This is a genomic window from Ruegeria sp. PrR005 (assembly GCF_010500245.1).
Taxonomy (GTDB): Bacteria; Pseudomonadota; Alphaproteobacteria; order Rhodobacterales; family Rhodobacteraceae; genus Ruegeria_B; species Ruegeria_B marisflavi.
In genome coordinates, this window is the sequence record NZ_JAAGOX010000001.1 from 1 (window position 1) to 56,242 (window position 56,242).

At 62.1% G+C, this 56,242-nt stretch carries 53 protein-coding genes, 1 tRNA gene and 1 pseudogene (1 of these 55 cut by a window edge); 17 read left to right on the plus strand and 38 right to left on the minus strand.

Translation table 11 applies throughout. The features are described from left to right. Positions 1-153: pseudogene (locus G0P99_RS00005) on the plus strand (S-(hydroxymethyl)glutathione dehydrogenase); the annotation flags it as partial. A gap of 67 nt (positions 154-220) precedes the next feature. On the opposite strand, the gene G0P99_RS00010 reads toward G0P99_RS00005, so the two are convergent. The 8 genes from G0P99_RS00010 to G0P99_RS00045 form a co-directional block, all read right to left on the minus strand. Next, entirely contained in the window at positions 221-1,036 is an 816-nt protein-coding gene (locus tag G0P99_RS00010) for a hydroxypyruvate isomerase family protein (protein ID WP_164126507.1), read from the minus strand. A 6-nt stretch (positions 1,037-1,042) separates the two neighbouring features. Further along, positions 1,043-1,939, minus strand: a complete 897-nt coding sequence (gene ltnD / locus G0P99_RS00015; RefSeq protein WP_164126509.1) for an L-threonate dehydrogenase — start codon at positions 1,937-1,939, stop codon at positions 1,043-1,045. 27 nt (positions 1,940-1,966) lie between these two features. Then, positions 1,967-2,794, minus strand: coding sequence for a polyphosphate kinase 2 family protein (locus G0P99_RS00020; protein ID WP_164126511.1), 828 nt, complete (start codon positions 2,792-2,794; stop codon positions 1,967-1,969). Positions 2,795-2,855: 61 nt separating this feature from the next. Continuing rightward, positions 2,856-5,282, minus strand: a complete 2,427-nt coding sequence (locus tag G0P99_RS00025) for an FAD-dependent oxidoreductase (protein WP_164126513.1) — start codon at positions 5,280-5,282, stop codon at positions 2,856-2,858. Positions 5,283-5,482: 200 nt separating this feature from the next. After that, on the minus strand, positions 5,483-6,544 hold the full coding sequence (locus tag G0P99_RS00030; RefSeq protein ID WP_164126515.1) for a methyltetrahydrofolate cobalamin methyltransferase: 1,062 nt from the start codon (positions 6,542-6,544) through the stop codon (positions 5,483-5,485). A gap of 10 nt (positions 6,545-6,554) precedes the next feature. Continuing rightward, on the minus strand, positions 6,555-7,484 hold the full coding sequence (locus G0P99_RS00035) for a methylenetetrahydrofolate reductase (protein ID WP_164126516.1): 930 nt from the start codon (positions 7,482-7,484) through the stop codon (positions 6,555-6,557). 26 nt (positions 7,485-7,510) lie between these two features. After that, on the minus strand, positions 7,511-7,807 hold the full coding sequence (locus tag G0P99_RS00040) for a virulence factor (protein WP_164126518.1): 297 nt from the start codon (positions 7,805-7,807) through the stop codon (positions 7,511-7,513). A 257-nt stretch (positions 7,808-8,064) separates the two neighbouring features. Further along, a complete protein-coding gene (locus tag G0P99_RS00045; protein ID WP_164126520.1) occupies positions 8,065-9,948 on the minus strand; it encodes a PhoX family phosphatase in 1,884 nt (627 codons plus the stop codon). Between the two features lie 182 nt (positions 9,949-10,130). Between G0P99_RS00045 and G0P99_RS00050 the strand changes: the two genes are divergently transcribed. From G0P99_RS00050 to G0P99_RS00060, 3 genes are all read left to right on the plus strand, one after another. Further along, entirely contained in the window at positions 10,131-11,243 is a 1,113-nt protein-coding gene (locus tag G0P99_RS00050) for a Ppx/GppA phosphatase family protein (RefSeq protein ID WP_164126522.1), read from the plus strand. A gap of 69 nt (positions 11,244-11,312) precedes the next feature. Next, positions 11,313-12,575: a SulP family inorganic anion transporter gene (locus G0P99_RS00055; protein ID WP_164126524.1), complete on the plus strand. Its 1,263-nt coding sequence runs from the start codon at positions 11,313-11,315 to the stop codon at positions 12,573-12,575. Positions 12,576-12,647: 72 nt separating this feature from the next. Beyond that, positions 12,648-13,349 carry an RlmE family RNA methyltransferase gene (locus G0P99_RS00060; protein WP_164126526.1) on the plus strand — a complete coding sequence of 234 codons (702 nt, stop codon included), beginning with the start codon at positions 12,648-12,650 and terminating at the stop codon, positions 13,347-13,349. Here G0P99_RS00060 and G0P99_RS00065 read toward each other — a convergent pair. The 3 genes from G0P99_RS00065 to G0P99_RS00075 all read right to left on the minus strand — a co-directional run bounded on the left by G0P99_RS00065 (position 13,346) and on the right by G0P99_RS00075 (position 16,489). Then, entirely contained in the window at positions 13,346-13,600 is a 255-nt protein-coding gene (locus G0P99_RS00065; RefSeq protein WP_164126528.1) for a hypothetical protein, read from the minus strand. The two genes, G0P99_RS00060 and G0P99_RS00065, sit on opposite strands and share 4 nt — an antisense overlap. A 101-nt stretch (positions 13,601-13,701) precedes the next feature. Further along, positions 13,702-15,609: a multiheme c-type cytochrome gene (locus tag G0P99_RS00070; protein ID WP_164126530.1), complete on the minus strand. Its 1,908-nt coding sequence runs from the start codon at positions 15,607-15,609 to the stop codon at positions 13,702-13,704. A 10-nt stretch (positions 15,610-15,619) separates the two neighbouring features. Then, entirely contained in the window at positions 15,620-16,489 is an 870-nt protein-coding gene (locus G0P99_RS00075; RefSeq protein WP_164126532.1) for a YihY/virulence factor BrkB family protein, read from the minus strand. A 109-nt stretch (positions 16,490-16,598) separates the two neighbouring features. Here G0P99_RS00075 and G0P99_RS00080 point away from each other — a divergent pair, with 109 nt between their 5' ends. The 3 genes from G0P99_RS00080 to cls are packed head-to-tail and all read left to right on the plus strand — an operon-like array spanning position 16,599 to position 20,264. Continuing rightward, positions 16,599-17,681: an AI-2E family transporter gene (locus G0P99_RS00080; RefSeq protein ID WP_164126533.1), complete on the plus strand. Its 1,083-nt coding sequence runs from the start codon at positions 16,599-16,601 to the stop codon at positions 17,679-17,681. After that, the gene (locus G0P99_RS00085) at positions 17,678-18,799 is read left to right on the plus strand and encodes an acetoin utilization protein AcuC (protein ID WP_164126535.1); all 1,122 of its coding nucleotides are present in this window, start codon (positions 17,678-17,680) and stop codon (positions 18,797-18,799) included. The genes G0P99_RS00080 and G0P99_RS00085 overlap by 4 nt, the downstream gene beginning before the upstream one ends. A 52-nt stretch (positions 18,800-18,851) precedes the next feature. Then, entirely contained in the window at positions 18,852-20,264 is a 1,413-nt protein-coding gene (gene cls, locus G0P99_RS00090) for a cardiolipin synthase (RefSeq protein ID WP_164126537.1), read from the plus strand. On the opposite strand, the gene G0P99_RS00095 is transcribed toward cls, so the two are convergent. Together G0P99_RS00095 and G0P99_RS00100 are read right to left on the minus strand one after the other, a co-directional pair. Then, positions 20,261-20,695, minus strand: coding sequence for a potassium channel family protein (locus G0P99_RS00095; protein ID WP_164126539.1), 435 nt, complete (start codon positions 20,693-20,695; stop codon positions 20,261-20,263). The two genes, cls and G0P99_RS00095, sit on opposite strands and share 4 nt — an antisense overlap. Positions 20,696-20,795: 100 nt before the next feature. Next, on the minus strand, positions 20,796-21,143 hold the full coding sequence (locus G0P99_RS00100) for a hypothetical protein (RefSeq protein WP_164126541.1): 348 nt from the start codon (positions 21,141-21,143) through the stop codon (positions 20,796-20,798). Positions 21,144-21,253: 110 nt separating this feature from the next. Between G0P99_RS00100 and G0P99_RS00105 the strand changes: the two genes are divergently transcribed. From G0P99_RS00105 to G0P99_RS00115, 3 genes are read left to right on the plus strand one after another with little or no spacing between them, the layout of a single operon-like run. Then, a complete protein-coding gene (locus G0P99_RS00105; protein WP_164126543.1) occupies positions 21,254-21,901 on the plus strand; it encodes an ABC transporter ATP-binding protein in 648 nt (215 codons plus the stop codon). Then, on the plus strand, positions 21,898-24,309 hold the full coding sequence (locus G0P99_RS00110; RefSeq protein WP_164126545.1) for an FtsX-like permease family protein: 2,412 nt from the start codon (positions 21,898-21,900) through the stop codon (positions 24,307-24,309). The genes G0P99_RS00105 and G0P99_RS00110 overlap by 4 nt, the downstream gene beginning before the upstream one ends. Continuing rightward, positions 24,299-25,333: a lipocalin-like domain-containing protein gene (locus tag G0P99_RS00115; protein ID WP_164126547.1), complete on the plus strand. Its 1,035-nt coding sequence runs from the start codon at positions 24,299-24,301 to the stop codon at positions 25,331-25,333. Before G0P99_RS00110 ends, G0P99_RS00115 begins: the two co-directional genes overlap by 11 nt. Here the strand turns inward: G0P99_RS00115 and G0P99_RS00120 are convergent. The 6 genes from G0P99_RS00120 to G0P99_RS00145 form a co-directional block, all read right to left on the minus strand. After that, complete coding sequence (locus G0P99_RS00120) at positions 25,330-26,382, minus strand: catalase family protein (RefSeq protein ID WP_164126549.1); 1,053 nt, start codon at positions 26,380-26,382, stop codon at positions 25,330-25,332. The genes G0P99_RS00115 and G0P99_RS00120 overlap by 4 nt on opposite strands. A gap of 94 nt (positions 26,383-26,476) precedes the next feature. Continuing rightward, positions 26,477-26,911: a universal stress protein gene (locus tag G0P99_RS00125; protein WP_164126551.1), complete on the minus strand. Its 435-nt coding sequence runs from the start codon at positions 26,909-26,911 to the stop codon at positions 26,477-26,479. Continuing rightward, complete coding sequence (locus G0P99_RS00130) at positions 26,908-29,517, minus strand: TRAP transporter permease (RefSeq protein ID WP_164126553.1); 2,610 nt, start codon at positions 29,515-29,517, stop codon at positions 26,908-26,910. Before G0P99_RS00130 ends, G0P99_RS00125 begins: the two co-directional genes overlap by 4 nt. A gap of 123 nt (positions 29,518-29,640) precedes the next feature. Next, positions 29,641-30,609 carry a TAXI family TRAP transporter solute-binding subunit gene (locus tag G0P99_RS00135; protein ID WP_164126555.1) on the minus strand — a complete coding sequence of 323 codons (969 nt, stop codon included), beginning with the start codon at positions 30,607-30,609 and terminating at the stop codon, positions 29,641-29,643. Positions 30,610-30,865: 256 nt separating this feature from the next. Beyond that, positions 30,866-31,747 carry an N-carbamoylputrescine amidase gene (aguB, locus tag G0P99_RS00140; RefSeq protein WP_164126557.1) on the minus strand — a complete coding sequence of 294 codons (882 nt, stop codon included), beginning with the start codon at positions 31,745-31,747 and terminating at the stop codon, positions 30,866-30,868. Positions 31,748-31,848: 101 nt separating this feature from the next. Next, positions 31,849-31,925, minus strand: a tRNA-Arg gene (locus tag G0P99_RS00145). Between the two features lie 96 nt (positions 31,926-32,021). Between G0P99_RS00145 and G0P99_RS00150 the strand changes: the two genes are divergently transcribed. Beyond that, complete coding sequence (locus tag G0P99_RS00150) at positions 32,022-33,509, plus strand: fused MFS/spermidine synthase (protein WP_164126559.1); 1,488 nt, start codon at positions 32,022-32,024, stop codon at positions 33,507-33,509. Positions 33,510-33,601: 92 nt separating this feature from the next. On the opposite strand, the gene G0P99_RS00155 is transcribed toward G0P99_RS00150, so the two are convergent. The 13 genes from G0P99_RS00155 to G0P99_RS00215 all read right to left on the minus strand — a co-directional run bounded on the left by G0P99_RS00155 (position 33,602) and on the right by G0P99_RS00215 (position 43,631). Continuing rightward, positions 33,602-34,822, minus strand: a complete 1,221-nt coding sequence (locus G0P99_RS00155) for a cysteine desulfurase (RefSeq protein WP_164126561.1) — start codon at positions 34,820-34,822, stop codon at positions 33,602-33,604. Then, entirely contained in the window at positions 34,815-35,408 is a 594-nt protein-coding gene (locus G0P99_RS00160; RefSeq protein ID WP_164126563.1) for a YIP1 family protein, read from the minus strand. The genes G0P99_RS00155 and G0P99_RS00160 overlap by 8 nt, the downstream gene beginning before the upstream one ends. Then, on the minus strand, positions 35,408-35,890 hold the full coding sequence (locus tag G0P99_RS00165; RefSeq protein ID WP_164126565.1) for a YIP1 family protein: 483 nt from the start codon (positions 35,888-35,890) through the stop codon (positions 35,408-35,410). The genes G0P99_RS00160 and G0P99_RS00165 overlap by 1 nt, the downstream gene beginning before the upstream one ends. Continuing rightward, positions 35,890-37,170 carry a SufD family Fe-S cluster assembly protein gene (locus G0P99_RS00170; RefSeq protein ID WP_164126567.1) on the minus strand — a complete coding sequence of 427 codons (1,281 nt, stop codon included), beginning with the start codon at positions 37,168-37,170 and terminating at the stop codon, positions 35,890-35,892. Before G0P99_RS00170 ends, G0P99_RS00165 begins: the two co-directional genes overlap by 1 nt. Then, entirely contained in the window at positions 37,170-37,925 is a 756-nt protein-coding gene (gene sufC / locus G0P99_RS00175; protein WP_164126569.1) for a Fe-S cluster assembly ATPase SufC, read from the minus strand. Before sufC ends, G0P99_RS00170 begins: the two co-directional genes overlap by 1 nt. Before the next feature lie 12 nt (positions 37,926-37,937). Beyond that, positions 37,938-38,765, minus strand: coding sequence for a polysaccharide pyruvyl transferase family protein (locus G0P99_RS00180; protein WP_239059616.1), 828 nt, complete (start codon positions 38,763-38,765; stop codon positions 37,938-37,940). 10 nt (positions 38,766-38,775) lie between these two features. Beyond that, positions 38,776-39,726 (minus strand): FkbM family methyltransferase, encoded by a 951-nt coding sequence (locus G0P99_RS00185; RefSeq protein WP_164126573.1) that lies wholly within the window; start codon positions 39,724-39,726, stop codon positions 38,776-38,778. 2 nt (positions 39,727-39,728) lie between these two features. Continuing rightward, the gene (locus G0P99_RS00190) at positions 39,729-40,043 is read right to left on the minus strand and encodes a heavy metal-binding domain-containing protein (protein WP_164126575.1); all 315 of its coding nucleotides are present in this window, start codon (positions 40,041-40,043) and stop codon (positions 39,729-39,731) included. A 32-nt stretch (positions 40,044-40,075) separates the two neighbouring features. After that, positions 40,076-40,264, minus strand: coding sequence for a hypothetical protein (locus G0P99_RS00195; protein ID WP_164126577.1), 189 nt, complete (start codon positions 40,262-40,264; stop codon positions 40,076-40,078). 56 nt (positions 40,265-40,320) lie between these two features. After that, positions 40,321-40,494 (minus strand): hypothetical protein, encoded by a 174-nt coding sequence (locus G0P99_RS00200; RefSeq protein ID WP_164126579.1) that lies wholly within the window; start codon positions 40,492-40,494, stop codon positions 40,321-40,323. Next, entirely contained in the window at positions 40,494-42,014 is a 1,521-nt protein-coding gene (sufB, locus tag G0P99_RS00205; protein ID WP_164126581.1) for a Fe-S cluster assembly protein SufB, read from the minus strand. The genes G0P99_RS00200 and sufB overlap by 1 nt, the downstream gene beginning before the upstream one ends. Before the next feature lie 40 nt (positions 42,015-42,054). After that, positions 42,055-43,098: a cysteine desulfurase family protein gene (locus tag G0P99_RS00210; RefSeq protein WP_164126583.1), complete on the minus strand. Its 1,044-nt coding sequence runs from the start codon at positions 43,096-43,098 to the stop codon at positions 42,055-42,057. A 74-nt stretch (positions 43,099-43,172) separates the two neighbouring features. After that, positions 43,173-43,631 carry an Rrf2 family transcriptional regulator gene (locus G0P99_RS00215; protein WP_164126585.1) on the minus strand — a complete coding sequence of 153 codons (459 nt, stop codon included), beginning with the start codon at positions 43,629-43,631 and terminating at the stop codon, positions 43,173-43,175. Between the two features lie 182 nt (positions 43,632-43,813). Here G0P99_RS00215 and G0P99_RS00220 point away from each other — a divergent pair, with 182 nt between their 5' ends. From G0P99_RS00220 to G0P99_RS00230, 3 genes are read left to right on the plus strand one after another with little or no spacing between them, the layout of a single operon-like run. After that, positions 43,814-44,467 (plus strand): alpha/beta hydrolase, encoded by a 654-nt coding sequence (locus tag G0P99_RS00220; protein ID WP_164126586.1) that lies wholly within the window; start codon positions 43,814-43,816, stop codon positions 44,465-44,467. Continuing rightward, positions 44,467-44,712: a hypothetical protein gene (locus G0P99_RS00225; protein WP_164126588.1), complete on the plus strand. Its 246-nt coding sequence runs from the start codon at positions 44,467-44,469 to the stop codon at positions 44,710-44,712. Before G0P99_RS00220 ends, G0P99_RS00225 begins: the two co-directional genes overlap by 1 nt. After that, on the plus strand, positions 44,709-45,869 hold the full coding sequence (locus G0P99_RS00230) for an HD domain-containing protein (RefSeq protein WP_164126590.1): 1,161 nt from the start codon (positions 44,709-44,711) through the stop codon (positions 45,867-45,869). The genes G0P99_RS00225 and G0P99_RS00230 overlap by 4 nt, the downstream gene beginning before the upstream one ends. A 220-nt stretch (positions 45,870-46,089) precedes the next feature. Here the strand turns inward: G0P99_RS00230 and G0P99_RS00235 are convergent, their stop codons facing one another. Next, positions 46,090-46,884, minus strand: a complete 795-nt coding sequence (locus G0P99_RS00235) for a class II glutamine amidotransferase (protein ID WP_164126593.1) — start codon at positions 46,882-46,884, stop codon at positions 46,090-46,092. Positions 46,885-47,097: 213 nt separating this feature from the next. On the opposite strand from G0P99_RS00235, the gene G0P99_RS00240 reads away from it, so the two are divergent. Together G0P99_RS00240 and typA are read left to right on the plus strand one after the other, a co-directional pair. Then, positions 47,098-47,433 carry a multidrug efflux SMR transporter gene (locus G0P99_RS00240; RefSeq protein ID WP_164126595.1) on the plus strand — a complete coding sequence of 112 codons (336 nt, stop codon included), beginning with the start codon at positions 47,098-47,100 and terminating at the stop codon, positions 47,431-47,433. Between the two features lie 103 nt (positions 47,434-47,536). Beyond that, positions 47,537-49,357 (plus strand): translational GTPase TypA, encoded by a 1,821-nt coding sequence (gene typA / locus G0P99_RS00245; RefSeq protein WP_164126605.1) that lies wholly within the window; start codon positions 47,537-47,539, stop codon positions 49,355-49,357. A 36-nt stretch (positions 49,358-49,393) separates the two neighbouring features. Here typA and G0P99_RS00250 read toward each other — a convergent pair whose 3' ends face one another. The 4 genes from G0P99_RS00250 to recA form a co-directional block, all read right to left on the minus strand. Further along, the gene (locus G0P99_RS00250; protein ID WP_164126607.1) at positions 49,394-49,741 is read right to left on the minus strand and encodes a DMT family protein; all 348 of its coding nucleotides are present in this window, start codon (positions 49,739-49,741) and stop codon (positions 49,394-49,396) included. A 10-nt stretch (positions 49,742-49,751) separates the two neighbouring features. After that, positions 49,752-50,039, minus strand: a complete 288-nt coding sequence (locus tag G0P99_RS00255) for a DUF1330 domain-containing protein (protein WP_164126609.1) — start codon at positions 50,037-50,039, stop codon at positions 49,752-49,754. Between the two features lie 4 nt (positions 50,040-50,043). Further along, on the minus strand, positions 50,044-52,716 hold the full coding sequence (gene alaS / locus G0P99_RS00260) for an alanine--tRNA ligase (protein WP_164126611.1): 2,673 nt from the start codon (positions 52,714-52,716) through the stop codon (positions 50,044-50,046). Between the two features lie 148 nt (positions 52,717-52,864). Next, a complete protein-coding gene (recA, locus tag G0P99_RS00265; RefSeq protein ID WP_164126613.1) occupies positions 52,865-53,926 on the minus strand; it encodes a recombinase RecA in 1,062 nt (353 codons plus the stop codon). A 192-nt stretch (positions 53,927-54,118) separates the two neighbouring features. Here recA and G0P99_RS00270 point away from each other — a divergent pair, with 192 nt between their 5' ends. After that, positions 54,119-54,712, plus strand: coding sequence for a gamma-glutamyl kinase (locus tag G0P99_RS00270; RefSeq protein ID WP_164126615.1), 594 nt, complete (start codon positions 54,119-54,121; stop codon positions 54,710-54,712). Positions 54,713-54,718: 6 nt separating this feature from the next. Here G0P99_RS00270 and G0P99_RS00275 read toward each other — a convergent pair whose 3' ends face one another. After that, positions 54,719-56,242: the 3' portion of an ATP-binding protein gene (locus G0P99_RS00275; RefSeq protein WP_370462665.1), read on the minus strand. It continues 783 nt past the right edge of the window; 1,524 of the gene's 2,307 nt are visible here — the last part of the coding sequence; its start codon lies off the right edge, out of view — the gene reads right to left on this strand; the stop codon is at positions 54,719-54,721.

Genomic DNA, 56,242 nt, shown 5'->3' on the forward strand with positions numbered 1-56,242 from the left:
CGGACGGATGTGCCCAAGATCGTGGACTGGTACATGGACGGCAAGATCGAGATCGACCCGATGATCACCCACACGCTCAGCCTCGATGAGATCAACAAGGGGTTCGAGCTGATGCACAAGGGCGAAAGCATCCGCGCCGTCGTGGTGTATTGAGCTATCGTTCGCCTGTAAAAACGGGAGTGACCGGCAAGGCACCGGTTGCTCCTGACACAATCTCTCGCTAGCCGTCTTTCGAACGATCATCCACGTCGCCAAAACGCGACTGGGCAGCATTTCGCGCCCATTTTCTCAACCATCCCAAACTCGCGTCCGTATCGCCTCCGGGTTTGTATTCCGCACCCAGTGGTTCCGCGTAGCCAAGATCAGCGATCGTCTCGAAGATATGGTCATAGGCCACTTCGCCCCGGTCGGGTGGGCCCCGGTCTGGAACCGAAGCGAACTGGATATGGCCAATCAAAGGAAGCAGGTTCCTCAGGCGGCGGGTCAGGTCGCCCTCCATCACCTGGACATGGTAGCAATCGAACATCAGTTTCAGGTTCGGTGCTGCAACCTCGTCGATGATCGTGACGGATTGATCCGTCGTGGTCAGGAAATAGCCGGGTGCGTCGAAATGGTTGAGCGGTTCGATCAGGATGGTCAGCCCGTAACGGTTGGCAATTTCACAGGCGAGGCGCAGGTTCCCGACGAAACAGCGATGCGCCTCGGGTCCTCTTGCAAACCCTGCCATGACGTGGATCTTCCGCGCTCCGATCGCGCGGGCATAGTCCACAGCCTCCTCAATAGCGCGGCGCGCCTCTGTCTCGCGTCCGGGCAGCGCCGACAACCCGTTTTCCCCTGCGGTGACATTGCCGCGCCGGGTGTTCAGCCCCAGCATGGGCAGGCCCGTTTCGACCAGCACCGCCGCGACCTCGGTCGCCGGTGTTTCGTAAGGCCAGTGGCATTCCACCGCCGCGAACCCGGCAGCATGCGCCGCCCGGATCGCATCCGGCAGGCTGCGGTCAGTCCAGAGAAATCCCAGATTGGCCGAAAACTCCATATAAGCTTACCCTTCGCCCGGAAGGGTAAGCCCGGCATTGCGGGCATAGACCTTGGCCACGGCCGCATCATCCTCGGCCCCCAGACCCATCCCTGCCGCCGCCAGAAACTGCTGCATTGCAGCAGCCGTGATCGGCGCCCCGAATTGTGCCTTGCGCGCGATATCCAACACGATGCCCAGATCCTTGGGCCAGATGTTTACCGAACTATGCGGGGCATAGTCGCCCGCCACGATATGCGGCGCACGGTTTTCCAGCATCCAGCTGGTACCGGCGCATTTGCTGATCACCTCCAGGAACTGGTCGGGCGCAACCCCCTGCGTCATGCCAAAGGTCAACGCCTCGGCCATGGCGGCGATATGCACTCCCGCCAACATCTGGTTTACCGCCTTCATGGCGCTGCCCGCACCGGCCCCATCGCCCAGTTCAAAGACGGTTTCGGCAATGTTGGATAACAGCGGGCGCGCCGCCGCAAAGGCCTCGGGCCTGCCCGACGCCATCACACTGAGCAGCCCCTCAGCTGCCTTGACCGACCCGCCTGAAATCGGCGCATCGAGATAGTAAACACCATGTTCGCCACAGCGGGCTTCCATCTCGCGGGCGAAATCCGGTGGCACGGTCGCGCAGGACAGGATCACGGCGCCGCTCTTGAGTCGCGGTGCAATTCCGTCAGCCCCGAACAGAACCGTTTCGGTTTGGGCCGCATTCAGCACCACAACGGCAACGGCATCCAGAGTTCCCGCGATCTCGGGCATCGCACCGGTCTGACCGCCCTGGGCGCGAAACCGGGCAACCTGTTCGGCATTGACGTCAAAACCCCAGACCTGGTGTCCGCCACGTAACGCCGAAATGGCGATGCCATAGCCCATGGACCCAAGTCCAATCACGGCAACCTTTTGCGTCAATTGTCTGCCCCTCTCGTGGTGTTGTGCCTATTCTGTCCGCGACCGCAGGCTGTCGATCAGTTCACGTTCGACATTCAGGTGTTTGCCTGCCGCGTCAAGCGTTCGATGGTCCAGATGCTGCGGATCAAGATCAACCCCCTTGGCCAGCGTCTTTGCCACCGCGTCCAGTGCAGCAATGCGGGCGTATCTCTTGTGATTGGCCGGAATCAAGGTCCAGGGGGCGATCCGGGTCGAGGTCTTGGCGAACATTTCGTTTACCGCCTCCTCGGTTTCGCTCCAGCGGGCGCGATTGCGAAAATCCTCATAGGTCAACTTCCACCTTTTGAGCGGGTTGCGGAGCCGTTCTTCGAACCGCCGCATCTGCTCGTCCGGCGAGATATGGAAGAACAGCTTGACGATCCGGGTGCCGTCATCAATCAGCATCCGCTCGAACTCGTTGATCTCGCGGTAGGCCGCCCGCCATCGGTTTTCGGGCGTCAATTGTTCGATCCGCTCGACCATGACGCGCCCATACCAGCTGCGATCAAAGGCGCTGATCGCGCCTTCGGGCGGCAGACGTTCCCAGAATCTCAACAGGTAATGGCGATTTAGATAGTAGTTGCGCGGCGCCCCGACCGGCCAGACCTTGAAACTGCGCGGATCAAGCGCCTGGCTGATCCGGCGAATGGCGCCTCCCTTGCCCGCCGCGTCCCACCCCTCGAATACCAGAACGGCCTTGTGCCCGTGAAAAAGGTAAGCCTGCTGGATGCGTGACAGTTTCAACTGCAACTTTGCCAACTGATCCAGGTACCGGGCCTTGGGGATCGTCAGTGTCAGATCCGCATCAGCCAGGCTGAGTGTCTGTTTCGTCTTCATCTTCCGCCTTGCGCCTTTGGCGCGTTTCCGCGGCCCAGTGTTTGCGCCCTGCGCCCGGAAATCAAGTGTCGAGCGCCCGTAACCGACGGTTATCTGGGTCATAAGGGCTGGCCGCGATGACCCGAGCGGGAACATCCAGCCCGATGATATCGATACTCACGGCGGTTCCGACGGCTGCGTGCTCTGGCAGCACATAAGCCAGTGCCAGGTTCAGGCCCGTCCGATGCCCCCAATCGCCCGAGGTTACAGTGCCCACCACCCTGCCCACTACCATGACGCTGGCGCCTGCATGGGCCGGGGCTACGTCCGTTTCCACCGCGAGGGTGACAAGTTGCCTGCGTTCAGCCGATCCAAGTCGCGCCATCAAAGCGTGTTTGCCCAGGAACGCCTTGTCCAGATCCACGAACCGGTCAAGCCCCGCCTCAAATGGATCGAACTCGGTGATCAGATCCGCCTTCCAGTGAAGATACCCTTTTTCGAGACGCATCGAGTCGATGGCGCGGGAACCGAAAAGGCACATGTCATGATCGGCACCGGCAACACGTAACGCGCGCCAGACCGACAGGCTCTGCGATATGGGGACGTGAATCTCAAAAGCTTCCTCGCCCGAGTAGCTGACCGCCATAACTACCGCCGCCGCGATACCGACATAAGCGCGCCGAACCGATAACCAGGGAAAGGCGGAGGCTGACCAATCGCCCCGCGCCACCAACCCCAAAACAGCGCGCGCCTTGGGACCTGCAAGGAGAAGTATGGTCATCTCGTTGGTCAAGGCGCGCAAGGAAACATTGCCATCCTTGGGCAGATGTGCCGACAACCAATCGAAATCGTGCCACTCGGCCGCTGCGGCAGATCCATACCAGATCGTATCTTCGTCCAGCCAGGCCAGCGTTGCCTCGGATTTGATGCAACCCTTGTCATTGAGCAGATAGGTCAACCCGACCCGCCCTGCGCGTCGCGGCAATTTTCCACAGACGAGCCCGTCCAGCCATTCCCGCGCCCCAGACCCGGTGATCTCGATCCGGTTAAACCCGTTGACTTCCGTCAGGCCAACACCGGATTGCACCGCGGCAACGTCCCGTGCGAGAACATCGAACGTTTCGTTGAACCGGAAATCATGGGTTTCCTTGAACGCCGCGTCAGGGCGGATATAGGCCAGCCGCTCCCATCCGTTCACCACGTCGAACACCGCGCCTTCGGCTTCCAGCACCGGATAGAGCGGCGTCGTCTTTACTGGCCGTCCCGCCGGGCGATGTTCGTGCGGGAAATGGAACCGGAACTCGTTCTGATAGTCCTCGATCGCCTTCAGCGCAGTCAGTTCGGCGGTCCCGTGGGCCGTGAACCGGCGCGGATCCAGTATCCAGGTATCGTAACAGGCCTCGCCATGCACGATCATCTGCGCCAGCAGCCAGCCATGGCCGCCGCCTTCGCCCAAGCCGGCGCGCAGCCCAATGATGCAGAACACATTGCGCTTGCCCGGGACTGGCCCCACCAAGGGCGCCCCGTCGATCGTATAGGTGATCGGGCCATTGATAACGGTGTGAATGCCCACCTCTCCCAACGCCGGAATGCGCGCCACGGCCCCTTCGAACACGTCTGTCACCCGGTCCAGATCGTCCGGGCAGAGTGCATTGACAAAATGCGGGTCAATCCCGTCCATGCCCCAGGTCCGGCAATCCTGCTCATAGAAGCCGACCAGCAACCCGTTCTTTTCCTGGCGGCAATAGAAATCGTCGATCGGACAGCGGATCAGCGGCATCCGGTGGCCCGCGTCACGAATGGCTGGGATTTCCTCGGTCAGCAAATACTGATGCTCCATAGAGGCCACGGGATGATGCACGCCCATCATCGCGCCTACCTCGTTCACACGGTAGCCACAGGCGTTCACCACGATTTCGGCTTGGATATCGCAATGGGGCGTGCTGACGATCCAGCTGTCGTCAGGCAATTGCCGCAGGGCGGTCACCGGTGTCTGGCGATAAACCTCGGCCCCCGCCTTGCGCGCCCGCCGAACCAGCGCCTGACACAGCTGCGCCGGGTCGATATCGCCATCCAGCGGATCCCACAGCCCGCCCAGCAGGTTGCCTTGGGTGATCAGCGGATGACGCCGCTCACATTCTGCTGCGTCGATCACCTCGAACTCCACCCCCATGCCCCGCGCCATCGAGGCAAAGTGGCGATAACCCTCCATGACCCGTTCGGTATTGGCCAGACGGATGCCGCCATCGCCATGGTGATAGGTGATCGGATAGTCCGGGTCCTCGGCCAGTTCCTTGTAGAGCCGGATCGAATGCGATTTCAGCCCCACCATGGTCTGGTTCATGCCGAAATTGGTCACCTGCGCCGCCGAATGCCAGGTGGTGCCCGAGGTCAATTCGTTCCGCTCCAACAGCATCACATCCGACCAGCCCTCCTGCGTTAGATGATAGAGCGTCGAACAGCCAGCGATGCCGCCCCCGATCACCACGACTCGTGCCGATGTCCGCATGAAGCCCTCCCGCGTTTTGCGTCAGGGAACAGGCGGCGCTGATTTCCGTCAATCGAAGAGGCGCGGATTTGCAAAGAGCGCATGTTGTTTCGGAAAAACGAAACCTCATGGCTTCTTTCTGGTATGAAATACGCCGGGATAGAGCTTCAAAATGAAAAGGCCGGGGAAAATCCCCGGCCCTTCGATCAATTCAGAACCTGTCAGGCGCGGCGGCGGCGGCTTCCGGCGCGGCCACCCCGGCCCCGACCTTCCTCGCCCTCGGCTGCGGGCGGTTTGTTGAACCGGATCCATTCGGCGCCGTGGGCGTCGTTGTTGGTCAGCAGATTGGCAGCGCGGATGGCCTCCATCTCCTTGCCCGCGCGCGGCAGGGTCGAGCCCAGGCCGAACATGGTCACAAAAGTCTCGTCATCCATGCCCTCGGGCAGGATGATGCCGGCGGCAGCCACGGCCTCACGCTTTTCGGCAATCGCCTTCTGAGTGATCGGCAGCGCCACCGGGTTCATGATCGCGCTGGTCATGCCCGCGCCCATCGCCATCGGCAGGAAGGCGTTGTTGATGCCGTGCCGGTTGGGCAGGCCGAACGAAATGTTGGAGGCGCCGCAGGTGGTGTTCACGCCCAGTTCCTCGCGCAGGCGACGCACCAGGGCAAACACCTGCTGACCGGCGGTGGCCATGGCACCGATCGGCATCACCAAAGGATCGACCACGATGTCATGGGCCGGGATGCCGAAATCGGCCGCGCGTTCCACGATCTTCTTGGCGACGGCAAAACGCACGTCCGGGTCTTCGGAGATGCCGGTGTCGTCGTTCGAGATCGCCACAACCGGCACGTTGTATTTCTTGACCAGCGGCAGGATATGCTCCAGACGCTCTTCCTCGCCGGTGACCGAGTTCAACAGCGGACGACCCTCACAGGCCTCCAGACCGGCCTCGAGCGCACCCGGCACCGAGCTGTCGATGCAGAGCGGCACGTCGACGAGCCCCTGCACCAGCTCGACGATCTTGCGCATCAGCGGCGGTTCGGTCTCGTTCGGGTTGGGGTTGGAGTTATAGACAACACCCGCGTTGATATCGAGAACGGTGGCCCCGGCGGCAACCTGGGCGATGGCGTCCTTTTCCACGGTAGAGAAATCGCCCGCTTCCAGCTCGGCGGCCAGCTTCTTGCGGCCCGTGGGGTTGATCCGCTCGCCGATCACGCAGAACGGCTGGTCAAAGCCGATGATCGCGGTTTTTGTTTTGCTTTCAACGATGGTGCGGGTCATGTCTGGCCTTTCAGGTCGGGTTTACGGGGCGGGTGCTGGCACCGCCGTTATTGATCGCCCAGGTGGCATTGGTCTTGATGCCGCCCAGCGGGAAGAAGTGCACGTTGGTGATGTTGAAATCGGGATTGGCGGCCTTGTAGGCGGCCAGCTCGGTCACGACATCAGTGGGTTCATAGGGCAGCAGCAGCTTGGACACGTCCATCGCACGCTTTTGCAGCACTTTCAGCGAGGGGCCGACGCCGCAGGCGATGGCGAACTTGATCAGGGTCTGAAGCTTGGCCGGGCCTGCAATGCCGATATGGATCGGCAGGTCGATACCGGCGGCCTTTAGCCCGTTGGCCCAGGCGATGATCGGCTTGGCCTCGAAACAGAACTGGGTGGCCAGCGCCATCTGGGCATCTGTGGTTTCGCTGAACTTCTGTTTCCAGCGCAGCGCGTCCATCACATTGGCATCGCCGCCCTTGGGGTCGATATCCTTGTTGCCCTCGGGGTGGCCCGCGACGTGAAGACGCTTGAACCCCGCCTTGTCGAACAGGCCGGTTTCCATCATCTGCATCGAGCAGTGGAAATCACCATGCGGCTCGGCCACACCACCGGCCAGCAAGAGTGCCTGCTCGACCCCGGCTTCGCCCTGGTACATGGCGATCCAGTTCTCCAGCGTCTTGGCGTCCTTGATGATGCGCGCCGGGAAGTGCGGCATGACCGGATAGCCCTCGGCGGCCAGCCGCTTGGCGGTTGCCACCATGTCCTCGATGGGCGTGCCTTCGATATGGGCAATGTACACCCGGGTGCCAGCGGGCAGCAGGGCGCGGAAATCCTCGACCTTTTCCGCAGTGCGCGGCATCACCTCGATCGAGTAATCCTTGAGAAAGGCCTCGACGGTGGGGTTCACGGGGCCGTTTTCGACCGTCTCGCGTTTCTTGAAGTTCAGCAAAGCCATCGCGGCCTCCCATATGCTCTTCGGGCTCATGCCCAACCGTCGTTTGCGATCAGCGCCTTTATGCGCTCGCGATCGTATTCCCGTTCCAGACGCTGGGCTTCGGCCTCGACGATCTCCGCCGGGTCACCGGCGACCTCGTAGGGCTCGGCCTTGCGCCACTCGGCCAGGTAGGCATCGGTGTCCTGCGCGCCCACCTTCATCGCGGCGCGGTCGATGGCCTGCTCGAACCGTTCCTCCAGCTGACGCTTGGCGCCGCGGCGGCCCTTGCCGACAATGACCTGTGCCGGGATATCCCGCCAATAGACGATGGTGACCTCGGGCATACCGTCGATTCCTCCTGATCCGGTGAGCCGGTTCTAGCTGGCAATATGGGGCGGGAGAGGTCCGATTTCGACACGTGCGCACGTTACAGCGACCTTTGTCGTTTTCGGACCTTCCGCGTGTTCGACGTGCAATACCAAGGAACGCCGGACATGGCTTGCCCGAATTCTTCACCAAGATGATGAGAACCGGTCATGTCGGAAAGAGAAACCCCGGAAACGACACGGTTCCCGGGGTCGATTGCGTCAAATGGAAACGCTCAGCCTACGAGGCCGCCATCCTCGCGCGTGACCACGATGATGGCCGAGCGCGGCACGCTGTCGCCGCCATCTGGCCAGTGGCTGTTGCCCTCTTCGCCCGGGTGCTGAACCCCCACGAACATGGCGCGGCGGTCGCCCGACCAGCAAAGGCCGGTGATCTCGGCCTCGCGCGGGCCGACCAGGAAGCGGCGGATTTCGCCCGTCACCGGATCGCCTGCCAGCATCTGGTTGTTGCCCTGACCGGCAAAATCACCCTCGTTGGAGTACTTGCCGTCGGTCTGGATCCAGAGCAGCCCGTTGTTGTCAAAGGCCAGCCCGTCGGGCGAGTTGAACATGTTGCCCGCATTGACGTTTCCTGACCCCGCATAGGCATCGGAATGCACCGTCGGGTTGCCCGCCAGCACGAAGAGATCCCAGTCGAACCCTTCTGCGGTATGGTCGCCGCCTTCGGGGCGCCAGCGTACGATCTGGCCATAATTGTTCTTTTCGCGCGGGTTCGGCCCCTCGGCCGGGGTGTCGTCGCCGCCCTTGTTCGGCTTGACGCCCCGGTTCTTGTTGTTGGTCAGCGCGCAATAGACCTCGTCCGCGTTCGGATTGGCGGTGACCCATTCGGGGCGGTCCATGGTGGTGGCGCCCAGCTTCGAGGCGGCGATCCGGGTGTGAATGCAAATCTCGGCCTGAGACATGCCGGTGGCCTCAGGCGTCAGCGCCAGCCACATGCCCTTGCCCGATGCGTCGAACTTGGCCGCATAAAGCGTGCCGTTTTCCATCAGCTCGTCGGTATCGACACCGGCGGCATAGACCCCGTTCGAAACATAGCGGTAAAGGAACTCGCCCCGCTCGTCATCGCCCATATAGATCACCAGACGCCCGTCGCGGTTGACGACGCATTCGGCATTCTCGTGCTTGAACCGGCCCAGCGCGGTGCGCTTCTTGGGGGTCGAGTTCGGGTCGCGCGGATCGATCTCGACCACGTAACCAGCGCGATTGGGTTCGTTGGGGTTCCTGGCCACGTCGAACCGGTCATCGACCCGCGCCCAGCCATAGCCCCAGTCCTTGGCCGAAACGCCATAGCGGTTCAGTTCAGGGGAAACCTCGTGCGCCTCATCGACGGCCGAGAAATAGCCGTTGAAGTTTTCCTCGCAGGCCAGATAGGTGCCCCATGGGGTCTTGCCCGAACCACAGTTGTTCCAGGTGCCAAAGGTCACCGTGCCAGTCGGATCGGCGGCGGTCTTCATCAGGTCGTGACCGGCGGCGGGGCCGGTCAGCACCATCTCGGTGCGCGGCGTGATGCGGCGGTTATAGGGGCTGTCGGTGACAACCTGCCACCGGCTGCCATCATGGGCCAGCTCGACCACGGTCACGCCATGGGCCAGCATGCCCTTTTCGACATCGTCATCGGTCTCGGCCTTACCCTCGGCCCGATTGCCCCAGATGATCTCGCGGTTGGTGTATTCGTTGTTCACCACCAGCAGCGTGCGGCCCTGGTGATGGAACACCTCCATCCCGTCGGTATTGTCGCCAAAGGCGCGGGCCTGGCTGGCAGCGGTGCCGCGCGTGGTCTGGTCGAACATCACCCCGTCCGACCACAGCGGATCGGCCCAGCGGACCAGAATTTCGGCCTTATACCCCTGCGGCACCACGATCTCGTCTGCGGTCGAGGCGGCAACCGCTTCGAAGGCGAACCGGTCGACCGCAGCTTTAGCTCCGCGCGGCAGAACCGCACCGCCAAGCGCCGCGAACCCGCCCATTGCCAGCACGCCGCCCAGGAAGCCACGGCGCGACAACGCCTCTTCGACCACTTGGTCGAAATCGCAATTGTCGGGGCGCGGGTTCACCGCCTCATCAAATTCGTCGAATGTCAGGGTGCGGTCGTTTTTCATAGCGTGCTCCATGGCTTGCCAGCAGAATCCGTTCCGGCGCACAGGCCGGCTTTCGGGGATGCAGTCGCATGGCTGTGTTAAACCTATATGACGGTTCTGCCGCTGGGCGCAGTGAATTCTCTTGCGCCCCGTCTGATCGGATCCTAGGCTCAAGGTAACACGAAATCGGAGGGCGTGACATCATGACGCCCAAGCGTCCCACAGGTGCGGGCGCGTTCCCGAAAGCGGTCGAAAGCCCCGCGCCGAACAGGCCGGATCCGGACGCCCTCTATGCGGCGCTCGATCTTGGTACAAACAGTTGCCGCATGCTGATTGCCCAGCCCAAGGGCAGCGGGTTCCATGTGGTAGACAGCTTTTCCAAATCCGTTCAGCTCGGTGCCGGGCTTGAGCGCACTGAAAGGTTGTCCAGAACCTCGATGGACCGGACGATCCAGGCCCTGCGTATCTGCCAGCAGAAGATCAAGCGCAACAAGGTGCGCCGTATGCGTCTGGTCGCCACCGAGGCCTGCCGCAGGGCCCGCAACGCGCGCGAATTCATCCGCGATGTCAAGCGCGAGACCGGTCTGACGCTTGAGATCATCCAGCCCGAGGAAGAAGCCCGGCTGGCGGTGATCTCTTGCGCGCCTCTGGTCTCGACCAAGACGGAACAGTTACTTGTCGTCGATATCGGCGGCGGTTCTACCGAGCTTGTGTGGATCGACCTGAAATCGGTGCCGCGCCGCGACCGGCCGTCAGCCATCATGCGCCTGCATGCGGGGTTCCACCCCTCGGAAAGCCCGTTCCCTGCCGCCAAGGTGATCGACTGGATCAGCGTCCCACTTGGCGTCGCCACGCTGCGCGACCAGTTCAACGATGTCGAGGATGATGCCGCCCGCTTTGCGCTGATGAGCTGGTTCTTTGAAGAGCAATTGGCCGATTTCGTCCCCTATCGAAACGAACCCACACGCGAGCGGTTCCAGATTGTCGGCACCAGCGGCACGGTGACCACCGTCGCGGCAAGCCATCTGGGGCTGAAACGCTATGATCGGACCAAGGTAGATGGGCTGCGCATGACCAGCGAGCAGATCGACAAGGTGATCCGTACCTATCTGGACCTTGGCCCGCAGGGCCGCCGCCGCGACCCGCGTATCGGCGAAGACCGGCATGCGCTGATCATGTCGGGTTCGGCCATCCTTCAGGCACTCCTCAGATGCTGGCCGACAAACCGGCTGTCGGTGGCCGACCGGGGCCTGCGCGAAGGACTTCTTTATGCGCAGATGAGCGCGGATGGGGTGTTGGAGGATGGTCCGTTCTGAGGTAACGCGCAGTCATTCCCGTTCCGGGATGCGACCGGGTTCGCCTGTTTGCGTGCAACGGGTGCCAAGATGAAACCTCAGATTCTGTCGACCCTGCCAGGGTATACGAAAGGGGCCTTCGGCGCAGACCTTGGTGCGGGCCTGACCGTTGCGATGGTCGCGGTCCCCCTTAGCCTGGCAATTGCAATCGCCTCTGGAGCATCGCCGTCCTCGGGTTTGGTGACGGCTTGTGTCGCCGGGTTCCTCATCTCGCTGCTTGGCGGCAGCCATGTTCAGATCGGTGGACCGACCGGCGCATTCATCGTCGTGGTCTATGGGGGCATCGCGGCACACGGGTTCGACGGCTTGGTCTTGGCCACGCTAATGGCGGGCGCAATTCTGGTGGTTGCGGGTTTCCTCAAGGCGGGCAACCTCATCGCATTGGTGCCCGAACCTGTCGTCACCGGCTTTACCATAGGTATCGCGGTGATCATCGCAACCAGCCAGATCGGCGATTTGCTGGGAATGACGACACCAGAGATGCCTGCCGCTTTCCTTCCCAAGCTTCAAACCCTCTGGGAGGCCCGCGACACCGCCGATTGGAGCAGTTTCGCAATCGGCGTTCTCTCTATCCTGATGATTGCGGTGTTGCGCGCCCGCTATCCCCGATTTCCAGGTCTAATCCTCGCCATCGGGGCCGCTTCGGTATTGGCCGTTCTGACTCACCTGCCCGTCGAAACCATCCAGTCCAGGTTCGGTGACCTCCCCCGTGGCCTGCCTGTGCCGAAGCTGCCCGAACTCTCATACGCGCGCATCGTCGAGTTACTACCATCGGCATTTGTCATCGCTTTCCTTGCGGGGGTAGAGTCGCTGCTTTCGGCCCTGGTTGCGGACCGGATGATCGGCGCGCGCCATCGTCCGAATGCCGAGATCCTGGCGCAAGGTGCGGCAAACCTGGGGTCAGCCTTGTTCGGCGGCCTTCCAGCGACCGGAGCCATCGCAAGGACTGCGACCAATATCCGGGCCGGCGGGCGTACCCCTGTGGCCGGGCTGGTGCATGCTGTGACCGTTCTTTCGGTGCTGTTCTTCGCCGGTGATCTTGTTGGTCAACTGGCCTTGCCCGCCTTGGCGGGTCTCTTGATCCTCACGGCATGGAACATGAGCGAGCCTCACAAATGGCGTGGCTACCTGAGCGGTTCCCGTTCTGATACGGTTCTCATGTTCCTCACCTTGCTGCTCACGGTGTTTGCCGATCTGACCGTGGCCATCGGCGTCGGTGTTTCCGTGGGCTTGGCCCTGCGCCTGCGTCGGCGCAAGGTGCCGCCCGCCGATTGGTCGCCCCCGGACAGGTAACAGGTGCCTTTCCCGCTTGCCTCAACCGGGGCAAGCCGCTATCTCGTCTTGCCTATCCGACAGGAGCGCACCATGGCCAAGAATACATCCGGACGCGGACAGCGTGACCTTAAAGTCAAGGTAAAGACCGCGCGCGGGCGTAAACTCAGCTCGACGCGCTGGCTGCAACGGCAGTTGAACGATCCTTACGTGAAACGTGCGCAGGCCGAAGGGTATCGCGGGCGCGCGGCATTCAAGATCCTGGAACTTGACGACAAGTTCCGGTTTCTGGTGCCTGGCGCCCGGATCGTGGACCTGGGTTGTGCGCCCGGAGGTTGGTGCCAGGTTGCGGTGAAGCGGGTCAATGCGCTGGGCGAAAAGACCGGCAAACGGATCGGAACCGTTCTGGGTATCGACCTGCAAGAGGTCGAGCCCATTGCCGGTGCAGAACTCTATCAGCTTGATTTCCTGTCCGAGGGCGCCGACGAACAGATCAAGGAATGGTTGGGCGGCAAGGCTGATGTGGTCATGTCGGACATGGCCGCTGCTTCATCGGGGCACAAACAGACCGACCACCTGCGCATCATCTCTTTGTGCGAGGCGGCGGCGTACCTGGCCTTTGACATTCTGGAAGAGGGCGGCACATTCGTTGCCAAGGTTCTGGCGGGCGGCGCCGAGGGCGAGCTGCAAAAACTGCTGAAGCAGAAATTCACCAAGGTTGCGAATGTGAAACCGCCGGCTTCCCGGTCGGACAGTTCCGAGAAATTCGTGGTGGCCACCGGGTTTCGGGGCTAACCCGGCAACGGTTTCCAGCGGGTCCGATTTTTCGGTGCACGTGCGTTCATGTGCTGGATATCCTGGATGGCTGTCGCCAAGGTTTGGGGACGCAGCGAAGCAAAGGCCCTGCGTTGCAACTTGGCTTCGTCCACCGAGGACAGATCAAAAGGCCCGGCACGCAGCCGCGTGGCTGTTTCGTCGGACGCCGTCTGCTGTCGCAACAATTCGAACAGCATCGCGTGGCGCATTGGCAAAGGATCGGTTGGCATGGCAACCCTGTGGCAGCTTGGGGCAGAACCACCCCGAGCCGTCATCCTGCCAGCCCGATGCGCCGATCCGATGGCCCGCATGTGGCGGTTCTGCGGCGAGGTCAGGGGCCGAGGCGCATTGATAGCTGCCGCAATCTGGGATCTTCCGGCAACACGCTCAAGGCCTGGCGCAACAGGCGTCTTGCAGCGTCACGCCCCTCGGTCAGTTCGGTCACTTCGATCAGTATCGGCCAGGCTTCGGCGCGCTGCGGGTCCATCTCGACCACCTCGCGGAACGCACGCGCAGCTGCGGGCATGTTGCGCAGCCTAAGGGCCATGCCCCCAAGGACAAGATGGGTTTCGGGAAAGTCCAGGCGCGTTGCCAGGGATCGCTGCAACTCCCCTGCCCCTTCGCGCCAAATCGCCGCCTGGCTGCGTGTCAATGCGCCATGCGGCAGGTCGATCAGTTCTTTGGCCGCCGCAATACGCACCGCCTTGAGCGGGTCCTGCAATAGCGGGATCAGGCGCGCCGCGCGCGCCTCGGGCGACAGCGGACGTTGCATTGCAACGGCGCCCGCGCGCACAAGCGGATCGGGATCTGCCAGCAACGGCGTCAGTAGTTCAGCATCGTCAACCGTAAGCGCCGGCTGAAGCAGGAACAAGGCTGTCGCCCGCACGATGCCCGGTTGCTCCCCATCCAGCGCCAACGCCACCAGATCGCCAGCAGCGGCATCCGGATCAGTTGTCGCGCGGGCAAGGACCTGTCCGTAATGCGGACCCCGTCGATCACTGTTGGGAAACCATTCCCCTATCTTCTCGGCGGCCCAATCCTGGTCCTTGTCCGCATGACAATCTGTACAGGCATCCGGCCCGCCGGTTTCTGCCCCCAGATCCGGACGCGGAATACGAAAGGAATGATCGCGCCGCTCGTCTATGCCCATATACGTCCGTACGATCATGTGGCAGCTCTTGCACTGGGCACCGTCACTGTCCGGAGCGTGTTGGGTGTGCAGGGGGGTGTCGTACTCGGCCAGTCTCAGGCTGGGGAAAGCGGGATTGCCTGCCGGTGAATGGCATTGGGTGCAAACGGCGTTTCCCTCGGCCTTCAAGGTGGCCCCGTGCGGTTCGTGACAGTTCACGCAAGACACACCACGCGCATACATCCGCGATTGCAGGAAGGAGCCGTAGACATAGACTTCGTCCAGTATCTGACCATCGGCGTGGTAAAGACCAGGGCGCAGCAGCGACAGCGTATAGGCATCGTGATAGGCGGTCCCCGGCAGCGGATTGCCGTCGGCGAGCGGTTCCCGCCGGGAATGGCAGCCCGCGCATTGTTGGACCAAGGTTTCTGACTGCGCCGCATCCAGGGTTACCGTGAACCCAAATGAATCGAGCCCCTCGTCCGGTGCCTTTCCCGTGGTCCATTCGACATGGGCCGATCCCGGGCCGTGACAGGCTTCGCAGCCGACACCGATTTCAGCCATGCGAGGTTCATAGCGCTGGCTTTGCGTTCGGTAGTTTCGGCTGTAACCTGTTGCATGGCATTCAGCGCACCGGGCATTCCAGTTCTTGTAGGGCCCGGTCCAGTGCAGTCCGTCATCCGGCGGCAAGTCCTGGTCAGGATAAAGCGGATACCACTGTCGCCGGGCCACATCCCAGACCAGATCAAAACTCTGCTGCCGTCCCGGTTCGGTTTCGAACAGGTATTGCTGAAGCGGAGCGATACCCGCGACGGAATGCAGCCGATAATCCGTGACCGACCCGTCTGCCTCGGTCACCGTGGCGAAGTACTCCGCGCCCTCGCGACGGAACCTCGCACTCATGCCCCCATGGCTGAATTCCGTTCCTTCAAAATCGGCCAGAACGGTATCCGGCCCCGGTTCTGTCCAGGCCAGAGCATGATGCGAGCCAGACCAGGCTGCTGCCTCCTCGGTGTGGCAGCCGGTGCAGGCGGCGCTGCCCACGTAATCCGGCGCCTGGGCCAGGACCGGGGCCGCGAGCCAGACAAGAAGGCAAGACAGTCGCAGCATGAATACCCTTTCAGACGATCGAATCCGCGTCGTCATTCGCCCTCAGGTCAATGAGGGCGCCGTTGAACTCTGCCCCGAGAATCAGGATCGCGGCATTGAGATAGAGGAAAATCAGCGCCGCCATTGCCCCGGCCAGACCGGCATAGGTTGCGCTATATGCAGAGAACTCGGAGATGTAGATTGAAAAGCCCCAGCCGCAAACCGCCCAAAGCAAGAGGGTCAGAAGCACGCCCGGCAGAATCTGAACCAGGGAGTGACGCTTGGCCGGCAGTATCGCGTGGCAGATCAGCACGCCACCCGCAGGCATCGCGACGATGAAGATCCAGCTCAGGCGCTCGACAGATAACCAGTCCGGCGCCTCGCCCGGCAGGGCCTGGGTGACCAGATTGGTATAGATCGGCATGACCACTTCCATGGCGGCAACCGCCATGACAATGGCACCACCCCCCACGACCAGCCCGATACACAACAGCCGGGTCTTCCAGAACGGCCGGGTATCGGTATCGTGGTACGCCCGTGACATCGCCTCGCGAACGGCATCCACACCGTTCGAGGCAAAATAGACTGCCAGCACGCCGCCAACGGTCATCACCTTGGAATTGGCACCGTCCAGCACGGCTTTCAACTCTGTCACGATGGGCGCTGCGACCTGATCGGGCCAGGTCCCAAAGATAAGTTCGATCAGATCGTCGGTGACATAGTCTTGGCTCAGGCTGCCAGCCAGGGCCACCGTGAACAGGATAAAGGGAAACAGCGCCATCATCATCGACATGGCGACATGGCTGCTCATGACGAAACCGCTTTTCGTCTGGAACCTTGCCAGCGCCAGCACAAACGCCCGCAGCGGAAACAGGAGCGAGGGATTCGTCAACGTGCTCATTAGGTTACTCTAGTGGTACGTGCTGCCGCCTCATAGCCCGAAGCGCCGTGATTGCGATTGGTGGTCCGCCCGTGCAACATGGCAGGCAAACGGGACAAAGGACCACACCATGACCAGACGGCAGCAAAACACCGAGCAACGCCCGGTCCGGCTCTCGCTGGCTTTGGTTCGCGATCTGTCGATTGTGCTCACTCTGGCCATTCTCGCCCTCTATGCGGGATCCGGATTTCTGATTCCTCTGGCCCTGTCGTTTCTGACCTTTGTCCTGATAACCGCTGTCAGCGACCGCGTGCGCGATTGGGTGAATGCACCTGTCTGGTTGGCCAATCTGCTGGGTATCGTGCTGGTTCTGGCGGGGCTTTTTGCCATCATGTTCGTGATCGGCGGCCAGGCCACGCAATTCGCGCGGGCAATCGGAAACTATGAAACCGCGTTCGACGGCGCGGTCACCCGGATGGCCGCCCTTCTGGGACCCGAGATGATGGGATTTGCCCGGGACACACTGGCAGGCGTGGACCTGTCGCGACTGACACGGGGCGCCGTTGGGGGAGCGACCTCAGCTCTCAACACATTTTTGCTGGTATCGCTATACGTTGCCTTTCTGATGGCCGAACGACGCACATTGCACCACAAGATGCTTCTTGCCGCCCGCGATCCGCAATTGGGACAAGACATGGCGAGCGTGATGGATGCGATCTCGACAAGTTTACAGCGCTATCTCGGGGTCAAGACCATCATCAGCCTGTTGACCGCCGGCATCAGCTATACCGTTTTTCGCCTTCTTGGGCTTGAGTTTGCGGAAACCTGGGCGGTGCTGACCTTTGCGCTCAACTTTATCCCGTCGATCGGTTCGATCGTGGCGGTGATCTTTCCGGCCTTGGTTTCGCTGGTGCAGTTCGACAGTGTGACCCCCTTTTTGATCATCGTCTTTTTCTGTGGAACGGTGCAGTTTCTGATCGGTAATTTCCTGGATCCCGCGATGCTTGGCCGGTCGCTGAACATGTCGAGCTTCATGGTCATTCTTTCCCTGACATTCTGGACTGTTCTGTGGGGGCTGATCGGCGCCTTCCTGAGCGTGCCTCTGACCGTCTGCATCCTGATCGTGTTCAGCCATATTCCGGCGATGCGCCCACTGGCGATCCTGATGTCCAAGGACGGCAGCCTGTCGACCGAAGACGAACCACAGGCATGACGTCTCGCGCCGTTTTTATCGGGTCCGAGATCTACCGGCGCTCGACCTATGGCGGGCAACACCCGCTGGCAATCCCGCGCGTGTCCACAGTCATCGACCTCTGTCGCGCGCTGGACTGGTTCGCGCCCGGAGAGTACCGCAACAGCCCGCGCGCCAAACCGGCCGCACTGACCGCGTTTCATACCGCCGACTATATCGCCGCGCTGCAACGCGCCGAAGATCGTCAGACCGTAACCGAGACAGATCGCAGCCAACATGGGCTGGGCACCCTGTCCAACCCGGTCTTTCCCGAGATGTTCCGGCGTCCGGCCACCGCGGCCGGCGGCTCACTTCTGGGGGCAGAGTTGGCGCTCAGCGGTCTGCGTGTGTTCAATCCCGGTGGCGGCACGCATCACGGTTTCGCTGACCGCGCAGGCGGATTCTGCTATCTGAACGATCCGGTCCTGGCCATCCTCGCCATGCTGAGAGCCGGGTTGGACCGCGTGGCCTATGTCGATATCGACGCGCATCATTGTGATGGGGTTGCCTCGGCCTTTCACGGATCGCGGCAGGTGCGGATGATCTCGCTGCACGAGGACCGGCGCTGGCCGTTCACCGGCGGTGTTTCGGATACCGCGGGCGAGGCCGCGTATAACATTCCTGTTCCGCGCGGCTTTAACGATTCCGAATTCGATCTGATCCTGAACGAGGCGATCCTGCCCGCGGTCGCGGGTTTCCACCCGCAGGCCATCGTCCTCCAATGCGGGGCAGACGCCGTTGCCGAGGATCCGCTGTCGCGGCTTGCCCTGTCCAACTGGTGCCACTGGAAAACCGTACACGCCTTGCAGGAGATTTCCCCTCGCCTGCTGGTTCTGGGTGGCGGCGGCTACAATCCCTGGAGTGTTGCCCGGCTGTGGACGGGTGTCTGGGCCGCCCTGTCGGGTCGCGCCATTCCAGACTGGTTGCCGGATCGGGCCGAAACCGTGTTGCGCGGATTGGATTGGCGGCGTCAACGCGGCCGAGATCGCCCGGCACCGTGGTTTACGACGCTACAAGACGCGCCCCGTCCGGGTCCGATCAGACCCGAAGTTCGACAGATCCCCGGACAGATTTCGGCACGGCTATCGACTTGGGCCTGAGGGCGCAGTTCACCTCTGTACCATTTCGAAGACTTCGGGTTAGGCTGCGCTTATGTGGGCAGCTTTTCTATCCCTCATTGTTGTGCTGTTGTACGCGACCGCAGTGTTCTTTGCGGTACGCGCGGCGCAAACAGCGCGTACCCCTCAAGGTGCGGTGGGCTGGGTGGTCTTTCTTATGACCCTCCCCTGGGCATCCGTGCCGCTTTACATGTTTCTGGGGCATCACCGCTTTCGTGGCTACCGGATCGCCCGGCGGGAAAGCGAACGCGTGGTCGCAGGCCTCAAGGCCCATGCGGACGCTATCGCACCGGACCCGCTCAGTCTGAGCGTCAACGCCCGCCCCTTTGAGCAGATCGCCCATATGGCTATCAGCCGGGGCAACGGTGCCCGTTTGCTGACCGATGGCGATGCCACGTTTCAGGCGATCTTCGCAGCAATCGACGCGGCTCAATCCTATGTTCTGGTTCAGTTCTACATCGTGCGCGACGACGAACTGGGGCTAGAGTTGCAAGATCGGCTGATCGCAGCGGCCCGGCGGGGTGTCAGGGTTCGCTTCATGACGGATGCCATCGGCAGCCATGGCCTGCCTGAGAGCTACTTCCGCGATTTGCGCGATGCCGGGATCGATGTTGCCGATCCGCGAGATCAAAGGGGGCCAAATTTCCGGTTCCAGATCAATTACCGCAATCATCGGAAAACGGTCGTTGTGGATGGAAAGACCGGTTTCATCGGCGGCCACAATGTCGGGAACGAATACCTGGGCCAGGATCCGGTTTTCGGAAACTGGCGTGACACACATGTCGAGATTTCAGGGCCGTCGGTCCTGCAACTGCAACTGATCTTTTGCGAGGACTGGCACTGGGCGCATGGCGAGGAGCTGCTGGACGAATTGTCCTGGCAATCCGTCCTCGATCCGCAGGACCGCAATGCGCTGATCGTTGCGACAGGACCCGGCGACGGTTCCGAAACCGGTTCGATGATGTTCTTTTCCGCAATCGCTGCCGCGCAACAGCGGTTCTGGATCGCTTCGCCCTATTTCGTGCCCGATCTCGATATCCTTGCTGCGCTCAAGAATGCCGCAATGCGGGGTGTAGACGTCCGACTGCTGGTGCCCGACGTGGTCGATCACAGGATCCCTTGGCTGGCCGCGTTCTCGTATTTCGACGAGATCCGCGCCGCCGGTGTCATGGTCATGCGATACACTGATGGTTTCTTGCACCAAAAGGTCTTTGTCGTGGACAGCAGCATCACGGCGGTGGGAACAACAAACCTCGACAACCGCTCTTTCCGGCTGAACTTCGAAGCGATGGCGCTGTTCTTCGACGAGGCCATGGCCGAGGAAACCGCCCAGATGCTTGAACGGGATTTTCGCCATAGCTATGAGCTGACCGAACCCCTTTCGGCGCAACCCGGCTACATCCGGTATGGCGCGCCGCTGGCCCGGCTCTTTGCGCCGATTCTCTAGCGCGGCAGGCGCCCTTCAAAGACCCGGGTCATCAGCGCTACCAGATAGGCGGTGGACAAGCCAAAGGCCAGCAGACCGGCAACCGCCGCGAATGCCGCGAAAATCCTCAAACCCGGACCCAGAACGATATCGCCGTAGCCAAGGGTCGTATAGGTGACGAGCGAGAAGTACAGCGCGTCGTTCCATTCCGTCAGAACATCGAACCAAACCCAGACACCGGCCCATAGCCAAACCTGGATCGTATGCGCCAGCACGATAAAAACCAGCGACACGGTTATGATGCCCGCAGTCCGAAGGCTTCGCGTCCAGTGCCGGAACCGTTCCGCCAGATGGGCGATCGACAGCGTGCACCAGGCCAGAAGCACGACTTCGATCACAAAGCATATGCCCAGGAAAAGACTGCCCCACGTGATCTGTTGTAGAAGTGTCATCAGTTCTGTTGCTTCGCCGTTCGAATTCGGCGCGACAATGTAAGCCCGGCTCGCCGATGGCAACCCCGCGCCAGAAATGGGGAACGCGGCGTCACTTTACCTATTGCCGCGTCGACATGCAGTCCTGGAACGTTCTGCGATAAATTTTCTGCTGCCTTTTCTGTTCGAACCGTTCTGATGCGGCCGATCCCGCATAAGCGGGTACGCCGGGCGTAGCCGGGCCGGACGAGCGGGAAACACCCACTGCGACCGAGCCGCCGATCCGTATGGACGCCCGGCCATCGCCGATCTGTGTATCGCGGATGCCCGCCTGCCGCATCGCCCGCTCATGACAGGATTGCGCCGCGTCTTGTGCCGTGGCCGATGTCGCCAGCAACACCAACAACAAGGGTGTGGTTTTGAATAAGGTCATGATGATCCAGATAATGTCTTGTTCTCGGGTTTTCAAATGCTCGGGACCGGCTGCGGCGAATGGTTGCCATTGGCGATCTCGGGCTGGACAGTACCGCAAACCACGCCATTTTCGCCGCGAGGTCGAACAGAAAGAAGAGACACGCCATGCTGCTGACAGTCGACCAGGTGTCCAAGACCTATCCCGGCGGCCGTCCGGTCTTGCAAGATGCCTCGATATCGCTGGCCCAGGGCGAGAGCCTTTCGCTCACCGGGGAAAGCGGCAGCGGCAAAAGCACCTTGCTGCATCTGGTTGCGGCTCTTGATGGGTTTGATGCCGGACAGATCACCTTTGATGGGATATCCTATTCGACATTGGACGACGGCGGTCGGGCGGCCTTGCGCCGTAATCGTGTGGCCCTGGTGTTTCAGCAGTTCAACCTGATCCCTTCGCTGACCGTGGCGCAAAACCTCGCCTTTCACGCGCGACTTGCGGGGCGGCACGATCCGGCGTGGACGACAGAGATCGCCGGGCGGCTCGGGCTGGACGGCGTCCTGGATCACTTCCCCGAACAGCTGTCCGGCGGCCAGCAGCAAAGGGTCGCAATCGGGCGGGCAATGTCTGTGCGGCCAAAACTCCTGCTGGCGGACGAACCAACCGGCAACCTTGATGAGGTTGCGGCCAAAGCGGTGCTTGATCTGATGCTGGATCTCGTCCGAGTCTCGGGGACCGCATTGCTGCTGGTGACCCACTCACAATCCGTCGCGGCCCGCCTTGACCGGCAGGCGCATCTTGCAGGGGGCAGGGTCACATGATCCGGGCCGCGACCCTTGCGCTTTGGTCGCATTGGCGGCGCCATCCTGTTCAGCTCTTGACCCTCGTTGTGGGTATCGCCCTTGCCGCCGGATTGTGGTCGGCGGTTCAGGCGATCAATGCCGAAGCCCGCGCCTCATACGCGCGCGCCGCCGCGCAACTGGGTACAGACAGGCTCGACCGGCTGAGCCGCTCTGACGGCGCACCCATGTCAGTCTCGGAATATCTGAAGCTTCGCCAGGCAGGGTGGCAAGTGGCCGCCGTCTTGCAGGGGACATTGCGGGTCAACGGGGGCGGCGTAACGGTTACGGGTATCGACCTTCTGGCCTGGCCGGATCTGCCCGCGATTGCCGAGGCCTCCTCGGGCTCCATCGCCCCGGTCGAGGTTTTGACCGCGCCCGGACGGCTGTTCGCCGACGCGGAACTGGCCAAGGCGCTGCGTGATCGCCCGGACCTGCCGCCGGTTAGCGAGACCACCGCCTTGCCGCCAAGGCGCATCCTGACCGACATCGGCACCGCCGAGGCGATATTGAACCGCGCGGGACAGATCTCCTATCTGCTGGTGTTGCCTGACCAGCCCAAAGGGCGCCCGCCGCTGGCCGAGATCGCACCCGGCCTGACACGGCAGGCCGCCCGCGGCACCCAGGATATCGCCCGACTGACCGACAGTTTCCACCTGAACCTGACCGCCTTTGGCCTGCTGTCCTTTGTCGTAGGCCTGTTCATCGTGCATGGTACCGTCGGGCTGACATTTGAACAGCGACGACCGTTGATCCGTACCCTGCGGGCGCTTGGCCTGCCGATGCGCCTGCTGATGCGTCTGATTCTGGCGGAGCTGCTGCTGCTGGCGCTGCTCGGTGGGGCAATTGGCCTTGTGCTGGGGTATCTGGTCGCAGCGGCCTTGCTGCCCGATGTGGCCGCAACCCTGCGCGGCCTCTATGGCGCTCCGGCCGAAGGTTCGGTGTCACTCCGCCCGATCTGGCTGGTTTCCGGGCTTGGAATGGCCGTCGCCGGAACGCTGTTGGCCAGCGCGCAGACGCTCTGGCGCCTGTCGCGCCTGCCGATCCTGGCGGCCCCCGGGCAACATCGCTGGAGTGCGCGGCCACGGGCCATGCGCATGCAGATGCTGTCCAGCCTTGTTGTTGTCGCGACCGGCATTGCGGCCTTTGCCGTTTTCGACGGGCTGATCGCAGGCTTTGCCTTGATGGCCGGGTGCCTGTTGGGGGCGGCCCTCGCCCTGCCTCCGGCTCTTGCCGGGTTGCTGTTCCTGGGCAAACGGATGGTGCGGGGCCCACTGGCCGAATGGGTCATGGCCGACATGCGGGCGCAATTGCCCGGCTTGTCGCTGGCACTGATGGCGCTGCTTCTGGCATTGGCCGCCAATATCGGCGTGGGCACTATGGTAGCCAGCTTCCGGCTGACATTTGACGGATGGCTCGACCAGCGGCTGACCTCAACCTACTACGTTAACGCGCGCGACGATGCCCAGGGGGCGGAACTGGCCGCGTGGCTTACCCCGCGCACCGATGCTGTGTTGCCGATCCGTTCGGTCGAGATCACCACCGGCACGCATCCGCTCTTTGTCTACGGGATTGTCGATCATGTCAGTTATCGTCGGCACTGGCCGCTCATCGCCGCCGATGCGGATGTCTGGCAGAGGGTGATGAGCGGACAGGCGGCGCTGATCAACGAACAGATTGCCCGCCGGGACGGGCTGTGGCCCGGCTCCACGATTACACTTGCCCCGGAGTGGGAGACGCCGGTGGCGGGGGTCTATTCCGATTACGGTAATCCAACGGGCCAGGCAATTGTGGCGCTTGACCGTTTGCTCGACCATTTCCCGGACGTGCCCAACACCCGCTTTGGCGTGCACCTGCCCGCCGACCAGGCCGAACAACAGGCCGAGGAGTTGCGCGCGGTATTCGACTTGCCACCCGGCGCCGTGATCCCGCAACAGACGCTCAAGGCGCAATCGCGGGCTATTTTCGAAAAGACATTCCTGGTGACGGGCGCGCTGAATGTGCTGACACTTGGCGTGGCTGGATTTGCCATTCTGACCAGTCTGCTGACCCTGTGGTCCCAGCGGTTGCCGCAACTGGCGCCGGTCTGGGCCCTGGGGCAGACGCGCACCGGGCTTGCCTGGTTGGAGCTGTTGCGGGCGGTGGTGCTGGCCGCAATGACAGCCTTGTTCGCCGTGCCGCTTGGCCTTGTACTCGCCTGGCTCCTGCTCAGCGTGATCAATGTCGCGGCTTTTGGCTGGCGACTGCCGATGTACCTGTTCCCTCTGGAATGGGTGCGCCTGTTTGCGCTGGCATTGCTGACCGCCGCGGCGGCCGCCGCTTTGCCCATGCTGCGTCTACGCCGCCTGCCACCTGCGCAACTTTTGAAAGTGTTCGCCAATGAGAGTTGAGGTGCTGATCCTTTCCCTACTCTGGCCCTGGGCCGTCTCAGCGCAGGGCTTTGCCGGACTGGGTACCGAGGTCGAAGGGTTTGCCATACCGCAGCGGGGCATCGAGCTGAGCTTTCCCTCCGACCATGGCCCGCATCCCGATTTCCGCATCGAATGGTGGTATCTGACCGCGACGCTGGATGGTGCAGACGGGCGCCAGTACGGCTTGCAATGGACACTCTTCCGTTCCGCTCTTGAACCCGGTGACAAACCAGGATGGCAGAGCCCGCAGATCTGGATGGGTCATGCCGCCGTGACGACCCCGGACGCCCATTACTTCACCGAGCGCCTGTCGCGCGGCGGGATCGGACAGGCCGGTGTATCCGCCACCCCGTTCCTGGCCTGGATCGACGAATGGGAGATGTCGGGTGATCCCTCGGGCGAAATGCGACTGACCGCCGCCGGGCAGGATTTCGCCTATAGTCTCGACATGCATGCAAAGGGGCCGCTGGTCCTGCACGGCGACCAAGGCTATTCGGTGAAATCCCAGGCTGGACAGGCCAGCTATTATTACTCCCAGCCGTTCTTGCAGGTAAGTGGAACGCTCGACCTGCCCGACGGACCAGTTGCGGTGACCGGATCGGCGTGGATCGATCGCGAGTGGTCCTCGCAACCACTCTCGGGCGACCAGACCGGGTGGGACTGGTTTTCGCTGGCACTGGACGATAACGCGCGAGTCATGGCCTTCCGCCTGCGGGGAATCGACGACTATACCTCGGGCACATGGATGGCACCCGATGGAACGGCCACCCCCCTGGCAGACGGCGCCATCCGGGCCACGCCTGTGCAATACGCCTCCGATAGCGGACCCGAGGTGCCGGTCAAATGGCATCTGGAAATCCCGTCACAGGGTTTGGACGTGCAAGTCTCGGCACTTTTTACCGGCGCCTGGATGGCAACCTCGTTTCCTTATTGGGAAGGCCCCGTCACCGTAACCGGCAGCCACACCGGGCGCGGTTATCTGGAAATGACCGGTTACCGCTAGACACCTTCGGCGTGACGGGCCCGAGCCAGAGCCTTGTAGACCTTGTTGCGCACGCGGTTCACCGCGCCCAGCGGCCGGTGATCCGGCAAGGTGTTCCAGATGTTGAATGCCATCCGGTCCCCCGCCGCGATCAATTCCGTCCGCGCGGCCGCATCGGCCACGTCCAGCGGCGGGATATCGATCCGGCCGACCCGTATCCAGGGGGCACCGTTCTCGGTCCAGTTGACATTCGGATCCTCGATGGGATGGGCGACCACATCCTCTTGCGGCTGGATGTAAAAGCCGAACGTTGCCCCCTGCCCGCTCAGACCCGCCAGCAACCGGTCGGTCAACCCGTCCTTGCCGGTCACCCCGTCTCGCAGCTCGCCCGGTGCCGGCGCAGGCTCGGGCACCACCCGGTGCTTGACCGCGATATCGCCGTGCAGGAACGGCGTGGTGCTCCAGTAGATCGCACGCAGAGGCGAAACAGGCTGCTGGTCGCCGAACTTCTGTGCGACGGCATAGATATCATGGCTGAAGTATTTCTTGAGAAACTTCAGGTATATGCCATTGACGATGGCGGCCAGCGCCTCATCCCCGTTCCGTTTGAAGTTCAGAACCTCGGACACCAGGTCGTTAAAGGCTGAATACTCGTTCAGGTCGCCTTCGAAAAAGGTTTCGTTGTCGACAAGGATAAAGTCGAGCGTACCTGCCGCATCCGCCGGACCTTCGACCCTTTGACCCGGCACACCGAACAGGCGGATCGCCATGCCATGCGCATCCCCGCCCGAGGGATCGTCCTTGCGTTCGGTCCCGTTGGAAAACCGGATTACCGCGTCGAACTCGGCCGGTTGCGCAAATAGTCCTATGCGGTACTCGGCGGGAACATCCGGCCCGACCACGAACCGGGCCGGTATCGCCCCATGACCCTTGGGGTGTTGCGCCCGCCACTTGAAACCGTTTGGTTCCACTTCCATCATCTTGAGGTTGGCGGCAATGATATCAGCGATGATCGCATCTTCGTTCACAGAGATCGGCGCCTCACCGAGGTCGCCACGAATAGCTGTCATGTCAAAATACCTTTCGAAAAACTCCTGCGGCCAAACACCTGCCGCGCCGCCACGTTACCACGGACGGTTGTAAAATCCAGACCGTGAAACAGCCTCAACCGCGGACGACAAACACCGAAACAGGCGCATGCCGGACGACGCGCGATGCGTTTGGACCCAGCAGGTAATCCCGCAGGTCTGGCTTGTGGGCCCCCACCACGATCAGGTCGCTCTGCGCCGCCTCGGCAACCTTGAGGATTTCCCTATAGGCGGTGCCGGTTGCCACTACGTGCCGGATAGAGGCGTTCCGTTCTTCGCCCAATGTCTCGGTACACAGCCGGACAAGCTGGGCATGGGCGGCCTCTATCGCCTTGTCGTGATGATCCTTTTCGAAGAACCCCGAAACCCAGGTTTCCCCAAAATCAGGCAACACCGTCATCACGTCCATACGGGCGCTATCCAGGTCGGCCATCCGGGCGGCCTGTCTCAATACCCCGACATCCTGATCTCGATTGCTGATATCGACGGCGCATAGGACCGAAACGCTCATGCCGGTTCTCCCTCTCTGGATGCGCGGGCACGTTGGACAAAGGCGATCAGCGCAAGCAACAGCAGCCCGGGAATGAAAACCAGTTCCTTGGGTGGTTGATGGGCTGGCGCCTTGACCGCCACAATCCGCACCGGCTCATCCCCGTAGAAGTCGAAGCCTTGCAGGTTCTCGCTGATCGGGGTTCCGAACATCGGCTCTTCCAGTTTGACCAGACCATCCTCTTCAAACGGGAGGAAGCCCATCGCGTCGATCCGTGCAGCACCATCGGCCTCATCCCCAACCGTCAACTCCAGGCTCAGATCCTTTGTCGCGCCGCTGACGAAGTCGGGACCCGAGACGACAACCCGCAGGATATCCCCGGGATCGGCCTCCCCTGCCGCTTCGGCAAACTGCGCCGGTTCGATCTGTTCGAACGGCGGAACGATCCGGTTCATCACATAGTCTGGCCGGAACAGGATAAACGCCACCAGGATCAGCGCCGCGCTTTCATAGATTCGGCTGTGGGTCAGGAAGTACCCCATGGTTCCGGCGGTGAACACCAGCACAGCAATGGTCGCCGATATCGCCACCAATATGCCCTGCATCCAGGTCACGTCGATCAACAGCATGTCTGTGTTGAAGATGAATACAAAAGGCAGCGCCACAGTGCGCAGGCTGTAGAAGAAGGCGACAAAACCGGTCTTGATCGCATCCCCGCCCGACACGGCGGCGGCGGCAAAACTCGCCAGGCCCACCGGAGGCGTCACATCGGCCATGATCCCGAAGTAGAAGACAAAGAGATGCACGGCGATCAGCGGCACGATCAGCCCGGATTGCGCGCCCAGTTCCACCACCACACCCGCCATCAGCGAGCTTACCACGATGTAGTTGGCCGTGGTCGGCAGGCCCATGCCGAGGATAAGGCTGAGAACCCCGACCATGATCAGCATCAGCACCAGGTTGCCACCCGACAGGAACTCGACTAGGTCGGCCATCACCTGACCCACCCCGGTCAGGGTCACGGTGCCCACGATCACCCCTGCGGTGGCCGTGGCCAGCGCAATGCCGATCATGTTACGGGCCCCATCGATCAGCCCCTGCCACAGATCCCTCAGACCGGACATGAAGCTATTGGCGACGTCCGACTGTCCCCGGAACATCGCCTTGAGCGGCTTTTGGGTCAGCAGGATAACGAACAAGAGCGCCGTCGCCCAAAAAGCAGACAGACCCGGCGACTTCTGTTCGATCATCAAGAAATAAACGAGCACGATGATCGGCAGCAGATAATGCAGCCCAGCCTTGTAGATCTTGGGAATCTCGGGCAGTTCCACCACTTCGGCATTGGGGTCGTCCGGTTCCAGGTCGGGCGCCTTGGCCGCGACCCAGAGAAGCGCCAGATATGTGGCAACAACCGCAAGTCCCAGGATCAGCCCGGCCATGCTGGGCGCCCAGGCGGTAATCGCCTGTGCCGGAAACTGCGTGGCATAGCAGAGCCCGGCGAAGACCGCAAAGAAACTGAGCATGCCGACGATGGTTCTGGCCAGGTGCACCTCGCGGTTACCCAAAGTCGGCATGTTCCGCTTCACCGCCTCCAGATGCACGATATAGACCAGCGCGATATAGCTGATCGCGGCGGGCAGGAACGCATGCGTAATCACCTCGACATAGGAGACCCCCACATATTCCACCATCAGAAAGGCCGCGGCCCCCATGACCGGCGGCATGATCTGCCCGTTGACCGAGCTTGCGACCTCGACCGAGCCAGCCTGTTCACTGGTAAAGCCCACGCGCTTCATCAGGGGGATGGTAAAGGTGCCGGTGGTGACCACGTTGGCGATGGAAGACCCCGAGATCAGACCGGTCGCGGCGGAACCCACGACGGCCGCCTTGGCCGGGCCACCGCGCAGGTGTCCCAATGCGCCGAACGCCATCTTGATGAAGTAGTTGCCGGCCCCTGCCTTGTCCAACAGAGCACCGAACAGAACAAAGAGGAAAACGAATTTGGTCGACACGCCAAGCGCGATCCCGAACACACCCTCGGATGTCAGCCACATATGGCTCATCGCCTTTTTCAGGCTGGCGCCTTTCCAGCGGATCACCTCGGGCACCCATTCCGAGGCGCCAAAGAACACATAGAGCAGGAAGATCGTGGCGATGATCGCCATTGCCGGGCCAAGCGCCCGGCGCGCGGCCTCGAACAGCAGGATCAGGCCAACCAGGGCCACCCATTTGTCGGTGTCATCGGCCAAACCGCCCGAATTCACCAGCTTGTCGTAAAAGATGTAACCGTAAAGCGCGATCAGCGCGCCAACCACCGCCATGATCCAATCCTGAACTGGGATGCGATCATGCGGACTGGATTTCAGCGCAGGATATGCGGCAAAGGCCAGAAACAACGCAAAGGCCAGATGCACCTGACGCGAGTTGTTCACGATACTGCCGGGCAGGATCAGGTTCGACATCGGCGAGGCCAGGATCAGCTGGAACACCGACCAGATCACCGCCACGATGGCCAAAAACAGCCCGACGTTCCCCACCGGATCGCGTGCGCCCGCATCCGAGGATGTAACCAGATCCTGCAACTCTTCTTCGGAAAGCGGACGGTTGCCCGATTTGTCAGAGGCCATGCGAATAACTCCCTGTCCCGCCGGGCGCTTCTGTCTGTCGCCGGCTTGATACTTCTTGCCCGGCTTCCGGCCGGGAGGGTGCGGGGCGCAAAACCGATGCGCCCCGCTGCGTCGATATCAGGATCAGTTGATCCAGCCGCGCTCGCGATAGTACTTCTCGGCGCCCGCATGCAGCGGTGCCGACAGTCCGTCCTTGATCATTTCCTCTTCCTTGAGGTTCGAGAAAGCCGGGTGCAGTTTCTTGAAGTCCTCGAAATTGTCGAAGACAGCCTTGACCAGAACATAGACCGCGTCGTCGGAAACATTGGCCGAAGTCACCAGCGTCGCGCCGACCCCAAAGGTGTGCACGTCATCCGGGTTGCCGCGATAGGTACCGCCGACGATGGTCGCCTTGCGGTAGAAGGTATTGTGGTCGACCAGTTTATCGATGGCTGTGCCTTCGACATTCACCAGGACCGAGTCGCAGGCAGTGGTCGCCTCCTGGATCGAGCCCGACGGGTGGCCGACAGTATAGATCATCGCGTCGATCTGGTTGTCGCAGAGCGCCGCCGACTGCTCGGCCGCCTTCAATTCGCTGGCCAGGGCAAAATCGCTCAGCGACCAGCCCATCGCCTCGAGCACAACATCCATGGTGCCGCGCTGACCCGAACCCGGGTTGCCGATGTTCACGCGCTTGCCCTTGAGATCGTCAAAGGTTTTGACACCCGAATCCGCCCGCGCAACCACGGTGAAAGGCTCGGGATGGATCGAGAAAACGGCGCGCAGATCCTCGAACTTGCCAGCCTCTTCGAACTTGGACGACCCGTTATAGGCATGGAACTGCCAATCCGACTGTGCGACGCCGAACTCCAGTTCACCCTCGCGAATGGTGTTGATGTTGTAAACCGATCCGCCGGTCGACTCGACCGAGCAGCGGACGCCATGTTCCTTGCGGCCCTTGTTCACCAGGCGGCAGATCGCACCACCGGTCGGATAATAGACACCGGTCACGCCGCCGGTACCGATTGTGATGAACTCTTCGGCCATAGCGGCCGGGGCCATGAAGGCTGTCGTCACCAATGCAGCAAGGCTGAATTTGTTCAGTTTTTTCATCGCTGTACTCCCATTTTCTTATTCTTCGCCAATGTTCGGCGCTCAGGGCAAAGGCCCACCCGCCGAGCTTTGCGGGCTAATGCAGGCAGTCGATCGTTGCAATGTTAAACGGCAGTATCTATTGGTTTCTCCCTGCCCTCCAAGGGTTTCATCCGCACTTGCACGTTGTCAAGCCACGGCTCGGACCGAATGCGGTGCGTGCCTCAATTCTGAGGTTGAAACCGGATTTTTCCCCGAAACTGGGCTTGCTACAGGGTCATCCGACAACCGGATTGCGCCCATCAACCGTTTGCAAGGCGCCATACATGTCCGGCCTGCGGTCCCGGAACAGGCCCCAGGCCCGGCGGTACCTAGCGATCTCGTCCAGATCGAACGCCGCCGTCAGAACCGTCTGCTCGGTACGACCGGCCTCGGCCACCTTGGCGCCGGTATGGTCGGCGATGAACGACGAGCCATAGAATGTCATCTCGTCAGCACCGACCTTTTCAACCCCGATCCGGTTCGAGGCGACCAGCGGCATGACGTTCGCCGCTGCATGTCCCTGCATCGTGCGCTGCCAATGGCCGGAACTGTCCAACTCGGGTTCCTGCGGTTCAGATCCGATCGCTGTCGGGAACATCAGCACCTCTGCCCCCATCAGCGCCAGGGCACGCGCCGTTTCCGGAAACCACTGGTCCCAGCAAATGCCGCAACCCAGGCGGGCAAACCTTGTTTGCACCACCTGAAACCCCGTATCTCCCGGGGTGAAATAGAATTTCTCCTCATATCCGGCACCTTGCGGAATGTGCGTCTTGCGATAATTCGCCAGGATCTCTCCGTTCGCGTCAACAATCGCAAGAGCATTGAAGAACGCCTGCCCCGCGCGCTCAAAATAAGAGACAGGCAGAACGACCCCCAGTCGGCGCGCCACCGTCTGGAAATGGGCGATGGCCCGATCGCTCTCCAGCGGATTGGCCAGGTCGAAATGGCGCGGAGAGATTTCGGAACAGAAATACGGGGTCTGGAACAGCTCCTGCAACAGCACGATCTGTGCCCCCCGATCCGCTGCCTCTACAACTAGGCTCTCCGCGTTCGAGATATTCTCCTCGAGATTCCAGGTGCAGGCCATTTGTGTTGCCGCAACAGTGATCTGAGCCATTCATTCCTCCGTCCCATGCTTGCGTCCGTTTTGCATGTTGCAAGGCCAAACACGCATCGGCAACCGCCGAAACACAAGACAAACCAGAAGTTTTTAAGAGATGGCGCACCCGACAGGATTCGAACCTGTGACCTCTGCCTTCGGAGGGCAGCACTCTATCCAGCTGAGCTACGGGTGCCGGTGATCCGGGCTATACGGTATAGGGACGGGTACTGCAATCGGTTATCTGCGGATTTTTCTTGCTTTACTGCCGGTTGGTTTTCCAAATGGCGACATGGAACGTACCCCATCGCTTTTCCTGTTGATCCTGTTGCAAGTTGCCGTCTCCGCCGCCTCTCTGGTGGTCGAGATCGTGGCCGGGCGGATGCTTGCGCCTTACGTCGGCATGTCGCTTTACACCTGGACCTCGGTCATCGCGGTCGTGCTGGCCGGGTTCTCCCTGGGGCACTGGATTGGTGGTCGCTTGGCGGAGTATCCGCCCCGGCGCGCGCTGAACCTGACCGGGTGGACGATGGTGGCCGCAGCGCTCACAACGGCGGCCTCCGCCCTTTTGCTGCGCGCCATGTCCGGCCCGGTGCTGGCGGCCGTGCCGCACCCGGTCTGGGGAATCGCCGTGCTGACGCTTGCCGTCTTCTTCCTGCCGTCGACCTTTGCGGGTGTCCCGGCCCCGGTTCTGGCGGCATTGGCCGTAACACGCCGCGAAGGGGCCGGCCGGGCGCTCGGTGCGATGTTTGCGGCCGGCGCCCTGGGGGCAATCGCCGGAACGCTGCTTGCCGGGTTTCTCTTCATCTCGTGGCTCGGGTCGACGCTGACGCTGCTGACGGTGACGGGGATCTACGCGATCTCGGGCCTGATCTGCTTCCGCCTTGCCGGCGACAGGCTGCTGGCACCGCTAATTGCCGTTCTGGTCGTTGCGGGACTGGCCGCCGCGGCGCTTGCGGCCCCAAATCCCTGCACCCGCGAAAGCCGCTATTACTGCATCCGCGTCATCGAACTGGGATCACCTGAGGCTCCGGAGCGGCTGATGGTGATCGACCACCTGGGGCACGGGATCAGCGCCCGTGACGCTCCGCTGGTGATGTACACGGATCATGCCGCCATGCTGGACGCGCTGGCCCGCATTCGCGCCGCGCACAAAGAGTTCACCTCATTCTTCATCGGCGGCGGCTCCTATTCCATCCCGCGCGCCTTTGCCCTGCGCGGTACCGGCCCCCGCACTGTAGCCGAGATCGACCCAGAGGTGACACGCATTGCCGCCGAGCAGTTCTGGTTCGACCCCGCCAGCGCCGAAATCCTGCATGAGGACGCCCGCCGCGCCCTGTTGACACGGCCCGACCGGCGCTATGACGTGATCCTGGGCGACGCCTTTACCGACGTGGCCGTTCCTGCGCACCTTGTTACCCGAGAGTTCTTTGAACTGGTTCGAGACCGGCTCGCCCCCAAAGGCACCTATCTGATGAACGTCATCGACTATCAGGACCGGCTGCATGCACTCGCTGCGCTGGTGCGCACATTGGGCACCGTATTTCCCGAAGTCGAAGTCTGGACCAGCACCACTCCCCCGCCACCGGGAGAACGCGCGGTCTTTGTGATCGCGGCGGGATCACACCCGACCGGGCATTCCCGGTTCGTCACCCGCGCCCCGGACAGAACAGAGTTCGGTGCGCTGGACCCAAGTTGGGTCACCCAACTGGCGACGACGGGGACATTGCTCACCGATGATTTCGCCCCGATCGACCGCCTGATCGGACGCCCGGACTAGGACCCGCTCCTTCATTTCGCCCAAAACACTCCGTGGGAGTCGCGCATCCGCGCGACGGGGGCAGCGCCCCCTTGCCCCGCAATATATCGCTGTCAGGCGAACAACTCGTGTGCCAGCTCCAGCGCGTCGATCAGCGTATCCACATCTTCGCGGGTGTTATAGAGGCCGAAACTCGCCCGACAGGTCGCAGTGACGCCCAGATGCTCCATCAGCGGTCCGGCGCAATGGTGGCCTGCGCGCACGGCGACGCCTTTCTTGTCCAGGATGGTCGAGATGTCATGCGCGTGCGCGGCACCTTCGAGCGTAAAGGAGAAGATCGCTGCCTTGCCCGGCGCATGACCCTGCACGTTCAACCAGTTAAGCCCCGCAAATCGCTGGCTCGCATAATCCCGCAAACCTGCCTCGTGCGCGGCAATATTCTCCATGCCGAGATCCATCAGATACTCCAGCGCCACGCCGAACCCGATGGTCTGCACGATGCCCGGGGTACCCGCCTCGAACTTCATCGGCGGATCGTTGTAGATCACCGTGTCCTTGGTAACCTCCTTGATCATGTCGCCGCCACCCAGAAACGGGCGCATCTCCGCCAGACGTTCGGCCCGGCAATAGATCGCGCCCGACCCCGAAGGGCCATAAAGCTTGTGCCCGGTGATAGCATAGAAATCACAGCCGATATCCTGCACGTCGACCGGCATATGAACCGCGCCTTGCGAGCCATCGACCAGTACCGGCACGCCCCTGGCACGGGCCCCGGCACAGATGGATTTTACATCAACAACGGTTCCCAACACATTGGAACACTGGGTCACGGCCACCAGTTTTGTCTTGGGTCCGATAGCGTCCAGAACCGCCTGAGGGTCCAGTGACCCATCCGCCGCGGGATCGACCCATTTCAGAACCACGCCCTGACGTTCCCGCAGGAAATGCCAGGGGACGATATTGGCGTGATGCTCCATCGTGGACAGCACGATTTCGTCGCCTGCCTGCATGTGCGGCATGGCCCAGCCATAGGCGACCATGTTGATCCCCTCGGTAGTGCCCGAGTTCAGCACGATTTCATCCTCGGACCCGGCATTGAGGAACCGCGCGATGATACCGCGCACGGCCTCGTATTTCTCGGTCGCGAGATTCGACAGGAAGTGCAGGCCACGATGGACGTTGGAATACTCCATCGCATAGGCCTGGGTGATCGCGTCGATGACCACCTGCGGCTTCTGGGCCGAAGCGCCATTATCCAGGTAAGTCAGAGGCTTGCCGTTCACCTCTCGCCCAAGAATGGGAAAATCGGAACGAATTTTCTGGACATCATACATGCGGAGGAGCTCCCGGGATTGGTCCCCCGGCAAGGGACAGCAGAACGAAAAGTGAAAACGCGATGGCCAGGATCGACAGAACCAGAACACCCGCCGCGTACATCAACGACCCCAGCCGATGGGCCTGATCGATGAAGTGAAGAAAAACGTAAAGCGCCACCAGATTGGCCGCCAGCGCCAAAAGCGCCGACAGGATCGGGATGGTGAGCGCCAGTACCAGCGTGACCGCCTGTACGACCACCAACAAAAGCTGCATCCAGACGATCAGCGCCATCACATCGCCAAACGATCCCTGCCCGCCCAGCCACCGGCCGACGCGATGAACCGCGAGGATCGTCAGCATCAATCCGCCCGCCATTAGCGCGCCATACCCAACCACCGACACCGGCATGCCCGGCAAAGGCATGCTCATCGGCCCAAAGGCAAGATTGGACAACCCATGCAGTAATGCGTTCAGAACTACCGCCAGCGCCAGCCCCAGCCACAGGGTCTCGCGCCCCAGGTTCAACGCCATGACGTCCCGCGCCGCTTGTGCCGGATTGGTGATCGACAACAGGGCCAGGCGGCGGATTTCGCTGGGGGTCATTATTCCGGCCTTTCCGCCTGGTAGAGATTGGACAACCAGAACCACAGGAACACGACCATCCACAAGAGGCCAACGATGCTCAACGCCGGTCCGGGGCCGATAAATCCCGCAACCAGCCCATTGAGCAGAACCAGCGGAGTGGAGGCCAGCAGCGACCAGAACAGCGCCAACCGCGCCGCATAGGCGGTGCCACGCCCCCCCAGCACCCGTGCAACCCAATGCGACAACAAGGCAAGGGTATAGAGCACAAGCGGCAGGATGATCACGCTGCCCAGCAGCGCGCCCCCCATCAGCATGTCCAGTTCCAGCTGCTCCAGATGGGCGCGGCGTGCCAGCGCCGGCATCTGGGCCACAAAGGCGATGACGCAAAACGCCATGACCAAGGCCAGCGCGCGGTCTTCGCGCTGACCCATGTCCAGCAGCCGGCGCATCACGCGCCGCGGCCCCCGATAGGTGGCGACGATATCGGCGGTGACCGGCATCACGACCGCCGCGCCAGCCAGCCTTCGAGCCGCGAGACGATGTCTTCAGCCAGCGATTTGTCCTCGACCTCGTCAACCGCCTCGGCCAGGAAGGCCAGCGTCAAGAGATCGGTCGCCTCTTTCAACGGCACGCCGCGTGAGCGCAGGTAAAACAGCGCGGTCTCGTCGATCGCGCCGCTGGTCGAGCCATGCGAACAGGCCACGTCATCGGCATAGATCTCCAGCTCGGGCTTGGCCAGGAACTGGCTGTCATCGTCCAAGAGCAGTGACTGGCTGATCTGATAACCATCAGTCTTCTGCGCGCCGGGCTTCACCAGGATCTTGCCCTGGAACACGCCGGTCGCGCCATTGCGAAGCACCTTCTTGAACACCTGTCGGCTTTCGCAACCCACCGCATCATGGGTGATGAACACGGTGTCGTCATGAAGGAAATCGCCGTCGCCGACACAGGCCCCCGCCACATGCGCCACCGCATCGTCGCCGGTCAGTTCAACCACCTGTTCGTTGCGGGTCAACACCCCGTTCACTGTCAGGGTAAAGGATTTGTAGACCGATCCTTCGCCAAGCCGTGTGAACATATGGGTCACCGCCCGGCGTTCATGGTCGCGCCCCTGGGCCCGCACGTGATGCAGCGTTCCGCCATCGGCAATGTCGATCTCCATGCATTTGTTGAACCGCGATGCTGCCGGTCCGTTCTCCAGAACGGTGACCACAGCCCCGCTCTCCACCCGGATCACGTGATGCAGAATCGCGTCCGAGGTTTCGGATGCATGCTGATAGATCAGGCTGATCGGCTTCGACGGGGTTCCGGTTACATGGATCGCCACACCATCGGCGGCAAAGGCCGTGTTCAGCGCCGCCAGCGGGCGCGGCACAGGCGTATGACCACGCGCTTCAAGAACGCCGTACAAGTCCTTGGCCCAATGGATATCTTTGCAGCATATATCCTCGATACGCTCGATCTGGACACCTTCCAGTTCAAGCGGATCCGACGCCTCGGGATCGAACACACCATCGACAAAGACGATCTTCAGCCGGTCGACCGCATCGAACATCATCGGCTCGCCCGCTTCGAACGTGGCGGCGCGCGGTGCGTCCGGTGTGATCAGCGAATCGGGCCGGGTGTACTTCCAGTATTCGTCGCGCCGGCCGGGCACACCCATCTCTCGTAACCGGGCCAAAGCGGCCTCACGCGCGGCGCGGGTGCAGCCGGCCTCGGGCAGATGCAGCGACGACAAAAGGGCTTCGGTCGCGGTCTGTTTCTGAGCAGGCAGCGCCATCAGTTCACCTCGGCCAGAATGTCGGCATAACCGTTGTTCTCCACCTCCAGCGCCAGCTCGGGACCGCCGGTCTTGATGATGCGGCCATCGGCCATGATATGCACCACATCCGGTTTGATGTGATCCAGCAGGCGCTGGTAATGGGTGATCACAAGGAAGCCGCGCCCGGCATCGCGCAGCGCATTCACGCCCTCGGCCACTAGCTTCATCGCATCCACATCAAGGCCCGAGTCGGTCTCGTCCAGAATGCACATCTTGGGCTCCAGCATGGCCATTTGCAGGATCTCGTTGCGTTTCTTTTCACCGCCCGAGAAGCCCACATTGACCGGACGCTTCAGCATATCCGCGTCGATTTTCAGGGTCTTGGCCTTGGCACGCACTTCTTTCAGGAAGTCGGCGGCGCTCAGCTCCTCTTCGCCGCGCGCCTTGCGTTGCGCATTCAGCGCGGTGCGCAGAAAGGTCATGTTGCCGACGCCGGGAATCTCGACCGGGTACTGGAACGCCAGAAACAGGCCCGCCGCGGCGCGTTCCTCCGGCTCCATCTCCAACAGGTCCACACCTTCGAGCTGGGCCGACCCTTCGGTCACCTCATAACCGTCGCGACCGGACAGAACATAGGACAGGGTGGATTTCCCCGATCCGTTCGGTCCCATGATCGCATGCACCTTGCCCGCCTCGACGGTCAGGTCCACGCCTTTGAGGATTTGCTTGTCCTCTTCTTCAAGTTTGACGTGCAGGTTTTTGATTTCAAGCATGATTTCCTCGTCTCAATTCGAATCCACCGAAATGGCGGAGGCAGGGGTTTGGGCGCGCATATGCACCGGGAAAGCGGTCAACAGATCGGCGCGGGCGCGGGCAACACCTTCGGCCCAGGCCAGCCTGTCGTCATCCTTGAGGCCGCGCAGATGCGCGGGCACCTCGGCCAGCGTCAGCGGTATGTCCAGCGGACGGCCCACCGAGGCGGCATAATCGTAATACTTCAGATGCTGCTGCCCGCCGGGCATCAGCCAGCTCGACGGCACGCCGCAGGCATCGGCCACGATCAGCCCATGCAGGCTGGCCGAGATCACATGCCGGCACGCGGCGATGCGGCGGCAGACCTCCAGCGCGTCGCCCGCCACGTCGATCAGTTCCAGTGCCGGTTCCTTCTCCAGCAGCGCGGCCAGCGTCGGGTCGCCCAGCATCGAATGATGCGGTACCAGCGCGATCCGGTCGGCCCGCGCGGGCAGATCGCCCAGCAGATCCGCCACCAGCAGGCCGGGATCGCCAAAGGCCCTCATCCTCAGCCCAAGCAGATCGGCACTCAGTGGCCCCCGCACCAGCGCCACATCGACGTTTTCCAGAAACCCGGTCGACCCCACCGGATGCAGCAGCCCCGCGCCCCAGATCACCGGGCGGCGCCCGTCGGGCGCCGGTTCGCCATAGTTCCGGCGCATCACCTGGATCAGCGAGCCGATGGCCAGCATCTCGCAGCCTTTGGGCCCGGCATGGCGCACCTCGCGACCCGAAACATGGCTCACCACCAGCGCAGACAAGGTGTCGCCGAAGTTCGGCACACCCTTCCACCAGTAGAGCCGCAATGGTTCGGATCGCATGGCGCACATCTCAGCGGTCCTTCAGCATCCAGGCGGGAAGCGTATCGACAAACCGGGCGGGAACATCCGCATCGGCCAGGCCGCGCCGGACCAGCTCGTCCAGACAGAACACGGTCAGGTCGAAACTGCCGAACACACAGGAAGAGGCAACCGCCAGCTGCCGAACCTGCTCGTCACTCCACTCGGCGATCGTTTCGGGATCGCGGATGTAAATGGCGTCGCCATCCATCATCTGGCTGCGGACGGTCTTGTAAGGCAGCCGCGCATTCTGAGAATTGATAATCTGCCGGGACTTGGTGAACTGGAACGTGTGAAAACGGAAGCCCTGGTCGTGCAGTTCCACATCCAGCGGTCCGAACAGCGGCTCGTCTTCGTAGATCCGATAGAACCGCACTTCGGGCACGATGCACACGGCCTCGGACAGCTTGGTCCGCCCGGTGCGGATCACATCCAGTTCACCGCCCTGAATGTCGATCTTGAGCATGTCCGGACGCGGCAGCACATCGTCGCCCAGATCATCCAGCGCGATCAATTCCATATCGATCGGGTCACGCCGCGACTCTGTCCATTGCGGCTTGCCAAGAAAGGTCACCGATTCACGCCGAACCGGAAACAACGACCCCAACCCGCTCAACCGATGGGGATAGAACCGTCCGGGCCCTGTCGGCCCCACCGCGCGTTGCAGGTAATGCGTTCCGGGTCGCGGCTCGGCCATCAGCGCGTCAAACGACGCCTGGTCCGGCTCGAACCCCCAAACCTCGCACCCGCCCACCTGCAAGAGGCGGTCATAATCCGGCACATTGATCGGGTTGGCGCCGACATCGGTGATCCGCATCGGCCGCTCCGGCGAAAGCACGTCGCGCAGAAAGGCATAGCGCTGTGCCAGCAATCGTGCCGCGCGCGGCTGATCGTCAAGCTGATCTGCCTCGGGGCCGTCCGGTGTCATTGCGTCGTCTTCCATGTTCAGCCCAACACAACAGCGGTGCCAGAGGCCGACACCATCAGCATCGAATCCGCCACGACCTCGTAATCAAGGTCCACACCAACGACGGCATCCGCACCCAGCGCCGTAGCGCGTTGCTCAAGCTCGGCCAGGGCTGTCTCGCGCGCATCCTGCAACTTGCTTTCATAAGCGCCCGAGCGACCGCCAACGATATCAGTGACCGAAGCAAAGAAATCGCGCACCACATTGGCGCCCATGATCGCTTCTCCGACCACGATGCCCTTGTAATCGACGATACGGCGCCCTTCGATGCCGGGCGTGGTTGTGATGATCATGCGTTTTTGTCCTTCGCTACCCCAAGGCATCGTCATCTCCGCCCCGCCAGCGCCCGCAAGAGCCGCGCCAGACCCCATCCCATAACCGCGCCCAGGGCCACGGCTGTCACCGGGTTGACGAAATCCTCGCGGTTCAGGTTGACAAAGATCATTCCAGCCAAACCGCCCGCAACCGGCAGCGCATAGGCCAGAAAGGTCAGGATATCGTCACCCTTGGGCATTTCCCGGCCTCACATTCCGTCAGAATTCGACAGAGGCTGCGAGAGAAGCAACATGCTCATTCGCCCTGCCCCCGGAACACGATCATGGCGACGCGTATCGCGCCATAGGCCATGGCAAACACCAGCGCGCTGAACAGCGTTCCAATCGGCGTTTCTGCACCGCGCCACACAAGCGACACCGCCACATAGACGGCAGTGGCCAGCAGAACGTCGAACGCGACCCGCTGCATCAGCCCACCGACCCTTCGAGGCTGATCGCCACCAGTTGTTGTGCCTCCATGGCAAACTCCATCGGCAGCGCCTGCAACACGTCCTTGCAGAACCCATTCACGACCAGCGCGACCGCCGCTTCCTCATCGATCCCGCGCGAGCGGCAATAGAACAGCTGATCCTCGTCCACCTTGGACGTGGTCGCCTCGTGCTCGCAGCGCGACGAGTTATTCTTGACCTCGATATAGGGCACCGTGTGCGCCCCACATTTGTCGCCGATCAACAGACTGTCGCACTGGGTGTAGTTGCGGCTGTTCTTGGCCTTGGGATGCATCGACACCAGCCCGCGATAGGTGTTCTGGGCCTTGCCCGCGCTGATCCCCTTGGAGACGATGCGCGATTTTGTGTTCTTGCCCAGATGGATCATCTTGGTGCCGGTGTCGGCCTGCTGCATGTTGTTGGCGATGGCGATGGAATAGAATTCGCCCTGGCTGTCATCGCCGCGCAGGATGCAGGACGGGTACTTCCAGGTCACGGCCGAGCCTGTTTCCACCTGCGTCCACATCACCTTGGACCGGTCGCCCCGGCAATCGGCGCGCTTGGTAACAAAGTTGTAGATGCCGCCCTTGCCATTCTCGTCACCCGGATACCAGTTCTGAACGGTCGAGTATTTCACCTCGGCGTCTTCCTCTACGATGATCTCGACCACGGCAGCATGGAGCTGCGCCACATCGCGTTTCGGAGCGGTGCAGCCCTCCAAATAGGACACATAGCTGCCCTTGTCGGCGATGATCAGCGTCCGCTCGAACTGGCCGGTATTCTCGGCGTTGATGCGGAAATAGGTCGACAGCTCCATCGGGCAGCGCACGCCGGGCGGCACATAGACGAACGAGCCGTCCGAGAACACGGCCGAGTTCAGCGTCGCATAGAAATTGTCGCTGACAGGCACGACCGAACCGAGGTATTTCTTGACCAGTTCGGGATGCTCGCGGATCGCCTCGGAAATCGAACAGAAAATCACGCCCGCCTTTTTCAGCTCGGCCTGAAAGGTGGTGCCGACGGAGACGGAATCGAATACCGCATCGACCGCCACCTTGCGGCCCTCGACAGGCGCCGCATCAGCGCCTTCGACCCCGGCCAGGATCATCTGTTCCTTGAGCGGAATGCCCAGTTTCTCATAGGTCGCCAGCAGCTTGGGGTCGACATCGTCCAGCGATTTGGGCTTTTCGCTCATGCTCTTGGGGCGGGCATAGTAATACTGATCCTGAAAGTCGATTTCGGGATAGTTGACCATCGCCCATTTCGGCTCGGTCATGCCGGTCCAGCGCTCGAACGCGGCCAGCCGCCATTCGGTCATCCAATCGGGCTCTTCGTTCTTGCTCGAGATCAGCCGCACAATATCCGGGTTCACGCCCTTGGGGGCGTATTCCATCTCAATCTCGGTTTCCCAGCCGTATTTATAGGTACCCGCCTCGCGGACGGCATCCACCGTCTCCTGATCGACGCCTTCTTTTACCTGGGTCTGGTCCAATGCGGCCATAAGAGCCCTCCTTCGCGCAAAGCGCGCTGTTAGTTCTGTGTCACGCGGCGCGCGCGCGGTGTTTCTTTTCTTTGTCCAGCCACGCCTCGGCAAAGCGCAGCACATCCGTTTCGGTCGTCTCGGGCCCCAGCGACACGCGGATCGCGCTCATCGCCGTGGCCTCGTCATATCCCATCGCTTGCAGCACCGCGCTGGCGCGGACCTTGCCGCTGGAGCAGGCGCTGCCGGCGCTGATGGCGAATCCGGCCAGGTCCATCTGCATCACCTGGGTCTCGCCCTTCCAGCCGGGCGTCGCCAGACACAGGGTGTTCGGCAGGCGGGGCCGACCTTTCCCGACAAAAATAGTAGATTTTGCACCGGCCTCAAGAGCATTTTCTAGAATATTTCTAAGTTTCTCGACCCGCTCCCAGACCCCATCTGCCAGATCGCGCGCGGCGGCCTCGGCAGCGGCGCCAAATCCGGCGATACCGATGACATTCTCGGTGCCCGAGCGGCGCCCCATCTCCTGTCCGCCACCCTTGATCTGCGCCGCCAGATCGGTGCCGCGCCGCATCACCAGCGCTCCGATCCCCTTGGGGCCGCCCAGCTTGTGCGCCGAGACGAGCGCCATCTGGGCCCCGAGCCAGTTAAAGGCGACCGGCAATTTGCCAAAACCCTGCGTCGCATCGGTCACCGCCAGTCCCTGCGGCAAGTCCTGAAGGATACCCGTCTCGGAATTGGCGAGTTGCAGGGTCGATCGCGCGGGATCTGCCACCGTCACCATACCATCGGCGGATACGGGCAAATCCTCTTTGATCCAGGCTCTTACAGCATCATGTTCAAGCGCGCACCCGTGCAATCCCCGGTCCTTGAGCGCCAGCGCGGCAGCCTCGGTCGCGCTGGAGGTAAAGACGACATCCGCCCCCTCGGCGCCAAAGGCCGCGGCGACCTGCGCACGTGCCTTTTCCACCACCGCCTTGGCCGCGCGCCCTTCGGCATGGACCGAGGACGGGTTGCCGCAGACATCCATCGCCGCAATCATCGCCGCCCGCGCCTCGTCGCGCAGCGGTGTGGTGGCATTATGGTCGAGGTAAACACGCATCACAGAGTCATCATTTCATGGCGGGTACGGCCAGATAGACGGGCCGGAGGAGATTGGCAATCGGACCCGTTCCGGGTCTAGTCATCGACAACCGAAAACAGGGTTGGCACCGCCGGACATGGTGCCAGATCATTGCGCACCACATCCGACAGGCGGGTCTGGTGCAGAAAGACATAGACATGCGCGCTCAGCCCTTCCCAAAGGCGGTTGGTCAGGGATTGCGCACGGCTGCCAGACATCGCGCCCGAGGCACCGGCCCCCTTGTGCATCGCGTTCACCGATTCATCGACGGCGGCCAGCACATCGACCACCCGGATCTCCGACGCTGGCCGGGCGAGCCGATAGCCGCCGCCGGGGCCGCGCACGCTTTCCACCAGATTGGCGCGGCGCAGCTTGACGAAAAGCTGTTCGAGGTAAGGCAGCGAGATATCCTGCCGCGCCGAGATTTCGCCGAGCGTCACCAGCGTATCGGCTGATTGCAGCGCAATGTCGGTCAGCGCCACCATTGCGTAACGCCCTTTTGTCGACAGTTTCAACTCTGACCCTCCGCTGGGCGCTCAGACGCGCGAAATCATTGACCTTATCGCCCTCAGTGCGTATCTCCCACTGACAGCGCTGCCGTAGGCCGGCAGTTTGATTAGAACCGTTCTAAGATGCCTTAGGGATTCCGTCAAGTTTGCCCGGGTATCGCAGGAAATGACACAGGACAAAAGCACACATGCCCGAGGTGATTTTTCCCGGACCCGAAGGCCGTCTGGAAGGCCGCTACCACCCGCAAAAGGAAAAAGACGCACCCATTGCCATCGTGCTGCATCCGCATCCGCAATTCGGCGGCACCATGAACAACAAGGTGGTCTATAACCTGCACTATGCCTTCTACAATCTGGGCTTTACCGTACTGCGGTTCAATTTTCGCGGCGTCGGGCGCAGCCAGGGCGAATATGATCAGGGCATTGGCGAGCTGTCCGATGCGGCCTCGGCGCTCGACTACCTTCAGTCGATGAACAACAATTCGAAACACTGCTGGGTCGCGGGCTTTTCGTTTGGCGCCTGGATCGGCATGCAACTCTTGATGCGCCGCCCCGAGATCACCGGTTTTGTCAGCGTGGCCCCGCCCGCCAATATGTACGACTTCTCGTTCCTGGCCCCCTGTCCGTCCTCGGGCCTGATCATCAACGGAACGTCCGACCGGGTCGCACCGCCCGCAGATACCCGCTCGCTGGTTAACAAGCTGCATGAGCAGAAGGGCATCACCATCACCCATACCGAGGTCGAGGGCGCCGATCATTTCTTCCAGAACCAGCATATGGACACGATGATCACCAACGTTGCCGATTATGTGAAACGCCGCCTGACCGAGACGTCGCGCTGATGGCGGGAAGCATCGAATCCCTCGCTGCAAAGCTGGCCGAGGACACGATGAAAGTGATGGACCAGACCGGCGAGGAACGGCTTTTTGTCGAGGTGGGCAAGGTGCTGGCCGCCTCGTCGCAATCTCTGGAAGAGGCCTATCTGACAGAGATCCGCGTGCGTCTTGCCGAACGCCAGGCGCGCCGCTTCCTGATCCAACGGATGAACGAGTTGAAGGCGGCGCAAGCCCCCAAGGGCAGCCAATGACAGCCCGCCTGTCGGCGCAGATCGACTTTCTCAAGGTCGCGGACAGGTTGAAGACCGTCGAGCGGGCCAATGTCCTGATGGACCTGTCGCGCCCCGAAAACTCGGCCGAGCACAGCTGGCACCTTGCCCTGTGGGCTCTGGCGCTTGAACCTTTTGCCGGGCCGGATGTCTCGGTTGGCCGCGCGATCCGGATGCTGCTGCTGCATGATCTGGTCGAGATCGAAACCGGCGACCATCCGATCCACGAAGAGACAGACTGGCAGGCCGTCGAACGGGCCGAGCGTGCCGCCGCGCGCCGCCTCTTCGGTCTCTTGCCACCGGATCAGGCCACGTGTTTTCACGACCTCTGGACCGAGTTCGAGGCCGACACCACGCCAGACGCCCGTTATGCAAAAATGCTGGACCGGTGCCAGCCATTGTTCCAGGTGCTTTGCGCCGATACCCCGCGCCCTGATCATGTGGATGTGGTGCGCGACAACCTCGGGACCGGGCGCGCAGCCTATCTTGCCTCGGCCCTGCCCGAGGCGTTCGCCCATGCGATGGCCCTGCTGGATGGCACCCCCGCCAGCCTGGACCGGTTTACCGAGCGCCTGCCATTCCTGGTCGAAGCCGACAAGTTGAAAACCGTACACCGGGCCTCGCGCCTTCTGGATGACAGCCGATACGAGAATTCTGCGGAACACAGCTGGCACATCATGCTCTACGCCTGGGTACTGGATGAATACGCCGTGCAGCCGGTCGATACCGATCGGGTTCTGCGCATGCTCCTGCTGCATGACCTGGTCGAGATCGACGCCGGCGACAATCCGATCCACGGCAATGTGGATCATGCCGTGCAAGAGGCGCTGGAACAGGCCGCTGCCGACCGTCTGTTCGGACTGCTGCCGCCGGATCAGGGTGCCGCATTGCGGTCGCTCTGGCAGGAGTTCGAGGCCGCGCAAAGCCCCGAGGCGGTCTTTGGCAAGGCCGTCGACCGGGTACAGACACCGATCGCAAACCTGGAAAACGGCGGCGGATCCTGGGTCAGCTACCGGGTCAGCCTGCCACAGCTCGAAACCCGGGTCGGCCAGCCGGTCAGCCGCGGCGCGCCCGATCTCTGGACCTGGCTCCAGCCACAGCTTCTGGACTGTTTCACCCGACTGGGACTGCCGGTCTGACGGGTCAGACCCCTGTCGAGGTGACAGTCTGTTCGAGCTGAGCAGCAGGATTCGGGGCCGGGTCCTGTGGTGCAAATCCCAGGCCAACGGCAACCACAAGAAGCGAGGCAATCAAGACGGCTTTGATAAAAGGCGTGATCATGACAAATATCCGAAAAAACAAACAATGGCCTTACCCTAGCCAGCCGACTCTGCTTGACCAAGTCAGGTATTCTTGACCTCAGGCCGCGTTGGCCAGATCCGCCGGACCAAACTCGCGCTCAACCGCGCCGTCAACATTGATCGTCAGGATCCGGCCCGGCATCAGTTCCGTCCAGTCGCCCTCTTCCTGATCCAGCGGTTCCGACACAACCGCCCATCCCTGCCGCGCCTTGGAATACCGGTAATAGACCGAAGGCGCGATGTGATCCGAGGAATAGCGCACCGCATAGAGGGTCTGACCATCGCTGAACGCCGCCGACAGACGCATGTGCGGCGTGGTTCCCATCGCCTGGCTCAACCCTTCGAGCCGCGCCACCGACCGCGCCAACGCGCCATGCGGGTCGCTCTCCATGCCTTCGCTCATCGCCACCAGGAACAGCACTTCGGAATCCGTGCTGCCCTTGCGATAGGCATAGTATTCGTCGGCGATCAGCATGTCGGCATGTTTGCGAAACCGCTCGAACCCGCCGACTTGACCGTTATGCATGAAGCACCACTGCCGGGCCGAAAACGGATGACAGTTGTTGCGGCTGATACACGACCCGGTCGAGGCGCGCACATGGCTCAGAAACAGGCCCGAGCGCACATGATGGGCCACAGCGCGCAGGTTCGGATCGGACCATGCCGGATAGACATCGCGATACAGCCCCGGTTCGGGCCGGGCATCGTACCAGGCCACCCCGAATCCATCGCCATTGGTCGCGGTCTTGCACTGCTCTGCATGGGCGCTCTGGGCAATCAGCGAATGCCCCGGACGTGAAATCACATCTTCCAGGAAGATCGGCGTTCCATGATAGGCGGCCCAACGGCACATGATCGCTCTCCAATATGCTGGCGCATGTCCTTGGGCGCCCGGGAAACTCCTATGCGTTCCTTATAGTGATCCGGATTTTCCGCAAAGTGAATCCGTGCACACTCGATTGTTCGCAATTGTGCCAAATACGTCGGTCTGTCGCTTGCCTGTTTTTTCGGTTAGGGCGAGGGCGTCTAGAGACACAATGCGAATCCATCGGCGCGGAGGTCGGCCATGCCTGTCCACTATTTCTACCTCATTCTCGCCGTCGCGGCGGAAACGGTCGGCACCACGGCGCTCCAGGCCAGCCAGCAGTTCACCCGCCTCGTGCCTTCGGTTCTGGTTGTCCTCGGATATGGCCTGGCCTTCTACCTTATGGCACAGACCCTGCGGGTGATGCCCGTTGGGATCGTCTACGCGATCTGGTCGGGGCTCGGCATCGTGTTTATCGCCGCCATCGGCTATATGGTCTTTGGTCAAAAGCTCGATCTGCCCGCCCTTCTGGGCATCGCGATGATCGTCGGCGGCATCCTTGTGATCCATCTTTTCTCGGCCACATCCACCCATTGATGCCGCGACGCGGCGATATTCCGCAGTTTCGATGCATTTTCTCTGGCCTTTGTCCGCCTGTCGGGCTATGCGCCGGGCCAACTCCCTTACAAAGGCTGACCTCATGGACCTGCGCAATATTGCGATCATCGCTCACGTGGACCACGGCAAGACCACCCTGGTGGACGAGCTGTTGAAACAGTCCGGCGCCTTTCGCGAGAACCAGGCCGTGGCCGAGCGCGCCATGGACAGCAACGATCTGGAACGCGAACGCGGCATCACCATTCTTGCCAAGGCGACCTCGGTCGAGTGGCAGGGCACCCGCATCAACATCGTCGACACCCCCGGCCACGCCGATTTCGGCGGCGAAGTCGAGCGGATCCTCAGCATGGTTGACGGCGTGGTTCTGCTGGTCGATGCCGCCGAAGGCCCGATGCCGCAAACCAAGTTCGTGACCTCCAAGGCGCTGGCCCTGGGCCTGCGCCCCATCGTGGTACTGAACAAGGTCGACAAACCCGATGCCGAGCCGGACCGCGCGCTGGACGAGTGTTTCGATCTTTTCGCCAACCTTGGCGCCACGGACGAGCAGCTCGACTTCCCGCATCTTTACGCCTCGGGCCGCTCTGGCTGGGCCGACGAAACGCTGGAAGGCCCGCGCAAGGATCTCAACGCGCTTTTCAGCCTGGTCGTGCGCCACGTGCCCGCCCCGGCCCAGATCGCGCGCAAGGACGAACCCTTCCGCATGCTGGCCACCACGCTGGGCAGCGACCCGTTCATCGGCCGCATCCTGACCGGCCGTGTGGAAAGCGGCACGCTGAAAACCGGCGAGACGCTCAAGGCGCTCAGCCGCAAAGGCGAGCTGATCGAGAACTTCCGCGCCTCGAAAATCCTCGCCTTCCGGGGTCTGGGTCAACAGCCGATCGATGTGGCCGAGGCCGGTGACATCGTCACCATCGCCGGGATGAGCAAGGCCACCGTGGCCGACAGCCTGGTGAACCCGCAAGTGATCGAGGCACTGCCCGCCCAGCCGATCGACCCGCCGACCATCAGCGTTACCTTCGGCATCAACGACAGCCCGCTTGCAGGCCGCGACGGCAAAAAGGTGCAAAGCCGTGTCATCCGCGACCGCCTTATGAAAGAAGCGGAATCGAACGTCGCCATCCGCGTCACCGACACGCCGGGCGGCGAGGCGTTCGAGGTCGCGGGCCGGGGCGAACTTCAGATGGGTGTGCTGATCGAGAACATGCGCCGCGAAGGGTTCGAACTCAGCATCTCGCGCCCGCAGGTCCTGTTCCGCGAGGAAGATGGCCAACGGCTGGAGCCGATCGAGGAAGTCACCATCGACGTGGATGACGAATTCACCGGCGCGGTGATCGAGAAAGTCACCGGCGCGCGCAAGGGCGAACTGGTCGAGATGAAGCCCGCCGGCACCGGCAAGACCCGGATCATTGCGCATGTGCCCTCGCGCGGTCTCATCGGCTATCACGGCGAGTTCCTGACCGACACGCGCGGCACTGGCGTGCTGAACCGCGTGTTTCACGCCTGGGCCCCACACAAGGGCCCGATCCCGGGACGCCGCGCGGGCGTGCTGATCTCGATGGAGAACGGCCAGTCGGTGGCCTATGCGCTCTGGAACCTCGAAGAGCGTGGCCGCATGTTCATCGGCCCGCAGGCGGATGTCTATGAGGGCATGATCATCGGCGAGCACAGCCGCGACAACGATCTCGAAGTGAACCCGCTCAAGGGCAAGAAACTGACCAACGTGCGCGCCTCGGGCACGGACGAGGCGGTGCGCCTGACCCCGCATATCCAGTTCAGCCTCGAAGAGGCGATTGCCTATATCGACAATGACGAACTGGTAGAAGTGACGCCGAACTCGATCCGGCTGCGCAAGCGCTTCCTTGACCCGCACGAGCGCAAGCGCCAGTCCAAGGCGGCAAGCTGAACCAATAAAGGGCGCCCCGGTGGCGCCCTTTTTCGTTCAGAACGGCCCGCGAAACACGAACCACGCCCCCAACGCGATGAAGCCGAACCCAATGGCGTGATTTACGGTCAGCGCTTCCTTCAGGATAAGCACGGAAAACCCGGCAAAGACGATCAGGGTAATGACCTCCTGCATCGTCTTCAGTTCCGCCGCCGTATAAACGCGGTGCCCAATCCGGTTGGCAGGCACCGCAAGGCAGTATTCGATCAGGGCAATGCCCCAGCTAACCAGAATGACCACGGCCAGCGGTTTGCCGGGGAATTTCAGATGCCCGTACCACGCGAATGTCATGAAGACATTCGAGGCTGCCAACAACACCAGCGGCAGCAGATGCGCGGGCGTCATCCCCGGCCTGTCATTCGCTGGTCTCGACCACCATCAACTCGCGTTCCGAGGCGCCGCGCGCATGGCTCAGCGCCTCCTGATATTCAGGCGAGTTGTAGCAATCGACGGCCGCTTCGACCGATGGAAAGCGCGCCACCACGTTGCGCGGCCGCTCCTTGCCTTCGAGCTGCACGAACCGACCGCCGCGCGCGATGAAGGTGCCGCCATGCTTGGCGATGGCGGGGCCGGCCAGCGCGGCATATTTGCCGTAAGCCTCGGCATCGGTCACCGTCACATGTGCAATCCAGAGTGCGCCCATCGTCTTATCCTCCCAGAACCTGTTCGGCGGCCTTGATTGCCGCATCCGCGTTGCCTACGTCCTGACCACCGCCCTGCGCCATGTCGGGGCGGCCACCGCCACCCTTGCCGCCAAGCGCCGCGACCGCCGCCTTGACCAGATCCACAGCAGAAACGCTGGCCGTCAGATCCTCGGTCACGCCAGCCGCTACAGCGGCCTTGCCCCCGGTATCAGCAATCAGCAGCACCGCGCCCGAGCCGATGCGACTCTTGTGTTCGTCGATCAGCGCCGGCAGATCCTTGCCCGACACTCCCGACAGCACCTGCGCCAGGAACGGCACACCGCCCACCTCGCGCGTCTCGGCACCGCCACCCTGCCCGGCCCCACCGGCCATGGCCAGATCGCGGCGCAGCTGCGCCACCTCGTTTTGCAACGCCTTGCGCTCGTCCAACAGCGCCCGCACCCGCTCAGCCACCTCGGCCGGTTGCGCCTTGAGCATCGCGGTTACCTCGGACAGACGCGACACTTCCTGCGACAGGTGCTCATAGGCCGCCTGCCCGGTCAGCGCCTCGATCCGGCGCACCCCGGCGCTCGACGCGCTATCGCCCAGGATCACGAACATGCCGATATCGCCGGTCTGTGCCACATGGGTGCCGCCGCACAGCTCGATCGACCAGGTCTTGCCATCGGCGCCCTTGCCGGTTTCGGCCCGGCCCATCGACACCACCCGCACCTCGTCGCCGTATTTCTCGCCAAAGAGCGCCTGCGCGCCGATGGCGCGGGCATCGTCGGGGGTCATGATCCGGGTCTCGACCTTGGAATTCTGTCGGATGAACCGGTTCACCTCGGTCCCGACCTGGGCCAGTTCCGCCTCGCTCAGCGCTTTGGCATGGCTGAAGTCGAAGCGCAGCCTGTCAGCCGCGTTCAGCGAGCCGCGCTGCGCCACATGATCGCCCAGGGCCTCGCGCAGCGCTTCATGCAGCAGGTGCGTGGCCGAGTGGTTGGCCCGGATGGCACCGCGACGGGCGTGATCCACCTCCAGCTCGACCGCATCGCCTTTGGCCAGCGTGCCGCGCTCCATCGTGACCTTATGGGCATAGACCTTGCCATCGGCGAATTTTCGCGTGTCCTCGACCAGGGCCACGTGATCTCGGTTCTCCAGCCGACGGATTACGCCGGTATCCCCCACCTGGCCGCCCGCCTCGCCATAGAACGGGGTCTGGTTGGTCACCACCCAGCCGCTGCCGCCCTCGGCGATCTTGTCCGCCCGGGCCCCATCAACCACCAGCGCCAGCACCTGGCCTTCGGCCTTTTCGGTGTCATAACCCAGGAAATCGGTGGCACCCGCAACATCCAGCACGTCGAACCACACGGCATTATCCGCCGCCTCGCCCGAGCCGGCCCAGGCGGCGCGCGCCTTTGCCTTCTGCTCGGCCATGGCCGTGTCGAACCCGTCGGTATCCACCTTGCGGCCCTTTTCGCGCAGCGCGTCCTGCGTCAGGTCCAGCGGAAAGCCATAGGTGTCATAAAGCTTGAACGCCGCCTCGCCCGGCAGCGGCGCGCCCTCGGGCAGCGCGCCCAACTCGTCATCCAGCAGTTTCAGACCACGATCCAGTGTCTGCTTGAACCGGGTTTCCTCCAGCAACAGCGTTTCCTCAATCAGCGCCTGCGCCCGGCCCAGCTCGGGATAGGCCGCGCCCATCTGGCCCACCAGCGTGCGCACCAGCCGGTGCATCACCGGATCCTTTGCGCCCAACAGGTGGGCGTGCCGCATCGCCCGCCGCATGATCCGGCGCAGCACATAACCGCGCCCGTCATTGCTGGGCATCACCCCATCCGCGATCAGGAACGAGGTCGAGCGCAGGTGATCCGCGATCACCCGGTGATGCACGTTCTGATTCCCATAGGGATCGGCGCTGGTGGCATCTGCCGAGGCCTCGATCAGCGCCTTGAACAGGTCGGTGTCATAATTGTCATGGCTGCCCTGGAGCAGCGCGCCGATCCGTTCCAGCCCCATGCCGGTGTCGATCGACTGCATGTCCAGATCGATCATCGAGCCGTCCTCGAACTTCTCGTTCTGCATGAAGACGATGTTCCAGATCTCGATGAACCGGTCGCCATCCTCTTCCGGGCTGCCCGGAGGGCCACCCCAGATATGGTCGCCATGGTCATAGAAAATCTCGGTGCAGGGGCCGCAGGGGCCGGTCGGGCCCATCTGCCAGAAGTTGTCCGAGGTGGCGATGCGGATGATCCGGCTCTCGGGCACGCCCACCTTCTTCCAGATCTCGAAAGCCTCGTCATCGGTGTGATAGACGGTGGTGTAAAGCTTGTCCTTGGGGATGTCGAAATCGCGGGTGATCAACTCCCAGGCAAAGGGGATCGCCTCGGACTTGAAGTAGTCGCCAAACGAGAAATTGCCCAGCATCTCGAAAAACGTGTGATGCCGCGCTGTATAGCCCACATTGTCCAAATCATTGTGCTTGCCGCCTGCCCGCACACATTTCTGCGCGGTGGTGGCGCGGACATAGTCGCGCTTGTCCACCCCGGTGAAGCAGTTCTTGAACTGCACCATGCCGGAATTGGTGAACATCAGCGTCGGGTCGTTGCGCGGCACCAATGGGCTGGAGGGGACGATCGTATGCCCCTGTTTGGCGAAATAGTTCAAAAAGGTCGTTCGGATGTCGTTCAGGCTGGGCATTCTGGCTCTCTCGGCGCGAAATCGGCAGGGTCTGCGCTGGTTTAGCGGCAGCCCGGCCCCCTGTCCACAGCCCCCGTCGTCGCAAAGGGAAAAGGCGGCCCCGCAGGACCGCCCTCGTCTTTCTTCCAAAGCGTCGGCGCAGACCGCCTCAGGCCTCGAGGATATCGTCGTCGCTCGATCCCATGTCGAATTCCAACCCGTGCGAGGCGCGGATCTTGTCTTCGATCTCCAAAGCTATCTTGCTGTTTTCCTTCAGGAACGTCTTGGCATTTTCGCGGCCCTGGCCGATCCGTTCGTCGCCATAGGAATACCAGCTGCCGGATTTTTCGACCACGCCCGCCTTGACACCCAGATCCAGCAATTCGCCGGTCTTCGAAATGCCCTCGCCATACATGATGTCGAACTCGACCTGCTTGAAGGGCGGCGCCACCTTGTTCTTGACCACCTTGACGCGGGTGGCGTTACCTACCACCTCGTCACGGTCCTTGATCGAACCGATCCGGCGAATATCCAGACGCACCGAGCTGTAGAATTTCAGCGCGTTGCCTCCGGTGGTGGTTTCCGGGCTGCCGAACATCACGCCGATCTTCATCCGGATCTGGTTGATGAAGATCACCATGCATTTCGACCGGCTGATCGAGCCGGTCAGCTTGCGCATGGCCTGGCTCATCAGACGGGCCTGCACACCGACGCTGGAATCGCCCATGTCGCCTTCGAGTTCCGATTTCGGGGTCAATGCTGCGACCGAATCGACCACGACCATGTTGACCGCACCCGAGCGCACCAGCGTGTCGGTGATCTCCAGCGCCTGTTCGCCGGTATCGGGCTGGCTGATCAACAGCTCGTTCAGATCGACGCCCAGCTTGCGGGCATATTGCGGGTCGAGCGCATGTTCGGCATCGACAAAGGCGCAGACGCCGCCGCGTTTCTGCTGCTCGGCGATGCAATGCAGGGTCAGCGTGGTCTTGCCCGAGCTTTCCGGCCCGTAGATTTCGACGATCCGGCCCATCGGCAGGCCGCCGATCCCCAGTGCAATATCCAGCCCCAGCGAGCCGGTCGAGCTTGCCTCGATTTCCTGGATGGCATTCTCGCCGCCCAGTTTCATGATCGAACCTTTGCCGAACTGCCGTTCGATCTGGGCCAGAGCGCTGTCCAGCGCCTTTTGCTTGTCCGCGTTCTGTTTGCTGCTCATTGTCAGAAGATCCGCCATAGTCCTGTCCCCTTCCTTGTGTCACACGCCGTCCCGGGCGGCAATCGCTGCTTTGTTCACCTCTTGTTCCTTATGAGATCAAAAAGGGAACATTTCAAACGAAATCTTTCCTATCCGAGCTTTTTCCATTTGTGTTAAAGAGTGGTTTACGATCAAAAAATACTCTGCCGAGCAGGATAAATCGGGTGTTAGATGCTTGTTTTCTTTAAGGAACGTCTGGTTCTTCTTTCGGTCCCCAAGACCGGCACCACAGCGTTCCAATCGGCGCTGCGGACGCGGGCCGACATTGTGATCTCCGATCCGCCCGAGCTGAAACACGCGCCGATCTATCGCTATGACCGGTTCTTTCGCCCGATCTTTTCCAAGATGTTCGGCGTCGAGATGGAGATCATGGCGGTTGTGCGTGAACCGATCGACTGGCTCGGCAGCTGGTACCGCTATCGGCAGCGCCCTTTCATGGAAGGCAAGCCGAACTCGACCCATGGTATCCCCTTCGACGACTTCGTGACCGCCTATATGCAGGGCAAGCGCCCGCCGTTTGCCAATGTCGGCAGCCAGTTGCGCTTTCTCACCCCTCGCCCGGGTGGATGCAGCGCGACACATCTGTTCAAATACGAGAATCAATCCGGCATTATCGCGTTTCTCGAAACCCGCCTCTCCACCGCGATTACCCTGCCGCGGGAAAACGTTTCTCCGGCAATCGAGCTCGCACTGGATTCCGGCATTGCCGAGCGCTTTCGCCGGAAATTCGCCGAAGAGTTCGAGCTGCACGCGCGCGCGATCTGAACGACCTCAGTGCAGTTGCTGTTGCACCGTTTCGGTGAGTTGGTTCAACGAGAACGGCTTGGGCAAAAAGACCGAGTTCGGGATGTCCGCCTCGGAGTCGCCAAAGGCACCTTCGGAATAACCTGACACAAAGACGACGCGCACCTGTGGCCGCTCGGCCAGGGCCTGGCGTACCCAGGTCGGACCATCGAGACCCGGCATCACCACATCTGTCACAAAGACATCCACCGTCAGGTCGGGATCTTCCAGAAGACGCAGCGCATCCTCGGCCGAATCCGCCTCCAGCACCGTGTAGCCACGCAATCTCAACGCGCGCGAGGCAAAGGCCCGCACCGGCGCCTCGTCCTCGACCAGCAGCACGACGCCGCCATTATACCGGTCGGCGGACTTGTCCCGGACCACGGCCTCGGGCGCAGGGGGCAACTGACGCGCCTGAAACGCCGGAAAATACAGGGTGAACTCCGTGCCCTTGCCCAGCACGCTGTCGACAAAGATATAGCCGCCCGTCTGTTTCACGATGCCATAGACGGTGGACAGGCCCAGTCCGGTCCCCTCGCCCGTGCGCTTGGTCGTGTAAAAAGGCTCGAAAATCTTTTGCAGCTTGTTGGGTTCGATCCCGATGCCCTCGTCCCGCACCTTGACGGTGACATATTCGCCGCCGGGCAGGGTCGCCCGGTCCCGCTCCAACGGTTCGTTCAGGGTGATGACCTCTGTCTCGATCCGGATTTCGCCGCCCTTCGGCATCGCGTCGCGGGCGTTCACGACAAGGTTCATCAGAACCTGTTCCAGCTGGCGCTTGTCGGCCCGGACGGACTTCAGCGCCGGGTCGTGGCTCAGCGTCAGGGTGACCTTTTCGCCCACCAGCCGGTTCAACAGGTGAATGAGGTCCGACAGGGTGTCGCGCAGGTCCAGCACCTCTGGCCGCAGCGTCTGCTTGCGCGAAAAGGCCAGCAACTGGCTGACCAGCGCCGCCGCGCGGTTGGCGTTCTGGTTGATCTGGACCAGGTCGCCGTAATCCGGGTCTCCATGATCATGCCGCAGCAGCAGCAGGTCGCAATGGCCGGAAATGGCGGTCAGAAGATTGTTGAAATCATGCGCAACGCCCCCGGCCAGCTGTCCCACGGCCTGCATCTTCTGGCTCTGCACGAACTGCGCCTCCAGTGTCTTCAACTCGGTCGCGTCGTTCAGCACCGCGATCAGCCCCTTTTCACCATGGTTGGTGATCGGGCTCAGGGTCACCTGGACAAACACCTCGCGATCCCGGCCCGACAGGCGCAGAAACTCGGACCGCGGCGCCGCGGTTTCGTCCAGCGCCTGGCTCAGCCAGTCCGGGATCGGGCGGCCAAGACCCTGCATCAACTGCTCCAGCGATGTGTCCGGCTCAACCGGCCCGCCAATCAGATCCTGCGCCATCCGGTTCGTGTCCAGAATCCGTCCGGTTGGGGAAAGCCGCATCATCGCCACGGGCAGCGTCGCGAAATCCGGGCTGTGCCCCTTTTCGATCTTCCCCTTGACCGGGATCAGGAACAG

Bases quoted from the DNA above. Each gene is read 5' to 3' on its own strand.
- G0P99_RS00020 (WP_164126511.1), bottom strand. From the start codon at position 2,794: ATGAAGACGAAACAGACACTCAGCCTGGCTGATGCGGATCTGACACTG.
- sufC (WP_164126569.1), bottom strand. From the start codon at position 37,925: ATGCTTGAAATCAAAAACCTGCACGTCAAACTTGAAGAAGAGGACAAG.
- G0P99_RS00250 (WP_164126607.1), bottom strand. From the start codon at position 49,741: ATGACGCCCGCGCATCTGCTGCCGCTGGTGTTGTTGGCAGCCTCGAAT.
- G0P99_RS00095 (WP_164126539.1), bottom strand. From the start codon at position 20,695: ATGACACTTCTACAACAGATCACGTGGGGCAGTCTTTTCCTGGGCATA.
- G0P99_RS00240 (WP_164126595.1), top strand. From the start codon at position 47,098: ATGCCTGTCCACTATTTCTACCTCATTCTCGCCGTCGCGGCGGAAACG.
- G0P99_RS00190 (WP_164126575.1), bottom strand. From the start codon at position 40,043: ATGATCATCACAACCACGCCCGGCATCGAAGGGCGCCGTATCGTCGAT.
- G0P99_RS00055 (WP_164126524.1), top strand. From the start codon at position 11,313: ATGAAACCTCAGATTCTGTCGACCCTGCCAGGGTATACGAAAGGGGCC.
- G0P99_RS00155 (WP_164126561.1), bottom strand. From the start codon at position 34,822: ATGTATGATGTCCAGAAAATTCGTTCCGATTTTCCCATTCTTGGGCGA.
- G0P99_RS00035 (WP_164126516.1), bottom strand. From the start codon at position 7,484: ATGGCTTTGCTGAACTTCAAGAAACGCGAGACGGTCGAAAACGGCCCC.
- G0P99_RS00270 (WP_164126615.1), top strand. From the start codon at position 54,119: ATGCTTGTTTTCTTTAAGGAACGTCTGGTTCTTCTTTCGGTCCCCAAG.
- G0P99_RS00075 (WP_164126532.1), bottom strand. From the start codon at position 16,489: ATGAGCACGTTGACGAATCCCTCGCTCCTGTTTCCGCTGCGGGCGTTT.
- typA (WP_164126605.1), top strand. From the start codon at position 47,537: ATGGACCTGCGCAATATTGCGATCATCGCTCACGTGGACCACGGCAAG.
- G0P99_RS00235 (WP_164126593.1), bottom strand. From the start codon at position 46,884: ATGTGCCGTTGGGCCGCCTATCATGGAACGCCGATCTTCCTGGAAGAT.
- G0P99_RS00230 (WP_164126590.1), top strand. From the start codon at position 44,709: ATGACAGCCCGCCTGTCGGCGCAGATCGACTTTCTCAAGGTCGCGGAC.
- G0P99_RS00085 (WP_164126535.1), top strand. From the start codon at position 17,678: ATGACGTCTCGCGCCGTTTTTATCGGGTCCGAGATCTACCGGCGCTCG.
- G0P99_RS00150 (WP_164126559.1), top strand. From the start codon at position 32,022: ATGGAACGTACCCCATCGCTTTTCCTGTTGATCCTGTTGCAAGTTGCC.
- G0P99_RS00170 (WP_164126567.1), bottom strand. From the start codon at position 37,170: ATGGCGCTGCCTGCTCAGAAACAGACCGCGACCGAAGCCCTTTTGTCG.
- G0P99_RS00060 (WP_164126526.1), top strand. From the start codon at position 12,648: ATGGCCAAGAATACATCCGGACGCGGACAGCGTGACCTTAAAGTCAAG.
- G0P99_RS00115 (WP_164126547.1), top strand. From the start codon at position 24,299: ATGAGAGTTGAGGTGCTGATCCTTTCCCTACTCTGGCCCTGGGCCGTC.
- G0P99_RS00030 (WP_164126515.1), bottom strand. From the start codon at position 6,544: ATGACCCGCACCATCGTTGAAAGCAAAACAAAAACCGCGATCATCGGC.
- G0P99_RS00195 (WP_164126577.1), bottom strand. From the start codon at position 40,264: ATGCCCAAGGGTGACGATATCCTGACCTTTCTGGCCTATGCGCTGCCG.
- G0P99_RS00045 (WP_164126520.1), bottom strand. From the start codon at position 9,948: ATGAAAAACGACCGCACCCTGACATTCGACGAATTTGATGAGGCGGTG.
- G0P99_RS00130 (WP_164126553.1), bottom strand. From the start codon at position 29,517: ATGGCCTCTGACAAATCGGGCAACCGTCCGCTTTCCGAAGAAGAGTTG.
- G0P99_RS00255 (WP_164126609.1), bottom strand. From the start codon at position 50,039: ATGGGCGCACTCTGGATTGCACATGTGACGGTGACCGATGCCGAGGCT.
- G0P99_RS00160 (WP_164126563.1), bottom strand. From the start codon at position 35,408: ATGACCCCCAGCGAAATCCGCCGCCTGGCCCTGTTGTCGATCACCAAT.
- aguB (WP_164126557.1), bottom strand. From the start codon at position 31,747: ATGGCTCAGATCACTGTTGCGGCAACACAAATGGCCTGCACCTGGAAT.
- alaS (WP_164126611.1), bottom strand. From the start codon at position 52,716: ATGCCCAGCCTGAACGACATCCGAACGACCTTTTTGAACTATTTCGCC.
- G0P99_RS00185 (WP_164126573.1), bottom strand. From the start codon at position 39,726: ATGGAAGACGACGCAATGACACCGGACGGCCCCGAGGCAGATCAGCTT.
- G0P99_RS00105 (WP_164126543.1), top strand. From the start codon at position 21,254: ATGCTGCTGACAGTCGACCAGGTGTCCAAGACCTATCCCGGCGGCCGT.
- G0P99_RS00070 (WP_164126530.1), bottom strand. From the start codon at position 15,609: ATGCTGCGACTGTCTTGCCTTCTTGTCTGGCTCGCGGCCCCGGTCCTG.
- G0P99_RS00040 (WP_164126518.1), bottom strand. From the start codon at position 7,807: ATGCCCGAGGTCACCATCGTCTATTGGCGGGATATCCCGGCACAGGTC.
- G0P99_RS00065 (WP_164126528.1), bottom strand. From the start codon at position 13,600: ATGCCAACCGATCCTTTGCCAATGCGCCACGCGATGCTGTTCGAATTG.
- recA (WP_164126613.1), bottom strand. From the start codon at position 53,926: ATGGCGGATCTTCTGACAATGAGCAGCAAACAGAACGCGGACAAGCAA.
- G0P99_RS00165 (WP_164126565.1), bottom strand. From the start codon at position 35,890: ATGCCGGTCACCGCCGATATCGTCGCCACCTATCGGGGGCCGCGGCGC.
- G0P99_RS00080 (WP_164126533.1), top strand. From the start codon at position 16,599: ATGACCAGACGGCAGCAAAACACCGAGCAACGCCCGGTCCGGCTCTCG.
- G0P99_RS00125 (WP_164126551.1), bottom strand. From the start codon at position 26,911: ATGAGCGTTTCGGTCCTATGCGCCGTCGATATCAGCAATCGAGATCAG.
- G0P99_RS00180 (WP_239059616.1), bottom strand. From the start codon at position 38,765: ATGCGATCCGAACCATTGCGGCTCTACTGGTGGAAGGGTGTGCCGAAC.
- G0P99_RS00050 (WP_164126522.1), top strand. From the start codon at position 10,131: ATGACGCCCAAGCGTCCCACAGGTGCGGGCGCGTTCCCGAAAGCGGTC.
- G0P99_RS00120 (WP_164126549.1), bottom strand. From the start codon at position 26,382: ATGACAGCTATTCGTGGCGACCTCGGTGAGGCGCCGATCTCTGTGAAC.
- cls (WP_164126537.1), top strand. From the start codon at position 18,852: ATGTGGGCAGCTTTTCTATCCCTCATTGTTGTGCTGTTGTACGCGACC.
- G0P99_RS00200 (WP_164126579.1), bottom strand. From the start codon at position 40,494: ATGCAGCGGGTCGCGTTCGACGTTCTGCTGGCCACTGCCGTCTATGTG.
- G0P99_RS00025 (WP_164126513.1), bottom strand. From the start codon at position 5,282: ATGCGGACATCGGCACGAGTCGTGGTGATCGGGGGCGGCATCGCTGGC.
- G0P99_RS00225 (WP_164126588.1), top strand. From the start codon at position 44,467: ATGGCGGGAAGCATCGAATCCCTCGCTGCAAAGCTGGCCGAGGACACG.
- sufB (WP_164126581.1), bottom strand. From the start codon at position 42,014: ATGGCCGCATTGGACCAGACCCAGGTAAAAGAAGGCGTCGATCAGGAG.
- G0P99_RS00135 (WP_164126555.1), bottom strand. From the start codon at position 30,609: ATGAAAAAACTGAACAAATTCAGCCTTGCTGCATTGGTGACGACAGCC.
- G0P99_RS00220 (WP_164126586.1), top strand. From the start codon at position 43,814: ATGCCCGAGGTGATTTTTCCCGGACCCGAAGGCCGTCTGGAAGGCCGC.
- G0P99_RS00110 (WP_164126545.1), top strand. From the start codon at position 21,898: ATGATCCGGGCCGCGACCCTTGCGCTTTGGTCGCATTGGCGGCGCCAT.
- G0P99_RS00010 (WP_164126507.1), bottom strand. From the start codon at position 1,036: ATGGAGTTTTCGGCCAATCTGGGATTTCTCTGGACTGACCGCAGCCTG.